Genomic DNA, 57,671 nt, shown 5'->3' on the forward strand with positions numbered 1-57,671 from the left:
TTATCGTTGCCGCCGTTGAGATAGTCACTGCCGGCACCGCCGTGGAGCTCGTCGTTTCCGCTTCCGCCGTAGAGCTTGTCATCGCCTGCACCGCCGAAGATAACGTCTCTTCTTCCGTTGCCCTTGATAACGTCGTCCTTATCGGATGCATTGATAACTGTTACGCCTGTTGCATAGTCGTCAGGATCTGAGTACTCTCCGCTTACGTTCATGGTAATGGTTTCAGCATAATAGTCTGCCATGTTCTTTACTGTACCGTCTGCAAACTCGAAGTTTTCAATACGGTTGTAGTAATCTGTAAACTGAGACTTGATCCTGATAGAATCTCCATCCTTACCTACGAGAAGAACCATATCGTTTCCGTCTCTTGTAACAACTACGTCGTCTGCAGTAATGCCCTCACCGAAAATAACGCTGTCAGCAGCGGTTCCTGAACGCTCTTCATCGATAGTATCATGTCCGTCGCCTAAATTAAATACGTAGCTGTCATTGCCGTTGCCGCCGCGTAAGAGGTCATCGCCCTTGCCGCCAATGATAACATCATTTCCGTTTTTACCCGAAATAATATCTGCTTCCTCAGAACCAAAGATATAATCATTTCTGTTGGATCCGACAGCTTCATTGTTTTCACCGACATATACAACGTCTGCCATGTCAGAAAATACATCTCCGTGACCTTTGAGGACATTCTTCATAACGAACTTTTCATAACCCTTGACGCCCATATTATCCATGAACTTCAGGTAGCTTGTAAGTGAATAGAGCTCACTGTCAGCATTTTCGTATCCATTATTGTACATATAGTCGATAACATTCTGAACAGCGTCCATATTTATTAAACGGGTGCCGTTTGCATCGGTATACTCCTGAAGGAGTGCGATCAGAGGTTTGGTGTTTGTATCGCTGTTCATGAGATTGAAATACATATTTTCTATGTTGTTATAGATCTCATTTAACTTTTCAGCAGCTGTGGGATTGGGGTTGCTTCCGTTGACGCCCACATACTTTTCTCCCATGATCGTTTCGATAACAGCAAGCTTCTTTGCGCTGAAATTGTTTCCTCGGCTCTTATCATCGATCTCATCAGCACCGCAAAGAGTGAAAAGAATGTCCTTGATGTACTTCTTTCTCTCCTTAGCGTCTGTTTCTGCGGCAAACTCTTCAACGATAGCCTTGAGCTTTCCGCTTTCATCCTTTGCCATAGCATTGTGAAGTGATGAGATATTGCCGAATCCGCGTACATCGGGAAGAACAGCTATATCCTCGGATATTTCAACGACTTCGTTGTCTACTGTATCGAACAGGTCAGCAGATACCCAGAGCTCACCGATCTGTCTGAAGGAACCGTCTGCATAAACAACATTTGCAGTATCAGCTATATGAGCTTCTCCGCTCTTTTCATCAGGTGTGGTCTCGTAATTGAGGTTGATAGCTGTTATTCCAAGCTCCTCAAGCGATCTGAGTTCGCCTTCCGAGGTTCCGCTTCCGTCAGCATCTATCCATACCCTGAGCAGCGGGAATATCTCATCAGAGCTATCGATTATTCCGTCACCGTTGAGGTCATACTGTGCCAGCGCTTCAAATCCGTTCTTTGCAACAGTACCATCTGTGCCGATAAATGTGCTGTCTCCGAAGAGCTCACGGCCGTTGTCTATCACACCGTTTTTATTGAGGTCAAGGCAGAGATAACCGTCCTTTCTTGTCCAGTTGATCTTCTCTGCATGATTATTACCGTCGAGGTCAAAGTTTGTTCCGTTTGTCTTATTCTCGATATTGAATCCGTCTCCGTCAACGTCAATAATAAGAGGATCATATCTCATCTTTGAAGCATCAGAAACATCGTTGCGGTTTTTGTGAAGGAATCCGAGTATATCCTTCATACCGGCCTTCCAGTCACTGTATCTGTCGGAGAAGAAGTCACCTATATCCTCCATGCCTACATACCAGTCTTCGCCGAATTCTTCAAGACCGTTTCCGATCTTGCCCATGAAACTGTGGAAGCCGTCCGAGATTGCATCACGGCCTATCTTCCAGCTGTCATAGATGTCCTCTACGCCATAGTACCAATTCTCTAAAGCATTGTACTCCCAGTCAACGATATCCTGTGCACCTATAGTCCAGTTATCAATGAATCTGTCAAAGCCGGGCTTCATCATTTCTACACCAAGGCGCCAGTTGTCACGGTATTCCTTTACCGCATCCACTATTTTATCGCCGCCGCCTGCAAGCCAGCTTGTAACGAAGCTCTCTGTTGCTGCTTCAACATAACCGCCGATAGCCTCATTTCCGACACGACTGCAATCCTTATATTCTGCAATAGCGGCTTTTACAGCATCCATGACGCTATTTCTCTCATGATAAGCATCTACTACCTTCTGTTTGGGTGATCTGTCATCGAAGAAGCTCTGTCCTGTCTTTCTTTCGATGTCTCTGAGAGTCTTATCATACTCATACTGAGTTCTCCAGCGGAGATAGCGATTGAAGATCACCTTATGATTGGATGTATCCCTGTCATAAAATGCCTTGAGTTCTTCAAGATTGGGACCGTCTGCCCACTTGTCAGAAGGATCACCGAATCCATCGATAGCTTCCATTTTTGAGAGGAAAGCATCAATATCCTCATTTCCTTCATTGTAACGATCCATATTATAGTAGTTCAGATCTCTTTCAAGAGCTGCGCCTTCTACTTTTTTAAAGCCATCCTGTACGTAGCCCATGGTATTATCGATTATCGAACCATAGGACGAACCTGCTATAGTGCTGTTCATAGCACTCTTTGACATATTGATGATACTGAAGAGCGCATCCTCCATTGCCTTGGTGCCGTCAGCATCATATCTTCCGTATGTCTCAAGCTGGTTGCTCATAGTATCCATGCTCTTTTTCAGAGTTACCAGATCACTGCCATATGTCTCCCATGAGCTCTTTAAATTACCGATCCTCTCAAATGACTTTGTATCCTTGAAGCTTCCGAAAGCATCGGTATCCTTAATAAGATCATATATAAGATTGAGTTCGGAGCTTATTTCACCGTCGGTCATACCGCCGCCGGAAGCATATCCGTACATTGTCTTGATGCTGTCCGCATTGATGCCGAGATGCTCGAACTCATCGCTGTATTTATCTTCTATCTTTCCGAGTGTATCATCGATCACTTTATCCTTGATCTTATCTTTTCCCCAGTTTTTGATATCTTCTTCTGTAACGTTAGTGTAATCAGCCAATTTAAATTCTCCTTTGCAAATTAAATTTATCATAACGTAGAATCATAATCATTTTGTCAATAATCAACCCATAATCACTAAAATCTATCAGCTCCTCAGCAACGGAAAATGCTAAAAAACAAAAACATTATTATCATATCATAAAATCCTATTCTTTTTTCAGATCCCCCCTTTACAGCTTTTTACCGCTAAAGAATATACGGTAATCTTCTGCATAAAAACGATCCCCCGCCATCAGGGCAGGGGAATACAATGCAACAATCATGGCACAATAAAATATCGGCCACATCATTGGCAAAATCATTCATTTTCCGCCCATATCATTTTTGACCGGGCAATTGCCCCAACCCGATCAATATATATTATATAACATTTAATTGAAAATGTCAAATCAAATGTTACCCTCCCTCAACTGATATACCCAAAACGCCTGTATATTGTGACATATATAGTAAATAGCCGGCCTTCACTCGAAGAAGACCGGCTATTTTTTGCGTTTTTCTCTGTTATTAAAACAGAGTTTTTATAGTTTACTGCATCGATGAATTCACAAGGAGCTGATCCAGTGCAGAAGAATCTGCTGTAATATCACCGATATTGATACCGTTGGATATCTGACTTTCACTGCTGAATGCCGACATATTCTCTGCAAGTATCATTGCCTGGATATTGCTCATATCCAAGATCTCACCGTTCTCATCGCCTATTGAAGCAATGTCTGCAACATCAGCTGCGACTGTGTTTTCAACAGTAAGCTCAGTACCTGCCATCTCATCCGTATAGATATTGGTGAGATATTCTGTAAGAGTCTGCTCAACTACCTCTTCCTTGCCCTCAACATCAATAACTATCTCTGCTGTTGCCAAGTCGATATGAGCCTCTGTACCGTCATCAAATTCAAGAGTGAAATCTCTGTAAATGCCCGAATATCTGAAGTCCTGGATAGTAAGAGTCTCTTCAGTAGCCTTTATTGTGATAACAGCGTTATATCCGCTGCCCGGATAGGATACCTTGATATCATCAGGTGTAAGGCCAACGAATCTGATCTTATTTGCTCCGCTGTTGTCGGCGATAATATCATTGCCGTAATTCTCGCCGAAGACATAGGTATCATTGCCTGTACCGCCGTAGAGCTTGTCATTTCCTTCGCCGCCGTCGAGAATATCAGCACCGCCGTTGCCGTTAAGGATATCATTGCCTGTGCCGCCGTACATGGTATCAGCGCCGCCTGTACCGTTGATGGTATCATTGCCCTCGAAGCCGTTGGCGATTCCGCTGCCGAAGAACATTGGAACAGTATCTGCTGCCTTTGTTCCCCTGACATCAAGGAACGGACTTCCTTCCTCGGAAACCGTAACCGTCTTATCCTCGAAGATAAGCTTGAAATCTCTGTAAATACCGGAATATCTGAAGTCCTTGATAGTCAGTGTCTCGCCTGTCTCTGCAACTGTGAGTATTGCATCATAGCCTGATGAGGGGTATACAGCATAAACGTCTGTGGACTTGAGTCCCACGAATCTGATAGCATTGCTTCCGCTGTTATCGCTGATAACGTCGTTGCCGTAGTCCTTTCCGTAGATATATGTATCATTGCCTGTGCCGCCGTTGAGCTTGTCGTTGCCCACGCCGCCGTCCAGAATATCAGCACCGCCGTTGCCGTTGAGGGTGTCATCGCCTATATCTCCGTACATCGCATCAGCGCCGTCTGTACCGTTGATAATATCATCGCCTTCAAAGCCGTAAGCGCTTCCGCCGCCGAAGAACATAGGAATGCTATCTCCGCCCTTTGTGCCCTTGATGTCAAGGAAGGGACTGCCTTCTTCTGCAACTCCGATAGTTTTATCCTCGAAGATAAGCTTGAAGTCTCTGTAAATACCAGAATATCTGAAGTCCTTGATAGTCAGAGTCTCACCTGTTGCAGCAACTGTGAGTATTGCATCGTAACCCTTTGAAGGATATACAACATATACATCTGTGGAGTTGAGTCCCACGAATCTGATAGCATTGCTTCCGCTGTTATCGCTGATAACGTCGTTGCCGTAATCCTTGCCGTAGATATATGTATCGTTGCCTGTGCCGCCGTAGAGCTTGTCGTTCCCGATACCGCCGTCCAGTATATCAGTACCACCGTTGCCGTTGAGGGTGTCATCGCCTATATCTCCGTACATTGCATCAGCGCCGCCTGTACCGTTGATAATATCATCGCCTTCAAAGCCGTAAGCGCTTCCGCCACCGAAGAACATAGGAATGTTATCTCCGCCCTTTGTGCCCTTGATGTCAAGGAAAGGACTTCCTGGATCTGATACTCCCATCACCTTATCAGCAAAAATGAGTTTGAAGTCTCTGTAGATATCGGAATATCTGAAGTCCTTGATGGTCAGTGTCTCACCTGTTGCAGCAACTGTGAGTATTGCATCATAACCCGTTGAAGGATATACAACATATACATCAGTGGACTTGAGCTTGCCGAAGTTGATGGTGTTCTTTCCGCTGTTGTCGCTGATAATATCATTGCCGTAGCCCTTATCGTAGATATAGGTATCATTGCCTGTGCCGCCGTAGAGCTTGTCGTTTCCGATACCGCCGTCCAGTATATCAGCACCGCCGTTACCGTTGAGGGTGTCATTTCCTGCACCTGTATAAATGGCGTCTGCACCGCCTGTTCCGTTGATAATATCGTCGCCGTCATAGCTCTGAACACTTCCGCCGCCGAAGAACATAGGAATGGTATCGTCCGTCTTTGTGCCCTTAACATCAAGGAACGGGCTACCGGGATCTGCTACGCCGAGAGTCTTGTCCTTGAATATGAGCTTAAAGTCTCTGTAAATATCTGAATATCTGAAGTCCTTTATAGTCAGTGTCTCGCCTGTTGCAGCAACTGTGAGTATTGCATCATAACCCGTTGAAGGATATACAACATATACATCAGTAGAGTTCAGCTCGCCGAAGTTGATGGTGTTCTTTCCGCTGTTATCGCTGATAATGTCGTTGCCATAGCCCTTGCCGTAGATATATGTATCATTGCCTGTGCCGCCGTTGAGCTTATCGTTTCCGATACCACCGTCCAGTATATCAGCACCGCCGTTACCGTTGAGGGTGTCATTTCCTGCACCTGTATAAATTACGTCTGCACCGCCTGTGCCGTTGATAATATCGTCGCCGTCATAGCTCTGAACGCTTCCGCCGCCAAAGAACATAGAAATGGTATCGTCATTCTTTGTGCCCTTAACGTCAAGGAACGGACTGCCTTCTTCCGATATTCCCACAGTCTTATCAGCAAATATAAGCTTGAAGTCTCTGTAAATATCGGAATATCTGAAGTCCTTTATAGTCAGAGTCTCGCCTGTTGCAGCAACTGTGAGTATTGCATCGTAACCCTTTGAAGGATATACAACATATACATCAGTAGAGTTCAGCTCACCGAAGTTGATGACATTCTTTCCGCTGTTGTCGCTGATAATATCATTGCCGTAGCCCTTGCCGTAGATATATGTATCATTGCCTGTGCCGCCGTAGAGCTTGTCGTTTCCGATACCGCCGTCCAGTATATCAGCACCGCCGTCGCCGTTAAGGGTATCATCACCTTCACCGCCGTAGACAGTATCATTTCCGTTGTTGGCATTAATGATATCGCTGCCCTTGCCGCCTTCAATAATATCAGAACCGTTGCCGCCGTTAATGGTATCGTCACCGTTAAATCCTCTGATATAGCTATTACTAAAGAATCCGCTGAACGCATCGGCACCTTCTGTTCCTCTTACGTTGAGGAAAGGACTTCCTTCTTCATAGATGGCTATTTCCCTGCCATCGTCGAATTCAAGTGTGAAATCCCTGTAGATATCGGAATATCTGAAATCAGTTATAGTAAGCGTCTCGCCTGTCTCGGCTATTGTCAGGATAACTCCGTAGCCTGAAGCAGGGTATGTTACGTACATCTCATCAGCCTTTACACCCTTGAACCTGATCTTATTAGAGCCTGAGTTGTCACTGATAACGTCATTGCCGTAGCCCTTGCCGAATACATATGTATCGTTTCCTGCGCCGCCGTTAAGCTTGTCATTTCCTGCACCGCCTTCAAGGTAGTCTGCACCGCCGTTGCCGTTGAGGATATCGTTTCCAGCGTCGCCGTAGATAACATCATTGCCGTTTGTGCCGTTGATGGTGTCATTGCCGTCATTGCCGTGAGTGATTCCGCTGCCGAAGAATGCAGGGATAGTCTCATCAGCCTCTGTTCCCTGAACTTCAAGGAAGGGACTGCCAGCCTCGGCAACACCTACTGTCTTATCGTCGAATTCCAGAGTGAAATTCCTGTAGATATCGGAATATCTGAAGTCCTTGATAGTCAGTGTCTCACCTGTTGCAGCAACTGTGAGTACTGCATCATAGCCTGACGTAGGATATACAACGTATACATCAGTTGAATTGAGACCTGTGAATCTGATTCTGTTCTTTCCGCTGTTGTCGCTGATAATGTCGTTGCCGTAGCCCTTGCCGTAAACATAAATGTCATCGCCAGTGCCGCCGTAGAGCTTATCATTTCCGACACCGCCGTCAAGGTAGTCTGCACCGCCGTTGCCGTTAAGGGTATCATCGCCCTCGTTGCCGTAAATCGTATCAGCGCCGCCTGTGCCGTTGATGGTATCATTGCCCTCGAAGCCGTAAGCGCTGCCGCCGCCAAAGAACATGGGTATGGTCTCCCCGCTCTCTGTGCCCTTGATGTCAAGGAACGGGCTGCCTTCTTCTGCAACTCCGAGAGTCTTATCCTCGAATATGAGCTTGTAATTTCTGTAAATATCGGAATATCTGAAGTCCTTGATTGTCAGTGTCTCACCTGTCTCGGTAACTGTAAGTATAGCATCATAGCCCGATGAAGGATATACCACATAGACATCTGTGGACTTGAGACCTACGAATTTAATAGTATTCTTTCCGCTGTTATCGCTGATAATGTCGTTGCCATAGTCCTTGCCGTAAACATAGATGTCATCGCCGGTACCGCCGTAGAGCTTATCATTTCCGACACCGCCATCAAGGTAGTCTGCACCGCCGTTGCCGTTGAGGGTATCATCGCCCTCATTGCCGTATATCGCATCAGCACCGCCTGTACCGTTGATCGTATCGTTGCCCTCGAAGCCGTAAGCGCTGCCGCCGCCAAAGAACATGGGTATGGTCTCCCCACTCTCTGTGCCCTTGATGTCAAGGAACGGGCTGCCTTCTTCTGCAACTCCGAGAGTCTTATCCTCGAATACCAGAGTGAAATTCCTGTAGATATCGGAATACCTGAAATCCTTGATAGTCAGTGTCTCACCTGTCTCGGTAACTGTAAGTATAGCATCATAGCCCGATGAAGGATATACCACATAGACATCTGTGGACTTGAGACCTACGAATTTAATAGTATTCTTTCCGCTGTTGTCGCTGATAATGTCGTTGCCATAGTCCTTGCCGTAAACATAGATGTCATCGCCAGTACCGCCGTAGAGCTTATCATTTCCGACACCGCCGTCAAGATAGTCTGCACCACCGTTGCCATTGAGGGTATCATTGCCCTCATTGCCGTATATCGTATCAGAACCGCCTGTGCCGTTGAGGGTATCATCACCTTCAAGGCCATAAGCTGTTCCGCCGCCGAAGAACATAGGAATATTATCGTTCTTGTCTGTTCCGATAATATTGAAGAAGGGGCTTCCCTCTTCCGTTATGCCAATGGTCTTATCCTCGAATTCCAGTGTATAGTTCCTGTAAATATCGGAATATCTGAAATCGTTGATAGTCAGTGTCTCGCCTGTTTCCTTGATGGTAACAACCGCATTGTAGCCTGTCGAAGGATATGTAACAAAAACATCGGTCGAATTGAGGCCTCTGAACTTTATCCTGTTCCGTCCGCTGCTGTCACCCATAATATCATTTCCGAAGCCCTTGGCATAGATATATGTATCATTTCCGGTGCCGCCGGAAAGCTTATCGTTTCCGGGACCGCCGATAAGAACATCTGCACCGGTGGAGCCGTTTATAGTATCGGCAGAATTGGTTCCAAGATGGATATTCTGTGAAACGAACTCCTTATTTACAGCATTGCTGAGCTTTCTGTCATATGAGAAGAATGAATTTATATCCATAAGAACATCATAATCCACATCTCCATTAATACCGAACAAAGCCAGGTGCTTGCATACATCTGTGAGTATGGTAGATTCAGGATGTGCATTGAGTTCATTCAGAATGGATATGCACATAAAGCTGGAATAAAACTTTGTCTTTCCGTTTTCATTCTCATAAGGAACGAGCTGCTCTATATAAGGCTTTACGGTATCAATATTAAATATTGTATAATACTTGCTGGAAATATTGTTATAAATTCCCTTGAGTATATTAGCTGCTGTGGAGTTGGGGTTAGCACCGTTGACACCTTTGAAGTCCTCGCCCATTACAGTCTCAACAACATGGAGCCTTCTTGCATCAATATTTGAACCTCTTGACTTTGCGTCTATATCAAGAGCTCCCGACATGGTGAAGAGGATATTGTCAAGGCTTTCCATCTTATCAGTATAGCTTACAGCGCTGTGGAATGCGTCGATATATCCCTGGAGAGTTCCGTCATCCTTGGCAAGAGCTGCTGCCAGCGAAGGCATATTACCGAGATTTCCGATATTGATGCCTTCCATTTCAGCATCGTAATCTTCCTTGGTATCATAGTAGTTTGCAGTTGCCCAGAGCGCACCGAATTTGCCTTTAGTTCCGTCTGCGTATTCAAATGAAGCGGTTCCGTCGATAACAGCATCTGTGCCTGTGTCGATCTTCTCCTCATCAGCAACAGCCGTTATGGCTGTGATATTATGATCTGCAAGAGTGCTGAGCTCTGAGGACTGTGAAATACCGTCGCCGTTCTCGTCCAGCCAGAGTCTGAGATCGCCGAATACCGAATCATTGCTGTCAATGACACCATCGTCGTTCTCATCGTACTGCTTGAGAGCAGCAAAACCGTTCTCGGCGTACTTATCTTCGCCGTTGATATATGTGGTATCACCGAAGAGCTCGGTACCGTTGTCGATCTTTCCGTTATTGTTGCGGTCAAGAGCAAGGAATGCGTCTGTCTTTGTCCAGTCGATACGCTCTCTGAAGCCGTTGTTGTCCTTGTCGAAGTATGCGCCTTCGGACTTGTCGATTATGCTGAAGCCGTCGTTGTCAAGATCGAAGATAAGAGGCTCAACTCTGACAACTGCGGATTTGGAATCAAGGAACATGTCGATAAGGTCTGTGATATGAAGGAATTTGAGTACTTCTTCACCTTTTTCTACCCATTTATCTCCCATTATCTTGAACGGATGGAATTCGCCGTCTCCATCTGCAAAATCTTTGATAATATCCCATACACTTTCAACAGCCCAGTCAGCAATAAAAGCAACTTCAAATACTGCGGCAACAGCCAAAACGACTGAACCGACCGTAGCGATTGCACCTCCAACTGCACCTGTACCAAATATACCTGCTGTAACTTCAGTAATTGCCGGAAAAACTGTTGCAACCAAGACTTTCTCTGTCACCACACCTACAAGTTTATCAGCAAAAATACCTGTAAGCGCCTTTCCGCATTCTACCAAAGCATCGCGACGAGTATCAGGTGTTCTTTCTCCGGTCGCATAATTATAAATACTTGATGCAACGCCAATTCCTGCGCCTATATATGAAAGAGCATTTCCTAAATCATCAAACTTTCCACCAAGCTTCTGGTATTTGTTACCGTTTGCTTGAGCCGCTCTATAGACAGCTCTGTATCCTTCCTGCTCTTGTTCATACAGATGAAAATCCTTATACATCTCATACATCTCTTTTTCGGATGTACCTTTAAGCAATTCCTTCACCAAAGTCTGATTAAATTCTTTTTCTGAATTTACATGACTAAACGATTCGATCAAATCCTCATAGGTTGCAAGAATTCCGCTCGAATATCCTGACCAATCGCCAAAATCTCCAACCAGTTCATCTGACAAGTCTATTAATGATTTTACCTTAGAATCTGAGTCTTCACTACCTGTTAAGTTCAAATCATTAGCTGAACTACCAGTCTCCGCAGATAAACTATTCGACGATTTCCTTTCTTTTATAAGCTCTTGTACATAATTTGAACTATACTCATAATTATTTCCATAAATCACAGTATTGCATTTTGCAAACTTGTCAAGCTTATCTAATGATATACCCGCAATAAAAGCCAACTCTTCCTTTTCATCATTTGAAAGTTCGTTACCATATTCATTCAGATAGCAGGCCATATCACTTTTAAAAGTATTCTCATCATTTATGAATGCTATCAAGGGCATATATTTTTCAGCACTTCCGTCTCCAAGCATTCTGTTTATATACTCACTGACAGTTTCATCATCATTCATAGTTAAAATGTTATTGCCATTATAAGATTCTGCATAAGCATTAATATAACTATTTAGTACTTTGTTCATGCTGGCAGCGGAATAGCCAATATACCCCATTCCATAAAAGAGCTTCTGAATTAATTCATCTTTGAGAATACCATTTATTGTTGTCAGCGTATCACAACTAAAAACTTCATTACGAAGCGTCCTGTTCCACACGCTGTCAACAGCGTCCTCTGCAACAAGTGCGATCATATCAGATGCAGAGCTGTTCTTTATAATCTCGCTGTAAACGAAATCCCTTATGGCAAGCTGATCCTCAAAGGCTCTGCCTGTTGTGAACTTCTCAGCAGTTTCGCCGTTGTAGAGTCTCTCAAACCACTCTTCACCGACTGCAGCTGCGACTGCATTTCTGAGGTCATCGCTGTTAAGAAGCTTTATCTCATCAAGATCATCAATTACAGTGACTGTTCCTTCTTCATAATTTTTCGTCAGTTCAGCTATTTTATCAGCATCTGCATTCTCACTGAAAATGAGCACCTTAGCAGAATTATCCGACGAAAACTCAAAATTCTCGCAGAATTCGGCAACAAATCTTTTTGCCTGTTCTTCCGTAAGTTTTTCATCCGCGGATAAACCCTTGGCTTCGCGCCAGCCGTTTATCCACGTTAATATAGATACTTCGTTCTCCATTTTTACCTCCATAGTTGTTATAAAATAATAACTCTTGCTTCAGATAAAAAAACAGGAATGTGTTGCATTCGGTTAACAAATTATGCAGCAGCTGCCATGTATTATCTCCGGACTCTGCCTTCCTGAACATCTTTCCTCCTGCAAGACATTCTCAACGATATATTATCCGGATACCGTCAACAGCTCTGACCCCCCTTAAACATAATCGAAAACCATTCTTTATCCCATATCTCTGTCCGATCAAGTCAAAAAGACTTAATCATCTTTATTTTATACTATTTTGACAAAAAAGTCAACCTTAATCATGCACCTTCTACAAATTCAAGGCTTAAAATCGGCTGATCCCAAAAATCCAATTTTAAATTATAACAATATCATGCACTTCGCGCCAATACTATTTCACGGTTCTGCGAAACAGCATAGTAAATAATATAATAAAAAACGTCCGCATTAATTGCGAACGTTTTTTATCAGTTTTTTCTTTTCCTGCTCAGAAGCATTATCGCAGCAGCTGAGACAAATATAACAGCAAAGCCGCTGCTGTCGCCTGTTTTCGGGCTGTTATGAGATGCAGTCGCAGTTCCTGTGTTTGCAGCTGAAGCCGTCGTCGCAGCTGATGTCGTTACCGCGGGAGGCTCCCTGAACCTGCTTTTGGCTTTAATATCAGTATGACGCACTCTGTCGTCACTGATACGGATAAGGTCAAAGGAGTAATTGTCACCGTCACGGTAAATAAAGCTGAAATTAGCATCTGCACAGCCGATAGTGGTGGACAGATAGCCTGAATGTGCATAGGTAAAGCTCAGCTTCTGACTTCCGTAGGATCTTTCTGCGTAGCTTTCTGTGCTTATGAGAACAGCTCCGTCAGTCATTATGAGTTCTCTTTCCTGGCGTGAATGATCGTGACCGAAGAGATACATTATATCCATATTATACTTTTCGGCATAACTGTTTATAAGCTTTGCCATTTCATAGGACTTATCCACATTATACTGGTTTTCTCCTACCCACTGGCCTATAGGACCACCTCCGCTGCTGACAGACTGCGGCAGGACTCCAAGGACATGAAGCCCGGAATGAGCAGATATTATGACCAGTTCGCCGTTATAGTTCGCGGCTGTTTTTCTGAGAAAGCTGTCAAGCTCCTTTATTGCCTTATCATAGGAATAAGTATAAGTACTGTCTTGTTTATTCTGCGAAACCTCGAAATTCAGCCCATATACCGTTATTCCCCTGGCAAAACGGCTGTTTCGTCCGTTTGATGCGGCTTCGGAAGAGGTACCTCTGAAGATCTGACCTCCCGAGGGGGAGATATTGCCTTCGGCTCCCAGCTTTGCCGCAGCTGACATTATGGAAGCCGCCTCACCTGAATCATGGTTTCCCGAGACGAATACCGCGTCAAGTCCTCCGAGAGCCGAAACGATCTGCGGATAGTAGCGTGAAAGCATCGTATCCTTATCCACAGTGGGACCGTTTACAAGATCGCCTGTGCAGACCACAAGTGAAGGTATATAGCCGCCTGTGCGCTGTATTACATTTTCAATGGCATCGGGGATAAAACCGTACTGTTCGTGTATATCCGAAAAAGACACCACCGAATCTGGCAGAACACCCTTTGCAATAACAAATGCGGCATCGGCTGATTTCTCACGGTAATGCACGCCATTATTGTCATGGGCCGTGACAATGCAGTTAACACGGTGAACTCCCGCAGGCTGACCTGCCAGCATATCGGCTGTAAATTCAAGCTTTGCGCAGGACTGCTCCGTTCCGTCCACATACCACTTTATATCATCAGTGATAATATCTGGAGATGAAAGTCCTACCGAAAATGAAGGCGCCTTATATCCGCTGCCCTCAATGACATATGACTGGGCAGCAGGCTGCCTGCTTATGCAGCGTCCCAGCTTGTCACCGTTGGTATATATGCTTACCTCCGATGCCTCCGCAGAATCAAAGGTACATGAAAAGGGCTCTTTGCTGCCCTCATTGTATTTAAGATAGCAATCGGTACCGTCCTCGTTATATCTGAGTTTTCCGTCGTAGTAATCCCAGACTGTGTCACCGTCTGTCCATGATCTTGAATATGTATAGAGCTTATCCTCATGGCATCCAAGATAAAAAGAATTAGAATATAGCGTAGCACATCTTGGCGCCGTACTCGTTACCATTGTTCTTAAGTAATACCGCCAAACGTATTCCTTGTCACTTCTGTCCGCAGCCGTAAGCATAACAGACTTTCCGTCCGAACCTTTTACACATATTATATACCTGCTGTCATTTTCAAAGCAGTTGACTTTATACCAGGGACTTCCCGTATCAATGGTCAGTACACCGTTCTCCTCGCTAAGAGGCTCAGTGACCGTATAGTACTCATCATCCTCCGCAAAAACCTGTATCTGCGGCATAAACACCGACAATAATACAGCAGCCATAAAAACTGCGGCTGCTTTCACTGATCTCATGTATCATACCCTCCTGTCCCGCTGTGTTGCTCCTTATCATTCCGAACAAACACATTATATCACAACGCAGACAAAAAAACAATACATATCTTTCGTAAATCATACAGTCCTTCTATTACAATAAACCTATCACTTATTTCACGCTATAATTGTAAAATCCTCTTGAAAAATAAACTCAAATATGTTATAATTAATATGGATTTTTCAATAATATATAATAAACATTAAGGGGTTTTTTATGAATGAAACATTCAAAGCATCAAACTATGTAATTTATGAAAAAAATCGTATTTTTATTGATATATGCGAAGAAGGATGCGGAAGCGGATGCAAATACTGTTACGTACAAAGCAAAGACAAGGATCAAAAGCTATTGTCAATCAAACAAATCAAATCTATTTGCGAATATATTTATGATAATTACATGGGAAGAATAAAAATATTATCTTTATGCCCAAACACAGAACCTTTAAAAAGCAAGGAAAGCATTGAATCCGTTCAATATATAATTAGTTTTTTTCAAAAAACTGACTGTTATATACAAATATCTACAAAAGAAATCGTACCCTATGATTTTTTAAAAAAGATCAATTCTTATGGGAATCAGATTTATATAAATATCTCTATCCCTGTTATTAATAATCCAATGATAGAACCTAAAGCAAGAACCGTTGATGAAAGGATTAGAAATTTTCAATATATGCATCTATTTAAAAACATTAACTTTTCCCTCTATATCAAACCTTTTTTCAAACAAGAAACAGACAAATACCTTGAAATAATCAATAAATATAAAATCGAAACAGTTTATATCGGACCTGTTTTCAATCAAAAATCAGAAATTCCTTGCACATCTTTATATGATAAAAAACAATGTATAAATATCATATGTAATCAGGAAAAAGAAATTAATGACTTTATGTTGAAACTAAGAAGTTTTACAAAAGCAAATGTTTTTATATCCTCTGTATGTAAAATCTATAACGATTATGGCACTCAATGCCCCTATATTTTTTTAGGAAACAACCATTCATTATGCCAAGATTGTAAATTAAAAGGAGAGAAAAATGAACAGATTGCGTAAAGTATTTAAAAACCCTGTTACTTCTTTAAACGTTATTACTGTTTTACTTGGATTAATTATGACATTAATATGCCTCAAAAAGGGGCTTCCAGCCATTATTTATAATATATTATTAAGTGTAGGATGTTCATTAATTGCTACAGGTATCATCAGCTTTATTACTTCCATATTTATTTTTAACAGTAACGAAATAAAAGAAATAATCAACGAATGGCGTCTAAAAGCTATTTATAGAACAAAATCAGAAATGAATAAAGAATCAAACAAATATCTTGATGAAGCCAAACACAGTATAGATATTATTGCAATAGGAATGTCTAATTTTTTGAGTGCAAAGGGACAAATACTAAAAACCAAATCAATGGAAGGCATTAAAATCAGGATCATATCTTGCAATAATATTGAAATGCTTTCTCAAAGAGAAAAGGATGAGTCTATTGATGGTAATACACCACCAATTGGTGCTATGAAAAAGGAAGTTCAAGAATTAAACAAATGGGTCAAAAATGCTAATAGATCTGGATGCCACATTTCATTAAAATTTCAGAATTCATATCCCGGTTTCTCATACTTAAAAATTGATGATCACGTTTTCTTCGGCGCTAATCTTCCTCTATTTAAAAGTCAGCAAAATTTTGCTTTTGAATTTCAAGGTAACGGCAATGGTGGTATTTATTTAAATGAATACTTTAACACTCTATGGAATAATGAAAATATATGCTCAGATGATATAGGGTTTTAATGTTCAAAAAAACTAAAAAAAGGCTGTGCGATTATTATTCGCACAGCCTTTTTTCATATGTAATACGTGCTTATCTTGTAGCAGGGCTGAATGTAGAGAACAGAGTAAGAACGTCCTTACCTGTGTTTCTGATACCATGAGTCATACCCATGGGAGCTACGAAAGCAACGCCTTTTTCGATCTTCTTCCACTCTTCGCCGTCAAGGAACTCGCCCTCGCCGCTTACAACGTAGAAGAACTCGGAAGAATTCTCGTGGATGTGAGGAGCGATGCAGTAACCGGGAATGATCTTTACCTCAAGGTTGTTGAGGCGGTCGTTATCCTTGCTTGAGAAGAAGTGCTTCATGAAAACGCCTTCCTGTGTGGGATGTTTTGTGAACTGTGCGTCATTAATAATATGCTCTGACATATCATTACCTCCTAAAAATATTTATATTAAATGCAGAAGCATTTAATCAGCAACTTTTGGTGCATTTTTTGCAGACACCATGTTGAGAAGAGAATTTGCTATATAGCCGTAAGCAGGAATCTCTCCCGCATTCTCTCCCTGGAAGAGTGTAACATCGCCAACCTTGATATTCTTGTAGATATCAGGCAGGGCACGGAGAGTCTCGTAATTGAGGCCTTCCTGTGAATAAGCGGAGATGACCTGGATACGCTTTTCGAGACCTTCTGCCTCTGCGATCATGAGATCCTTGGTCTTTTCAGCCTCATTCTCGATCTTGACTCTTGCCTTGATCTTCTCGATCTCGGCAGAGATCTCCTCAATAGACTTCTGTAATACAGACATATCGTAGATACGCTTCTTCTCGGCTTCTTCGAGGACCTTGTTAACATTTTCCTTTTCCTCACCGATGATCTTGTCGGATTTAAGGCTTGCGAGCTTTTCTTCAGTTTCTCTTTCGATATTCTTCAGTTCGACTGCAAGATCCTTTTCGATCTGAGCAAGCTTAGCCTGTCTTTCGATCTCGATCTCCTTGGGGAGAGCCATGTTGCGCATGAAGCTGTCATTGCTTACAACAACGTTGGTGATATTTACAGATGAGATCTTCAAGCCCCATGTATCCGCTGTTTCCTTGAGGATAGCATTGAGGTTCTTTGACAGAACTGTTCTGTTTACAAGTATCTCATCAACGGACATCTTTGAACACTCATTCTTGATTACAGATTCGATGATCTTGAAGAATGTGGGCTGAATGTCCTCGGGCTTGATGTTTTCGATGGTCATTGAAGCGTTTTCCGACTTCCATACGATAGTAGCGGAGATCTTCATTACCTGCTTTTCATTTGTGAGAACGTTTATATTGTCAAGAGTATTTCTCTGGACTCTCTGATCGATCATTACCAACTGATCGAAATACGGGATAACGGTAACTCTCCTTCCCGAAATGGGCTTATCACTTACGGATTTACCGAAACGGTAATGCTTTGCAGCCATATAATCGGGAACATTGACACTCCATCTGACCAAAAATAAATAAAGGATAACAACGATCAGGATCACTAAAGCACTAACACAACAAATAATTATCACTATATATTCCTCCTATCTCTTTCCAATCTGCTGGTTATACTGGTATGTAATATTCTGTAAGCCGCTGCTCTTGATCACCTTAGCGACCTCTGCAACTCTCTTTCCTACGCCCACAGCTGTCTGCATACCGTAATCATCGGTCTCGCTCTGGATCGAAGGATCGTCAAAGGTATGAGACCATCCTGTTGCACCGAGCTGACATACAGCGGTACCATCATTTACGATGATAGTATTATGTCTCATCATGGATTGGATAAGATCAATATTAGTAATCTCCTGTCCGCCGTGTCTGCGTCCTGCTACGGCAAGAGTGCCGACTACCTTATTTCCCAGCTCGAAATTGCTGTGTCTCATAACACGCAGTCTGTCAAGGAAGAGCTTGAGCTGACCTGAGAACGTACCGAAATAAGAAGGTGAAGCAAGGATAAGACCGTCGCATTCCCTGAGCTTCGGATACAGCTCCTGCATAAAGTCATCGATCCTGCAGGTGCCGCCGCACTTGTCGCTCTTACAGCCCATACAAGGATGTATCTCCTTGCCTGCAAGCTCGATAAGCTCAACCTCAACATTGCCGATCTCCTGAGCAGCCTCAAGGGCTTTCTTCAGGTAATTGATAGTAGAGCCTTTTTTATGCGGACTTCCGCAGATTCCGAGTATCTTTACCCTTTCGTCTGCATAGCTGCGTCCCGAGCCGCCGACAGGAGCTGCCGCTCTTGTGCTCAGTACATTGCGCAGATCATTGATAGTGCTTTTGAGCTCCTGTATATTGTTTTCGTACTCGCTGTTCTGAACTTCCACTGTCTCATCGGAAGCATACGAAGCGATATATGATTCTGTCTTGAGGTCTGCCTTGCTCTTTGCGGGCTTCGGAGCCTTCTCGGCAGCCTTTGCCTTGGGAGCTGCCTTCTTGTCTGCGGCAGCAGCCGTTTTCTTCTCGGGAACAGCCTCTGCTGCTTCCTCTGCCTCTCCCGTGACCTTCAGAAGCTTCATAAGGAGAAGGTGAAGCTGAGATATACCTGTACCGATAACGACTACACCGATAACAAGCGCAAGACCTACATCAATGGAAATGTCCTTCCACTCCGAGAGCTCTGTACCGCCAAAGGCAGCAAATGCCACTGCCCATCCTGCGAACAGCGACGGAGTATGTGATATGATCTTTATGTTCAGACTTGTTACGATAACGGAGAAGAAGCCGAATACAGCCAGAACTATCAGGCTGTACACAACAGCATTAACGTCAATGAGGTGCTGCTGCATAACATAGAGCACTCCCATGCCCCAGAACATACCAAGAATATGCGACAGGGCAACATTGACTATATCCTTAAGCTTATGGCCTGCTGCAAAGAATACCGCTGCGGATATAAAAGCCACCCAGGCTCTTTCCACCGTAGCATATGAATGGAATGTACCCCACAGAGGCACAATAACAGCAACACTGACAGCTAAAAGAATAACCTTGATTATATTCGTCTTTTTCATTAATATCTCCTATATCAGCAGTCAGTGAAATAATTATCCATGTTTATGTCATCAAAGGTTTCGGGCAGCTTGAGATCCATCTTGCCGATGAATGAAAGAAGGCCCTCATAGGTAGTGTTGTTGATAGGCTCAGCAACGTTGAGTACCTTGAAGTATTCTCTCTTATGCTTGTTTACTGAAGCCTTGCAGCCGCGTGAGATATAAGGGATCTCAAGATCGATGACGTCCTGCATGATAAAGTTTTCCTTCATGTTGATAAGGGGACGGATGATAGTAAAGCCGTTGGGAAGCTTTTCCTTTATCTTCATCTTGTGGAAGCAGTTCTTCATTCTGTTGAGCGCCTTTTCATTGTCGATATTATCGAATTCGAAATTGCTCACAAGGATTATCTCATCCATGTAAGCCATAGCGTCATAAAGGGTATAGCCTGTTACGATAGCAGTGCGCTCCTTGTCCTCACAGCTGTTGAGGAAGCCGTCTACGAGCTTCTTTCTTGCAGCCTTGCATATCTTACAGGCATTCTTCTCGGTCTCGTCGAAGTCTGCTTCTTCGGAATCGAAGATGTGGAACTTCACGCCGCTGTTTTCCCAGAATTTCTTGGTCTCAACAAAGCATGAAGCCTCTCTCGAATCCTTGTGGTAGTAAACGTGGGTAGGATAAGCTATCATAAGAGCTTCCACAGAGATAGGGAGCTTGTTCTCGATAACATACTCATTAAGGTAATATAAGCCTAATGTAGCATCCTTTCCGCCTGAAAATAAGAATACGATCCTGTCAATATCTTCAAGAAGACCGTATTTTTCAATAGTTTCGCAGAATTGTGAATACAGATTTCCGGTTTTGGTTATACAGCAATTGTTAATCATATTTCCTGTTCCTTTTCGTATAGATTTTGTTTTCAGTGTTGTAGATAAAATAAGACTATAAACTTGTTCTATCGCGTTTTCCGTGCTGTATAAGATCCTTATGTAAATCCTGACATGAAAAAAATCCCCCTGTTCCCACAATATACGCCATAACACAGTGCGGCACATATCATGATTTTTTCTATCTAATTGCATGCTCCGTAAAACAGATCATATGCCCTGATCCGTTAACGAATAGAACCCCCATCCAATTTTAATCCGAAATTAATACAACTTCTTGATGATTTCCTTGGCAGATGTAACAGATACAAATAAAAAAAGCCCGATCACTACCATAAGAGTAGTTATCAGACTCATATCAGTATAATTATTTACGTTTGCCGCGTTTGTAAATAATCGGATTATTGTCTGTTTTTTGGTGAAGATTGGTAGAAGATACTTATTAGGTTTTTGATGTAATGATAGAATAAAATTACGGAGATCAAACGGACATGTCAATTAAATCATGTATTGATGACATAATTGTAGTTGTAATTATATCTTGAAAAAAAAACAAAGTCAATACGATTTTCACGGCGCAAATATATGTATTTTAAATATATTATTGCCGCCAATATTTGTTAGTTTTTGCTAAAGATAATATCGTTTAGCTAAAATTCCCCATGTATCGTATTATATTGATTTTTTATATCGTTTCCGCCCATTATATATATCTTTTATTAGCAATATAAAACAAAGTCCGCAGCTCTTCAGCTGCGGACAATTGCACGATATAAGGCCGTTTCCTGCGAAATACAGCCTTTTTTTATATTCCCGGAAGTATAAAACACTGCCGGATACATGGAAACGACGCAGCAGCGTGGATTTCCACCGCCACGTCCGGAATAGCCACACCGATCAAGATAATATCATACTTTCTCTCCCGCAGCCCTGTCAAGAGCCGCCGCGATCACCGCATCCATGTCGTAGTATCTGTACTCGCCAAGACGTCCTCCGAAGATAACGTTTTCTTCCTCCTCGGCAAGCCTTCTGTACTTTTCATAGAGAGTGCTGTTCTTTTCATCATTTATGGGATAATACGGCTCATCGCCCTTTTTCCACTCAGAGCTGTACTCACGGCTTATGACGGTAACGGGAATGTCATTTCCGTTATCATCTTTGCCGAATTCAAACCATTTGTGCTCGATTATCCTTGTCCATGGTGTTTCGCGGTCGGTATAGTTCACCGCTGCATTCCCCTGGAAGTTCGGCATATCAAGCAATTCAGTCTCAAACCGCACGGAACGGTATTCCAGAGCTCCGAGAGTATAACCGAAATAGGCGTCAACAGGACCTGTATAAACAACTTTTTTTGCCATACCGTCCCATTTTTCCTTATTCTCAAGATAATTCTCATTAAGTATGACATCAGCGCCGTCAAGCATATTAGCGACCATCCTTGTGTAGCCGCCCACAGGTATCCCCTGATAAAGCGCATTGAAGTAGTTATTATCGAACGTAAAGCGGACAGGCAGTCTTTTTATTATAAAAGCAGGGAGCTCCTTACAGCTGCGTCCCCATTGCTTTTCGGTATATCCCCTGACCAGCTTCTCGTATATATCCGTACCCACAAGGGATATAGCCTGTTCCTCCAGATTGCGGGGCTCGGTTATGCCCGCCTCTTTTTTCTGCTCCTCAATCTTCGCTTTAGCTTCTTCGGGAGTGACTACTCCCCACATCTTATTGAAGGTATACATATTGAATGGCAGCGAATACAGCTCTCCGCAGTAGTTTGCCACAGGACTGTTAGTAAAGCGGTTGAACTCCGCAAACCTGTTCACATAGTCCCATACCCGCCTGTTGTTGGTATGGAAGATATGGGCGCCGTATTTATGAACGTGGATCCCCTCTGTATTCTCGGTATAAACATTGCCTGCGATGCAGGGCCTTTTGTCAATTACGAGCACTCTTTTTCCCGAGTCTGTCATTTCCCTTGCGAAAACAGCTCCGTAAAGACCTGCTCCGACTATAAGATAATCGTACATATGCTCCCTCCTCATTCATGATATTTTTATTATATCTTATATTGCAGAAATCGTCAATAGTTCAGGATATTCCATACGCACCGCAAAAGAAAAGGCACTCACGCGGAGTGCCTTTGTTTTTATCATCAGTTATTACGCTTTAACAACGATCTTATACTTTCCATCTACAAGACGAAGATCATTTCCAGAGAGAAGCTTAGCCGGAGTATTAAGCTCTGAACTCGGGCGGGCAGGATCAATTATATAGAAATCGTTTGCAGTAAGATTGCTGCGGTTAGCGTTCTTTCTGTATCCTACAGCTGTAACATAATGATCGCAGTTATATGAACCATTTAAGCGGAATATAACAGGCTGACCTGCTTTCAGAAGGTCATATGCTTTCTGATATGCTGCAAGCTTTGATGTATAATTCTGAAGGGGTGTATAATTTCCCCAGTTCCACCAGCACTGATTTCCATCATAATACTCGGTATAGGAATGTGTGCGTCCGTCAAGCATTGTACGGCAATATGCAAGTGCATATGCTGCGCAGGGACCTGATACTGTCTGTCTGCCTACTGCAATTATCTTAGAAAGATTATTAGTGTATGCAGGTATGAGGTAGTCCTGCACAGGAGGAATAGGCTGTCCTTCGACAATTACCCAGCCTGCGCCGCTCTTGAGCCTGCCGTATTTAACTGTACCTACAGTACGCTCTTCAACGATAGTATAATAAGTTGCAACTGTTATTTTTGAATTTGAAACTCCTGATGTAGGTGATGTATAGATCGGTGTATTCAACTCAAGGTATTTTGTGTAAGGCACGTTGGATACCTGTCTTACTATTACCCAGCCTGCACCGCTCTTGAGCTTACCGAAAACATTGTTTCCGACAGTCTGCTCATCAACGATGGTATATAATGTACCTACAGTAATAGTTGAATTCGAAACTCCTGAAGTAGGTGAAGTGTAGATCTTTGTACCTACTTCAAGTCTGATAGTGTAGCTCTGGAATGCTGCACTTGCAGTGATAGATGTGAAGCCGAAGCCGTTGCTGCTTGCTAAATTTGCGATTGCAGCTCCTGACATACAGATGGTTGCAGCCATTGCTGCCGAAACAAATTTCTTAAACATAGTTTTTTCCTCCTGAATTTTAACATTTCAATTTTAGTTTTAATTTTTTATTATGCTTTTTAGGGAATGCTTATATTTGCTCTGATCGGGAGCAATGTCGTACAACATATTTTAAAGTGCAATTATTAATTGTATATAATATGCACAAATCCAACTTTTTTAATAACCGCTTTTTTGAAATATATGATATTTATTATGATTATCACTATCAAGTTATATGTTTATAATATATAACTTACAGCAGTGTCACTATTGACTTTTTTTATGCAATGTGATACAATTTACTTATTACCAAACAGAAAATCAAGAATTGTTGACCAAGTCATGTCTTTGTTCCTCCTTAATGTTTTTCGTGGATCCGTTTCTGTAATTATATTATATCTTCACATTTTAGAATTGAATATCGTTTTGGAGTAAACGGTGCTTTTTTGAGAGTGAACAGACATGATAAACAAACAACAACATACACTACTTATTCAGAAGGGAGAATGATACACCGTTTTTTCGCGGTATATCTGCTTAATATGAGAATCGCCATTTGTGATGACAAAATTATACTTCATGACGAACTGAAGAAAAATCTTGAAAAATACGCCATAAACAGAAACATAGTCATAAACTACGACGACTACACCAACGGATTGGATCTGATCGCAAGCAATATTGAATATGACATAATATTCATGGACTATCAGATGGACGGTCTTGACGGCCTCGAAACAGTCAGAAGAATGCGAAAAAAGAAGATAGAGACTACTATTATCTTCCTGACCAGTTACCCTAGCATAGTTTTTGACACCTTTGAGGTCAATACCTATCGTTTTCTCGTAAAACCCATTGACTACGAAAAGCTATCCTCTGCTCTTGATGATTACCTTTCTTCACAGGAGGACAGCAACTTTATATTCATCAAATCAGATGAAGACAACAGAAAGGTGAATATAGACGATATCATCTATATAGAAGCTGACAACAAGTACTGCTATATACGTACAACAGATGATAATATCACCTATAAAAAAACGCTTTCCGACATCGAAAAGCAGGTGCCCGAGGACAAATTCTTCAGAAGCCACAGGACATACCTTGTAGGCTTCAAGCATATCGTATCGCATACTTCCACAGATATACTGTTCGACAACAAGGAAAGAGCGCTTATAAGCAAGCTTAAGCTTACGCCTTTCAAGAAGGCCTTTACAGACTACATAAAGCGCTACAATTTTGAAAAGTGGTGATGTGATATGCTGATCTCATTATCAACTTTCATTATCTGCTTCATTCTAAGATCCCTGATCGTACAGCTGACCTGTATACTTTTAGGATACAAGGAGAAAAATTCCAGAATAATAGATATATTTCTCATATCTATGATCGCTCTGCCGAATGTGCTGATGCTCCACAGTCAGAGCATAACGTCTTTCGCGGCAAAGCTGGCAATAGTATTCACCTATTATATAGGAAATTTCTTCCTGTACTGTATAATCTTCCGAAAAATAAACTTCAAGATACTGTATATGTATCTTCTGACCATCAACACTCCGCAGATATATGCCAATATAACCAAACAGATATTTTCGGAAAACCGCTTTTCCGACCTGCTGGCGTTCACTCTCGAGATGCTGGTGCTGGGCGGCATACTTTTATATATAAAAACAAAGAAATACGATGTATTCGTGCAGAATCTCATATCAGTGCTGCCGAAAAGGCTGTATATACTGATACTTGCGCTGTCATATATCGCTTCCATATTCGTTATGGGCTCAAGCAGACCTAATCACGAGCTTTACATAAAGGTGCTCCTTGTCCCCTCGATGGTCGGACTTATATTCGCTCTGTTCTCCATAATAAGGATAAGTGTTTCGGAGGCGGAAAAAAGCGTTAACATCAATGTTCTTTCCAAGCAGATAGAAAACCAGATAGATTATTACAACAAGATAAACAGTATATACGACGAGTTCAGATGCTTCAGACATGATTTCAAGAATCATATCCTGTGCCTGAGGAGCCTTATCTCCGCAGGCGAAACAGAAAGAGCCATTGAGTATATGAACGAGATAGAGGTTTTATCCTCTGTGGAAAAGAAAAAATACGATACGGGCAACATCATTATCGACGCTCTGCTCAACGACAAGAGCGAAAAGGCTATGGCCTCAAACACAAAGCTGGAATTCAGCGGTCTTGTACCCACCACGGGCATAAGCAATGCTGACCTGTGCATAATCATCGCCAATGCAGTTGACAACGCCATAGAGGCGTGTTCCAAGGACAGCAGCGGCAATGAAAAGATAATACACGCAACAGCGGATTTCAAAAGAGGTTATTTCTTCTTCAAGACGGAAAACCCTATCTTTGAAATGGTAAAGATAGACGACAAGAACAGGATAATCACCTCAAAGGCTGACAAGAGCCGCCACGGCTTCGGCGTATCAAATATCATCAGAGTCGCCAAGAAGTACGACGGTTCCGCAGAAATATCCACGGATAACAATATTTTCCGACTTGACGTAAATCTGCTTCTTAAAAATGAGACTATACCTCAGACATAAATAAAAAAGGCTTCTTACGAAGCCTTTTTTGTTAAAGTACATTGTAATTAACACCTATATAGATGTCGATTATACTGTCATCACGGTTTTCCGTGTCATTCCGTACCACAACATAGTAAGGCCCGGTTATGGGTTCGAAATGATTGTCCTCAATGTATTCTGTCAGTTTCTTTTCTGTTGAGCCGATAACCTCAAAACTTCCCTCATGCCTTATAGTAACAGCATTGATGAGCCGGAACATGGGCTGGTATTCAAAATCGCCGTTGGGCTTTACCTTTCCGTTCACGGGGATTATCACCTCTGTCAGATCACCGTCCTCTGATTTTAAAGTGGTAAACATAACGTTATCACTTATTTCCAGATCCAGAGCACGGATATTATCCGAAGCATATCGGATGAATTTAAAAATATCTGTCTGAGAGATCTTCTTTTTACATATGACCAGATTATTTCTTGAGATCATCTGATTTTTAAGTATCTGCAAAATACTCCCTCCCTTCGGGTAATTATTTCTTAAGTAAATTATATCCCATAATTCAAAAAAAACATCTCCGCGGGAGTGAACGGTCATTATTTCGGAGTGAACGGCCAAAGGCTTTTGAAAAATGACATTATAATGACCATTATCCGAAGCAATGACGCCGCGGCATATCGCGTCAATACAGCAAAAAGCACTGTTTATATAAACAGTGCTTTTTGCTTTTATGTTAAAATTCAGTTGAGGATTGCCCAGCCGGCACCGCTTTTGAACTTACCGAACTTAACTCCGCTGACGGTTTGTTCTTCAACGATGGTAAATGTTCCCGCAGCTGTGAGGATCATTGCGACCTCACCTGAACCGGGAGCCTTATACAGCTTTGTACCCCTGGGGAAGCTCTTCTGATATTCCTGAAAAGTATACTCTGCAGGTATGATCACCCATCCGGCACCGCTCTTGAGCTTGCCATAGGTCCTGCCGTTATATGTACGTTCTTCAATTATGGTATAAACAGTTGATACTGTTATCTGTGAATTGGAAACACCGGATTCAGGCGTGGTATATATCCTCGTACCCGCTTCAAGCCTGATGGTATAGGACTCAAAGCTTCCGCTGCCGATACCTGCTGCCACATCAAATCTTGTAAGGTCGTTTTCTTCGATCACTGCAATAAGCCTGTCCGCATAATTGGGAGCAGTTGCCCAGCCGTCCTGCTGGATCTTACGGCAGGACGCCTTATAATCAGTCTCATTCTTCAGATTTTCATATCTCTGGACATTAATGAAGTCATAATAGCCCTTGATGCCCGCCTGTCGGGAACTGAATATCATGAAATAAGCCTGTGCAGACACTACCTGCCCGTTTACTACCTCCCATGTATCGAAAAGCTTTTTGGGGCCTGTGTATCCGCTGCGTGCCTTCATACCGAAGTAATTATGGTACTGTGCCTTGTCACTTGTACCCCAGCCCGATTCGAGTATAGCCTGTGCGATAGTCATACTCGGCATTATCTTATACTGCTGATAATAGCTGACAGCGCAGCCGCCTATGCTTTCAATAAATGCCTCATGGCTCTCCGAAGCCGCAGATGCGTTGATCGGTCTTACAGTCGATACAGAGCTGCTGCCCGCCGCAGCCGCACCTGCCGCACATATAGCAGCAGACATAGCTGCTGCGATTATTCTTTTTAACATCCTCATCCTCCTGAAAATTCTTTTTTTTATATATGCCCGAAAGCCTGAAAAAAGCTCCGGAACTGTTTTTATGACGTCTTCTTTTATTATCCGCCACACAAATACTGTACCCGAAATTCCTCTTTCACGCAACCGCATCGGAGTGAACGGGCACTTTTTCGGAGTGAACGGCAAAATGCACACATATACTCTAAACTGTATTTTAGCTTGCTGACATTGCTTTTCGCCTTTGAGAGCGTGGTGCTAACCGAACGCCACAAAGGAAGCATTAAAGCTGTGAAAGCAGCCGACGGTGTTATAGGATTCATAGTAAAATTTTAAATAGAATATTTACATTCAACTCTGATCCTGCATAACAAGATAAAATATATAGTATATATGAAAGCATCTCCCTTTTCGGAAGATGCTTTTATTATACAGCATTCAGCCCGTTATGATAAAAGCCTGTAAAACAATGAATAATCAAAACCAACGCGGAAATAATAACCTCACAAAGAAAAAATCTTCTTGGGAGGCAAAAATATGAAAGCAACAGGTATAGTAAGACGAATAGACGACCTCGGCAGAGTGGTCATACCAAAGGAGATACGCCGAACCATGCGTATCAGGGAAGGCGACCCCTTACTGACATCATTGACAGAGGAATACCGATTCAGCCATGCAATGCGTAATATAGCAGAAAGATTACATATCACTGACAAATAAAAAATCATGTACTGTACAACCTTTTTTGTACGAAAAAGAATGATTGTAAACCAGCTCCGTTGAAAAGTTAGTAAACGTGGTTGCTATATTCAGTATACTTAATGACTCTTAGAGATGCATTTAGAGGGTTCGAATCCCTCTCTGTCCGCTCTTTTAAAGAAGCCTGTATTTCGAGGAAAACACCGAAATACAGGCTTTTCTCATGCCTGTAGAAAACAGTTTTAAATGAAAATTTGCAGCCCCGTGTGCACAAAAAACAGGTGTAATGCACACGAAATGCACACGGAATGCACACGACTGAAAGGCAGTATAACGATAATAAAAGAAGCCAGCTCCCGTGAGGGAGCTGTTGTTCTTAAAGAAAATAAAATACATATTTTTTACATACCGTCTTCTTGAAGTTACGGTTTACGTTCGGCAAAATTATTAACAGCGATAAAAAGCTCTATTTGCTGTATAAATAATACGAGTATTCTTTAAGCAGTAACAATGCTGTCTGCCGTATGGAGCTTGAGCTTTTCAACTGCCTGCTCTCTCATCTTGTACTTGAGTATCTTTCCTGCGGCATTCATGGGGAACCCGTCTACGAAATCAATGTATCTCGGGCACTTGTGCTTTGCCATTCTTGCAAGGCAGAAGTCCTTTATCTCCTGCTCGGTAGCTGTCTCACCATCCTGCAGTACGATACAAGCCATTATCTCTTCGCCGTAATCCTCATCAGGAACTCCTATTACCTGTACGTCCTTTACCTTAGGATATGTGTAGAGGAAGTCCTCAATCTCCTTGGGGTAGATATTCTCGCCGCCGCGGATTATCATATCCTTGATACGACCTGTTATCTTGAAATATCCGTCAGAAGAGCGGCGTCTTGCAAGGTCTCCTGTGTGGAGCCAGCCCTCCGAGTCGATAGCGGCAGCAGTCGCCTCAGGCATTTTATAGTAACCCTTCATGATATTGTAGCCTCTTGCTACGAACTCACCGTCTACGTCATCAGGTACTTCCTGATTTGTCTCAGGGTCAACTATACGGCACTCTACGCCGAAAATAGGTCCGCCGACTGTATTGACACGCTGCTCCAATGAGTCAGTTGTCTTGCTCATGGTAGTTGCGGGAGAAGCTTCGGTCTGACCGTAGGTTATGCAGATCTCGCTCATGTGCATCTTCTCAACGACCTCTTCCATTGTCTTGATAGGACAAGGAGAGCCTGCCATGATACCTGTTCTCATGTAAGAGAAATCTGTCTTCGGGAAGTCCTCATGTCCAAGCATAGCGATGAACATTGTAGGAACTCCGTGGAAACAGGTTATCTTCTCCTTGTTGATGCAAGCAAGTCCCTTTCTCGGTGAGAAACGTGTTATAGGAGACATAGTTGTACCATGAGTCATGGAAGCTGTCATAGCCAGAACCATGCCGAAGCAGTGGAACATAGGCACCTGTATCATCATGCGGTCAGCTGTGGAGAGATCCATGCAGTCTCCGATAGCTTTACCGTTGTTTACAACGTTATAGTGTGTAAGCATTACGCCCTTGGGGAAGCCTGTTGTTCCTGAGGTGTACTGCATATTTGCAACATCGTGGATATCGATAGTCTTTCTTACGCGCTCGACTTCACTATAAGGAACGTTCTTTGAAAGCTCAAGAGCCTGCTCCCATGTAAAGCAGCCCTTGTTCTCTGAGTCAACAGTGATAACGTTTTTAAGGTAAGGAAGCTTTGCACTGTTGAGCTTTCCTGCCTCGCAGGTCTCAAGCTCAGGGCAGAGCTCCTTGATGATATCAACATAGTTGATATTCTTGATACCGTCTATCATAACAAGAGTCATTGTATCAGACTGTCTCAGCAGATACTCAGCCTCATGTATACGGTACTCTGTATTCATTGTAACAAGAACTGCACCAATTTTTGTAGTAGCCCAGAAAGTAATGTACCACTGTGGAACGTTTGTAGCCCATATAGCCACGTGATCGCCCTTCTTTACGCCCATTGCAAGAAGCGAACGCGCGAAGGTGTCAACATCGTCGCGGAACTCGGGATATGTTCTTGTATAATCCAGCTCAGTATAGCGGAATGCATACTGATTAGGGAACTGCTCGCAGATACGGTCCAGAATATCAGGAAATGTATAGTTAAGGATACGCTCCTTTGGCCATGGATACTGACCGTCGCCTCTCATGCTGGTCTGGAGAGGGTGCTTGTGCTTTTTCTTGTATGGAGCCATATACTCAGCAAACTGGGGGATAACGATACCTGCGTCGCTGAGGTCGCGTGCCCAGCGCTTTACCCATTCAAGGGAGATATAGCCGTTATAATTTATAGTGTCAAGAGCTTCTATCATAGCCTTGACAGGGATATCGCCTGTACCCATGATGCGATACTCAACAGTGCCGTCATCGCGCATGATGCTATCCTTGACCTGTATGTATTTGATGTACTCGCCGAGATTAGCAACCGTAGTCTCGGGAGCTTCGTTGTTATAGCGATAAGGATGATGCATATCCCAGAGTGCAGCGACCTTGCGGCTCTTAACACCTTCCAGCACCTTTGCAAGTCTTGCAGTATCTGAATAAACGCCGTTTGTCTCAACGAGAAGAGTAACATTGTACTCCTCAGCGATAGGTACAAGTTTCTTCAGAGCTTCCACTATATAGTTGTCATCGACTTCGCCTCCCGGAGCAGGCTCAAGGTCTCCGAGCACCCTTATATATGAAGCACCAAGCTTGTTTGCAAGCTGAGCATATGCTTTTATCTCGTCCTCAGCTTCCTGATATTTGTCCTTGAATTTAAGGCAGGCTCCTGACGAAAGGCATGGTATTTCAAGTCCCAGCGACTGCAGCTTGGCAATGGTATTAGGCAGCTGTCCTTCTGTAAACGGTTGTGCCTTGACAGAGAATATCTCATTGCCGAGACCTCTTATCTCGATGCCGTCGAATTTAAAATCCTTTGCCAGTGAATAAATGTCTGACCATGCCCAATCGGGGCAAGAAAGAGTAGAAAAACCAATCTTCATTTTTATCATTCCTTTACATATTTTTGAGTACTAAAATTCATTAACGCCGCAAATTCTGTTTATAACATAGATGTCAGGATATTAGTGATAGCATTTTTCACCTTCCTTTGCTTGGAACGATAAAAACAAAACCCGTCCCAAAGCGTAAGATTGCTTTGAGACGGGTATTATACAATACTCGCGGTACCACTCAAATTGCGGATATAAAAATCCGCCACCTCTTCGAAGTCTATCAACTTCTATGCACTAACGCAGCATTCACGGGAACCATCTACTGGGTGTTTAAACCTTTGGGAGTTCCAGCTCAGAAGGGAGAAGTACAGGTTCCGGGCATTACTGATTCGCACCAACCATCAGTTCTCTGAAATGCTTTCGCCCTGACTATTCTTCGTCACAGCTTTTCTATTACGATTTGCATTATATCACAAGTTGTATCTCTTGTCAAGTGAGAAACGCTCAAAAATGAAAAAAATAATTTCTAAAATGCGTTTGATTATATAAAAATAAATTCTGCCATCAAGCTATCTTCTTCAAGTATTTCTAAAAGTTTATTCGTCAAATCATCATCTTGGGTAACTATATCTCAGTTGGAGCGATGGTATATGACTTCATGCCGCCATGTCCGCCGAATATCTGCCATTTCCCTATACCGAGACGTTGAAACAGTGCTGTTCTCTCGGCAGTGCAAAGCTCCTTGTCGGTATCTACTGACGTCATAAGTATTGGTGCATATCGGTTGTACTGTGCCTGCTGAGCGGTCATTTCTTTCATATTTACGAAAATATCACCTGTAAAAGCGAGATGGTGATCGTAGTCAATAAGAATAGATTCTCCGGCAAGATGTCCGCCTTTACCTTCAAACAGCTCAAAATGCAGTTCTCCGAAATCAAAGAAGCCTGTTTGTTCTATAAGCTGACTTATTTCCTTTTCATCTCCTACAACGCTCAGTTTTTCAGCTGACACAGCAGTATATGAAGTAAGGACTTTGCAAATTCGTACATACGGCTTGTGCAGTGGATTCATCTCACGGAATCCGTCCTCGTTGTTACTTTCAAGCCGGAGACACTCCGCTGTTTTAGCGCTTGCATACACAGTATCGAAAATCGGCAGCAGTCCGCAATGGTCAACGTCCGCATGAGTTATAAAGCATTTCTTTTTAATGCTGTCAAACTCAGGAATCATGTTTCTGAAAACCGACAGCATTTCTTCTTTATAGCAGGCATAGCCCGTATCGATGAACAGGTATTCGTCACAGCTTTTTATAATTGCCGTATTGCTGCCGCACGGAGGCTCGATAAGGGTTATTACTGTATTATCAGTAATATTATGATGAGTTATCCTTGGCGAGAAATTCCTGCCCCTTGAAGTTGCAAGTAACTCTGCAAAACGGCTTATACTGTCAAAAGTCCGGTAAGGAGATACGCCAGTATCGTCCAGTATTTGCATAGCAAGGTTTGTATTGACTATAAGTTCATTTTTGGATTTGGAGGATATTTCCATCGCAGCCGAGAGTTCATTAACGAATGTGCTGTAAAAGAAGCTGTTGTCATATATCTTCTCAGCATGATTATATTCGATAACTCTGACACTGCAAAGCTTTTTCGCTTCTTCTATGAAATCATTAATTTTATCTGAATTATCAACTATAAGTCCCATTTTGAAAAGCTGGTATTCTGTACCGTTTTCCTGTGAGCTTATGTATGAAATATTGAAATTATGTGCGCTTATAAGCTCAAGTATCGAAGTAACACTTCCGGGTTCATCCTTAAGCCGGAATTCAAGAAGCATAACACTGCGATTATCCTCGTCACACTGGAGATAACCAATATCTGTCAACTCTTTGGAAGCTTTTGCAATCTGCTGTGGAGTTCCCTCTGCATCGATAAACAGCATATGGGAATCCACAGCTTTGTTATAGCTTACTCTCGTGATATTTATACCAAGTGAGGCAAAACATTTGCTTGCCTTTAGAAATGCCCCTATATGATTCGGCATTTTCGTTACGAAAGTCTTGTTCATTATTTCTTGTACTTTGCGTTATCCATTTCACGGATAGCAGCACGGCGGATTTTTCCGCTTCCGACAGTCTTGGGCAGCTCCGGAACGAACTCAACAACTCTCGGATATTTGTAAGGCGCTGTACGCTCCTTGACGTAATCCTTGATCTCTCTAACCAACTCTTCTGATCCTGTCTTATTCTTTGTGAGAACAATGGTCGCTTTTACTACCTGACCTCTTATCTCGTCCGGAACACCAGTAACAGCACATTCAAGAACATATGGCAGCTCCATGAGCACACTCTCGATCTCGAACGGTCCGATACGGTAGCCTGATGACTTGATAACATCATCAACACGGCCCACATACCAGAAATAGCCGTCTTCGTCTACCCATGCGGTATCGCCTGTGTGGTAGTAACCGTCACGCCATGTCTCGGCTGTGTTTTCATCATCGCCGTAGTAGCAGAGTGCAAGTCCGGGAACACCGTATCCTGTGGCATTTTCGTCCTTGAGTTTAACACAGATCTCACCTGTCTCACCTACGCCTGCTGATGTGCCGTCGGGAAGGAGTACCTGTACGTCATACTGCGGATTTGGCTTGCCCATACTGCCGGGCTTGGGCTCCATGCCGACAACATTTGCAATAGTAAGTGTTGTCTCGGTCTGACCGAAGCCCTCCATGAGCTTGATGCCTGTTGCCTTGTAGAACTGGTGGAATACCTCAGGGTTGAGTGCCTCACCGGCGATGCAGGCATATTTAAGTGAAGAGAGATCGTACTTGGAAAGGTCTTCCTTGATGAAGAAACGGTACATAGTCGGAGGTGCGCAAAATGATGTTACATTGTACTTCTTGAACATGGGAAGTATATCATCTGCGTGGAAACGCTCGAAGTCATATACGAATACAGCAGATTCGTTCATCCACTGACCGTAAAGCTTGCCCCAGAGAGCCTTGCCCCAGCCGGTATCAGAGATAGTGAAGTGGAGACCGTTCGGGTCAGCATTCTGCCAGTAGCGTGCAGTTACATAGTGACCGAGCGGGTACTGGTAGCTGTGGAGAACGAGTTTCGGATTTCCTGATGTACCGGAACTGAAGAAAATGAGCATAGGGTCAGTACCACAGGGCGTCTCGGCAGTGCGCTCAAAATGAGTGCTGTATGCCGAAAGCTCCTCGTTGAAATCGTGCCAGCCTTCTCGATGTCCGTTTACGATGATCTTTGTCTTGAGTGAAGGAGAAACAGCACAAGCCTTATCAACTTCATCTGCAACCTCGCCATCAGAAGTACATACGATAGCAGATACTTCAGCCGAATTGAATCTGTATTCAAGGTCGTGTTCCTTGAGCATATTTGATGCAGGGATTACAAGCGCACCAATACGGTGGAGAGCGATGATCGAGAACCAGAACTGATAGTGGCGTTTAAGGATAAGCATAACTCTGTCACCTTTTTTAATGCCCAGTGACTTGAAGTAGTTAGCAGTCTGGCAGGAATACTTCTTGATGTCTTTGAAAGTGAACTTTCTCTCATTATGATCTACATCAACATAGATCATAGCAGTTTTATCAGGACATTTTTCTGCCATTGCATCAACGATATCATATGCAAAATTGAATTTATCCTCATTTACAAACTGAACACCGCTGAGAATTCCGTTCTCATCAGTCTCGCATTTGACAAACTTTTCTGAAACCGGATTCAGAATACCTGCTTTATCAACATTTGTAAGATGATGTTCAGCAATATGCTCGCGGAATTCGGTCATTCCTGTTGTACCGCGCGGAGCCATAACGAAAGCGTAGATCTCACAGTCCTCACCACCGAGAGCGACTTCATCATGCGGCATGGAGCTGTCGTAATAGATACAGTCTCCCTCGTGGAGTATCTCTGTATGTGAACCAACTGTCATGCGTACAGTACCCTTTAAAACTATATCCATTTCCTGTCCGGCGTGGCTTGCCATGTGCAGTGGCTGTGAAAGAGCTTCCTCTGAATATGGAATAACTACATGGAAGGGTTCAACGATCTTGTTCTTGAATTTTGATGCAAGGCGGTTGTAGGCAAAGCCCTTTCTGCGGACGATAGGCAGGCCTTCTCCCTTACGGGTAACTGTATAGCCGCTGAGTTCAGGGCTGCTTCCTTCCATGAGGTCGGTGATGTCAACGTTAAAGGTATTAGCACATTTGTAGATGAACGTGAAACTGAAATCCTGTTCACCTGATTCGTATTTTTTGTAGTCTTCAACGGAGTATCCTGTATTTACAGCCATTTCTTCGACTGAAATACCAAGATCTTCACGCAGATTTGAAATACGCTCTGCGACCTCTTTGATTCTTACTTCTGCATTCTGCAATTCCGTCATTTTACTCATAATAATCTCTCCTTTTAAAATTTGATACTGGAAAATGAAACGGTCGCAGAAAAATACTGCCGCTGTCTTTACCGCGAAAAACAAAAAACTCGTCTCAAAGATAAATACTTTGAGACGAGTATCATAATCAGATTACCCGCGGTACCACTCAAATTGTGCCGCTATTGCGTAACACCACTTCAGACTCCAGCAAGTCCTATTCATTAACGCAGAATCACGGGAACGCTTACTGAAATCCTTTCAGCATTCCGGCTCAGAAGGGATACATAGCATTGCTTGACACCGACTCACACCGACCGTCGGCTCTCTGCAGACATTGGCAATCCTCTGCTTGTCTTCCTCATAGCTTATGTTCAGGATTATATCATACAAAAATCCATTTGTCAATACCTTTTTCGAAAAATATTTTTTAATTATTGCGAGATTTTGTTTAATCAAAACACAAAAAGCCCACCACTACGGAGTTAAAATTGTGCTCTGAACCTTATTCCATGACTGAAATTAGATATTTTTAAGTTTTTGAGACTTTTCAAACAGATATGATTTTATTATTGATAAATAATCCTGTCTATGGTATAATACATATATTTCCAAAAGCAAAATTATAAAGGTCATTTTCTTATATACTCAGGGGGTATAATATGTATTTTGATGAAATGAAACTCGGAATGAGTGTTGAGGTAGCCCCTGCGGTTATATACAAAGATAAAATGCTTGCATTTGCTAAAGAGTACGATGATTTGCCGATGCATACAGATGAGGAATATGCAAAGACAACTCACTTCGGTAAACTTATTGCTCCCGGTGTTATGTCATTCATGGCTGTCTGGGCAAAGTACCTTGAAGTAGATTTTTTTGGTAATGAACTGCTTGCAGGTAAATCAACCAAAATTGAATGGCACAAGCCCGTTTTCGCAGAAGATGTGCTGACAGGAAAAGCAACTATAACAAACCTCGTTAAGCGTAATGATAAAAATGGAATCGTAGCCGTATCCTTCGATGTTTATAATCAAAAGGGTGAGCTTGTATTGACTAATGTTACAGAAGCAATTGTAAAATGCAGGTTACAATAAGCGGCATGGAAGGAACTATACCGGCCAGTTGGTTCTCGCATCTTGAAATAGCAATTGAGAGGTTCGAATCCCTCTCTGTCCGCTCTTTTAAAGAAGCCTGTATTTCGAGGAAAACACCGAAATACAGGCTTTTCTATTGCCTGTAGAAAACAGTTTTAAATGCATTTTTGCAGATTCGTGTGAAGAAAAAACAGGCGTTTTTCACACGAATTCACACGAAATTCACACGAAGAAAAGGCGATATAATGTTATGAAAGAAGTCAGCTCCCGTGAGGGAGCTGTTGTTCTTGTAAGTAATAAAAATATTGTTTCCATGATGACTACTTGGAGCTCCGGTTCAAGTCGGGCGTGACGATCAGTATTGAAATGTAAATAGATATGTATTTTCCAAAAGGAAAACCTCTCGATCATCATACAGTGATTGGGAGGTTTTTGTCTTAGGTATGACGACCTTGTGGAAGAAATACTTCTGCTGCGTGAACAGCAGGAGCAGAATACTATGGACGAAGCTGCCAAAGCTGAGCACCGGGACCGTATACAGGCGCTTTGCAGCTTCATTAATTCCCAGCCGCGCACCAGCACGAAGTTTGATGGGACGCTGGTGAGAAAGCTGCTGAAGGACGTAAAGGTATGCGATGTCTTTATCGAGTTTCGTTTTAAGTCAGGGACGTCGGTTATTATTGAGAAGTGAAAAGATATGATGAGCCCCGTATCACTGATTGATACGGGGCGTTTTTTAGTAGATGAAATCATCCTGGAAGATAGGTAACAGTTATGATCTCAAAATGATTCTTTCTGCACCGTATCAGTCCGTCTCTCTGCATTTTACTGAGTTCATTGGAAAGCACAGACCGTTCCACATTGAGGTAGTCTGCAAGCTGCTGACGGTCAAAGGGTATATCAAACTCACGGGAATGCTTTTGAACCGATACGGTGTTCAGATACGCCATGATACGTCCACGCACCTGTCTCGGAGCAGTATGAAAGCTCCGGCTCGATAGGTGCAGATTTTTTCTTGTGGTGATAGTGAGAAGATTTGCAAGAAGTCTCGCCCTTATCGTATCGTTGAGGTCAGCGAGCGACTTCATGCTCAGAAACACGATACTGCAATCCTCGGCAGCACATACATCAACAAGCATCGGCACATCGGGCAGGAGTGCATAGCTTTCTGTAAAGAACTGTCCCTTACCTACAAGGTTGAGTATCGTGCGGTTTCCCCACATATCATTGCTTTCAATAGTAACGCCGCCTGCCGTGACAAAGCATAGCTTATCGGTGATCTCTCCCGATGAAAATATCATCTCACCTTTATTGTATTTCTTTTCGGTTGCATTAAGGGCTTTCAGAAGCTCAGATATTTCGGTATCATCAAAGCCCTTGAACAGTATCGAATTATGCAAAACTGAAATATCCATATTTTTCTCCCCAAATGTTGTAATTACAACATACTTTCTCCTTTGATTATACTATAATGGATACAGAAAGTCAAGGAGGTATTGCTATGATACGGAAAATAATTGAAATAGACGAAGAAAAATGCAACGGCTGCGGTCTGTGTGCTAAGGCTTGCCATGAGGGAGCGATCGCTATTGTGAACGGCAAGGCTAAGCTCATGCGTGACGATTTCTGCGACGGCTTCGGTGACTGTCTCCCTGCTTGTCCCATGGACGCTATCCACTTCACCGAGCGTGAAGCGGCGGCTTATGACGAAAAGGCGGTACAGGCAAACAAGCAGAAAAAGTCCGCTTGCAGCGGTTTCACTTGTCCGGGTTCTGCATTGCAGAGCTTTACGCCAAAAGAAGATGACAGCGATGTTCGTGTTCCAGGCTGTCTGCGACAGTTCCCGATACAGATAAAGCTCCTGCCCACAAATGCACCTTATTTCAACGGTGCTGATCTGCTTATCGCTGCCGATTGCACAGCTTACGCCTACGGGAACTTCCACCATGATTTTATCCGTGGGAAGATTACGCTCATCGGCTGTCCGAAGCTCGATGCCGTTGATTACGCTGAAAAGCTGACAGAGATATTCAGAAATAACGATATAAAGAGCATCACTCTCACAAGAATGACCGTACCATGCTGTGGAGGTATGGAGTATGCGATAAAACGTGCGATAGAAGCAAGCGGTAAGGATATTCCGCTTGAAGTTGCAGTTATTTCGCCGGACGGCAGTATCGTTGAGATAAGAAAATAATGGAGGGATATATCATGGAACAGAAAATGTTTTGCTATCAGTGTCAGGAAACAGCAGGCTGTAAGGGTTGTACCGCTTGCGGTGTCTGCGGTAAACAGCCTGAAGTCGCAGTAATGCAGGACTTGCTTGTGTACGTTACAAAGGGATTGTCTGCGGTGACAACTCAGCTCCGTGCAGAGGGAAAGACTGTCGATAAGACTGTTAATCATCTTATCAGCGTGAACCTGTTTATCACGATCACCAATGCAAATTTCGATCTCGACAGCATTACCACTAAGGTTACTGAAACACTTGCAGTCAAAGAAGAATTGCTCGGACAGGTGCAGAATAAAGAATCTCTCCCCGAAGCAGCTCTTTGGAACGGTTCGGACTATACCGAGAAAGCAAAGACTGTCGGCGTACTTGCAACAGAGAATGAGGATATACGCTCTCTGCGTGAGCTGATAACCTACGGTCTGAAAGGACTTGCGGCATATACAAAACACGCAAACGCTCTGCTGAATGATGATGAGGAGCTTGATGCTTTCTTACAGTCGGCTCTTGCTAAAACACTTGATGACAGTCTGTCGGTCGATGACCTTGTGGCTCTCACGCTGGAAGTCGGCAAGTACGGCGTTCAGGGTATGGCTGACCTTGATGCTGCAAATACTACAGCATACGGCAATCCTGAGATCACGACAGTTGATATCGGTGTCCGCAAAAATCCTGCGATACTGATCTCAGGTCACGATCTGAAAGACCTTGAAATGCTCCTTGAGCAGACAAAGGATACGGGAGTTGATGTTTATACGCACTCGGAAATGCTACCTGCGCATTATTATCCGTTCTTCAAAAAGTATCCGCATTTCGCAGGAAACTACGGCAATGCGTGGTGGAAGCAGAAAGAGGAATTTGAGAGCTTTAACGGTCCGGTGCTGATGACCACAAACTGCATCGTTCCGCCGAAAGACAGCTACAAGGACAGACTTTGGACAACAGGTGCCGCAGGTTATCCGGGCTGTAAGCATATTGACGCACCTTACGGCGAAGCAAAGGACTTTTCAGCGATCATCGAACAGGCAAAGAAATGTCCTCCGCCTACCGAGATCGAAACCGGCTCTATTATCGGTGGCTTTGCCCATGAACAGGTATTCGCACTTGCCGATACAGTTGTAGAAGCTGTAAAATCGGGGGCTATCCGCAAATTCGTAGTCATGGCAGGCTGTGACGGCAGAGCGAAGTCCAGAAGCTACTATCAGGAATTTGCTGAAAAACTGCCTAAAGACACGGTGATCCTTACCGCAGGCTGTGCGAAGTACAAGTATAACAAGCTCGACTTAGGCGACATCGGCGGTATTCCGAGAGTTCTCGATGCAGGACAGTGCAATGATTCTTATTCTTTGGCGCTTATCGCTCTGAAGCTGAAAGAGGTATTCGGGCTTAACGATGTGAATGATCTGCCTATCGTTTACAATATCTCATGGTATGAGCAGAAAGCAGTCATCGTTCTTCTTGCTCTGCTGTATCTTGGAGTGAAGAATATTCACCTCGGACCGACTCTGCCAGCGTTCCTGTCTCCGAATATGGCAAAGGTTCTTGTAGACAGTTTCGGCATTGCGGGTATTACGAATGTTGACGATGATATGAGGATATTCGGCTTATGAGAAGAAAAGACCGTGAAGTGACCGATCTCAGCGAGATCATGAAAAACTGCGATGTATGCAGACTGGCTCTGAATCCGAGCTGGAAGCGGAAATCAACATCGCTGCCGAGCTCATCGAAGACTGCATCAATGAAAACGCACATGTCGCCCTCGACCAGACGGAATACCAGAAACGCTACGATGCGCTGGTCGCCCGGTTCGACAAGGCCAAGGGCAGACAGACCGAAGTCACCGATCTGATTGCCGAGCGGAAAGCCCGCAAACATCAGATCGAATCCTACCTGAAAGAGCTACGGAGCCGGGAGCCGCTGACGGAGTTCCGGGAAACAGACTGGCTGGCGATGGTGGACTACATCACCGTTCACAGCAAGGACGACATCCGGGTGACCTTCAAGGACGGCACCGAGATCAAAGCATAACCCAACAGACGCAGCAACGCCTCTGAACCACATCGGCTCGGAGGCGTTTCTACGTTATATTTCTTATTTATTTCGTTTTCCAGTATTATCCGACCCTCTGATCTCTTCGTGGTAGAAATAATCCACTATTACTGGATGCCCCTGCGGAACCCTGCCATATGGCATTTCATTATCCACGAACGGACAGTCATATGTCTTTGCCATTTCTTCCGCTTTTTTCTCCAAAGCTTCAAAGTAGCTGCGATTATGCTTGTTGTATATCTCATCATAAAGTGGCAAAAGATCAGGACGCTTTTCGGCAATATAATCCATAATTGTCTTCTTGAAGCCGCCTCGCAGATTCAGATTCTCAAGCCAGAACAAATCGCATTGATTATGCACACGCTCAAAAATGGCTTCCAAGTCTGTGATGCCGGGAAATACGGGAGATACGAAACAGACTGTGCGGATACCTGCATCGTATATCTTTTTCATGGCGGCAATTCTGCGTTCAATACTGACTGCGGCATCCATTTCGTTTTTGAAATTCTCATCAAGCGTATTTATCGACCACGAAACGGTAACCTGTCCCAGCTTTTTCAGCAGGTCAATGTCACGCACTACCAGATCGGACTTCGTGCAGATCAGGATATCCGCACCGCTGCCGATAAGCTGCTCCAACAGCTTTCTTGTATTGCCAAACCGCTCCTCTTGCGGATTGTATCCGTCAGTGACCGAGCCGATTACCACTCGCTGACCGGAATACTTCTTCGGATTTTTTATTTCAGGCCAACGCTTAACATCGAGAAAGGTTCCCCATTCTTCAGTATGTCCAGTAAAGCGTTTCATAAAGGAAGCATAGCAGTACTTACAGGCATGGGTACATCCCACGTAGGGATTCACAGAATATCCACCCACGGGCAGACTGGATTTTGTCATGATATTTTTTGTTTCGACCTCACCGATGAGAACGCCGTCCATATTTATCTGTGCCATGCTCTTTGTTCCTCCAATACCTTATTAAAAGACTCCGGCAGCTCCTGAATCATATTTTCATCCCCAATGATAGGTTCAAGATCTTCCTTCATAAAAACGGGAATTCCGGCTTCGTGTGCCTGATCCGTAAGTGACCATGCCCATTCCGGCTCGGTACGCACCTTCTTGCTTTGCGCTCCGGTCATGGTACCGACTACGAGCCAATCAATGCAGGAAAGGTCTACTTCACCGGGATCATCAAACAGCGGTTCAAATGTCACATGATAATGCTTTGCCCGGATATTCTTCCGAAGAGCATCGATTCTCCATAGTTCTGACTTTCTCGTTACCGTCACTCCGAACCACGCATTATCAAGGTCTGTATCAAAACTCAACAAATCAGGTCGCTTGCTCAGAAAGAGAAACTGGTGCTGTGGGTTTTCACGTATCTTCGCAAACACCTCGTTCCGCCAATCATCCTGCCAACCGGCAAGATCGCTCATACCGGTTAGCAGAAAATTCTGCGGACGCTTTTTTTCCATCATTTTGAGCTTCCCCGGAAAAAACTCCGGTTTGGCAAAATCATCGATCATATGCCAGCGTTTCACGTTGTTACGGGCGTAGCAGTATTGACAGCCAACAGTACAGCCGATGACCAGATTCATGTTCTGTATCTGATCCTTTATACAAATGCTCATTCTTCACGCCACCCTTCAAGATTTTTTTGAATGCGTTCGAGATATGACTCAAACTGCACAATCTCGTTTTCCGAAAAGCCTTTATAATAGATCCTGCCCATTCCGGCAGAGACATCGTCATAATCAACTTTTAATTTATGTGCTTTTTCAGTAAGATAGAGAAGTGTTTTTCGCTTATCCTGCTGATCCTGTTCACGGCGGATAAGGCCGCTTTTCTCCATTCTTTCAAGCATGGTAGTAAGCGATGTGATGGCAAGGCCGCATTTTTCCGACACGGTTTTGATTGGCACACCGTCCTCCTGCCATAGCGCATAAAGAATACGTCCCTGTGCGCCATTGAAGGCATCGATGCCTTTTTTTAATAAAACCCGCTCGAATATCCTGTCCCCAAGCTGTTTTATTTTCGTTACCAAAAATCCACCATTCATCACAGATACTCCTATATCGTAGTTTCTATAATTCTACCATATAGGAGCGTTTTTGTCAATGGATAAACTATGAACACTCTTCCAGATAAATGAATAATATGTATCACCGAAACAGAGAAACACCTCTGAACCACATCGTCTCGGAGGCGTTTTTTATTTTATAAGAATATCATTCATGAGTGACCGTGCAAGATTTATGAAGCAAGTTTTTAATATTGATAACTATAGCGATGTTGATCTGTTCTGTTGTGTTGTTGCAAAACATAACATACGCACTCAAAATAAGCATGAGATAGTCGAGCAGAGTATCTGCATTGATGGGGATATTCGTGATGTACTGAATAAGCTAGTGTAAGATAAAATCCACCACATCATTGGATAACTAATATCCTTTGATGTGGTGGATTATTTTGTAATGGTTTCTATGACAACATTTCTAAGCACTCAACCCTATCCCTCAATCGCAATTTTTGATTAGCACGATTTTTCTCTATTTTTCGGACTTTTTAACGAGTGACAGCATTTCTGCACACTTAAAAGTTACAAACAGCAGTTTTAAGCACAAAAAATCGAGTGCTTAAAAAGACTGTTTATATCGCGAGTGCGCCGAAATGCTGTCTGTATCTCTTTAGGTTATATTACGTGTTCCCACATACAGAAAATGAGTGCTTATTTTGGTTGTTTACTGAACTGCAAAATGCCAATTATCCGCGATAAATCGGCATTTTATGATTCCTGCCGTGACATCAAAACTACGCACTCAACGTGTGAACCTTAGCCTATTATTTTTGACATTTTAAACTTCTACTGCTTGAACTGCAGGAACAGACCGTCATGGACGATGCCGCCAAAGCTGCGCACCGGGAGCGTATTCAGGAACTGCTGCATTTCATCAATTCTCAGCCGCGCACCATCACGGAGTTTGATGAGGCGCTGGTGAAGAAGCTGCTGGAAAGCGTCAATGTCTGCGAGTCCTTTCTGGAATTCCGGTTCAAGTCGGGCGTGACAATCAGCATTGAAAAGTGAACAGAGATAAGAAATCCCCGCATGAATTTCAATCAGATTAATACTATTCCCCTCAATTATTCTACACTAATTTTATAAACGGCTATAAATAGGCAAAAACGTTGCATTGCAAAAAAACGAATCTCTCTGTCGCTTTTTAAAAAGAAGCCAGTAGGAAACAATTTTAAATGCATTTTTGCAAGCGTATATCCCATTATCAGGTTATAACCTATTGGAACTGAATATCTGAACAGCCTTCAGTAATTCTGAGGGCTGTTCTATTTAGGGTGAATTGTTTCACTTTTATTGTCAACCTTTATAAAAATAATGGTTGACATTAGAGCTGCGCAGTGCTATAATATTGAACGGAGGAAGTGATTGACATTAACAACATAAACAAAACAAAAAGTATGGTTCTGACAGCAATGTTTACTGCTCTGATAACAGCAGGCGCATATATTCGTATCCCTGTCCCTGTTTGCCCGTTCACATTGCAGTTTCTGTTCACAACTCTTGCAGGGATCATTCTTGGAAAAAACAAAGGTGCTGCGGCAACAGCTCTGTATGTTATTCTTGGGCTTGCAGGACTGCCTGTTTTTACAGGCGGAGGCGGTATAGGTTATGTGTTGCAGCCGACATTCGGCTATCTTATTGGTTTTATTGCAGGCTCATATATTACCGGATGTATTGCTCACAGCGGAAAACCTGATACAAAACACATCCTGATCGGCTGTTTTACAGGACTTGCAGTTGTTTATGCACTTGGAATGCTATATTATTATATGATAAGTGCAGTATACCTGCGTGACCCTATCGGTATCGGCGCTTTGTTCCTGTACTGCTTTGTGCTTGCAGTACCAGGAGATATTGCACTCTGCTTATTATCTACTACTTTAGCAAAACGGCTTATGCCTGTAATCTATGCGAAAGGAACAATATAATGGATATCAAGAATATGACCGAACAGATAATCAACGGCAGAAGGCTGACGAAAAATGATGATCTGAGTTTTCTGCTGAACACTGAATTAGACGTGCTTACAGAATGTGCAGATAAACTGCGTAAACATTTCAGCGGTGGCACAGCCAATCTTTGCAGTATCATCAATGGCAGAAGCGGTCGATGCTCCGAGGACTGCAAGTTCTGTGCACAATCCGCCCATCACTGTACGGGTATCGAAGAATATGCTTTTCTTGATAAGCATCAGATCGTAACTGAATGTAATCATAACGAAAAACAGGGCGTACACCGCTTTGCGATAGTTACCGCAGGGCGCAGACTGAACGGTGATGAGTTTGAAAAGGCCCTTGACACATACCGTACCCTTTCATGTGAAAACCATGTTGGTTTATGTGCTTCATTCGGTCTTCTGGAAGAAGAAAAGTTTTCTGATCTTCGCCGTGCAGGAGTTACAAGGTATCATGCGAATATAGAGACTTCGAAAGTAAATTTCAAAAACATCTGCACAACACATACTTTTGAGGATAAGCTCGAATGCATACGCAGAGCGAAGGCGGCAGGACTTGAAATATGTTCGGGTGGTATCATAGGTATGGGCGAAAGCTGGCAGGATCGTATCGACATGGCTCTGACACTCAGCGAGCTTGGCGTAAGTTCGATACCGATAAATGCTCTTATCCCCATTAAAGGCACACCTCTCGAAAACAATGAACGTATCACCGAGTCTGATATTCTGCGGACTGTTGCGATATTCCGCTTTATCGTTCCCGAAGCCGATATCCGCCTTGCCGCAGGACGAAACCTTATGACAAACTGTGGTGAACGTGCTTTCCTTTCGGGTGCAAATTCGGCTATCACAGGAGATATGCTGACGACATCGGGCAATCGTATCCGTGAAGATATTGCTATGCTGAACCGGATCGGCTATTCTACGGGGAGGGATATCAATGCATAAAGGAATATTTGTTACAGGCACGGGGACGGATATTGGAAAAACCTTTATCACAGCACTGCTTGTCAGGAAGCTCCATGATGCGGGCTGTGCCACTGCCTATTTCAAAGCGGCAGTCAGCGGAAACGAACGTGATGAAAACGGCAGACTGATACCGGGTGACGCTGTCTATGTAAAGAAAATTTCAGGAATATCGCAGCCTCTTGATACAATGTGTCCTTATATTTATGAAACAGCTGTCTCACCTCATCTCGCTTCAAGGATAGAGGGTGATCCTGTGGAAATCAGTACGGTCAGGGAACAGTTCCAAAAGATCTGCGATGAATATGAATACGTTATCTGCGAAGGAAGCGGCGGTATCGTGTGTCCCATACGCTGCGATGATAAAAAGATCATGCTTGAGGATATTATCAAAGCTCTCGGACTTCCCACGATCATAGTGGCAGATGCAGGACTTGGAACGATCAACAGCGTGGTTCTTACCTGTGAATACATGAAGGCTCACGGTCTGGAGATACGGGGATTGATACTGAACAACTTTCACAAGGGCGATGTAATGGAAGAGGATAACAAGCTGATGTGTGAAAAACTCACAGGGCTGCCTGTTATTGCCTGTGTCGGTGAGAATGATACTGATATTGACATTTCAGAAGACGCACTGAAAAGAATTTGTGACAAAGGAGAGAAAATATGATCTGGTATCCATACACTCAGATGAAAACACTTGATGCGCCCATAAAAATATCCCATGCAAAGGGCGTTCATCTTTATACAGAGGACGGTCAAGACATGATAGACTCGGTATCTTCGTGGTGGAGTGTTATTCATGGCTACAATCACCCTGAGATCAATGCCGCTATCAGCGGTCAGCTTGAAAAATTTGCACACATTATGCTTGGCGGAATGACACATGAACCTGTTCAGAAGCTCTCTGACAAACTGGCACAATGGCTGCCTGGGGATCTGGACTACTGCTTTTTCTCAGACTCAGGCAGCGTTGCTGTGGAAGTTGCGTTAAAAATGGCATTACAGTTCAACACAAACCGAGGTTCTGACCGGGATATGATACTTTCGCTTGAACACGCCTATCACGGAGATACCTTCAAGGCTATGGAAGTCGGTGATGATGAGGACTATCACTTTGCGTTCGGCGTTAACAGCGAGAAAAAGCGTGGTGTTGTCCATATACCTACAGAGATACCCGCACTTGAAAAGGCATTTGAAGAATACGGAGAACGCCTGACCTGTTTTATCGTTGAACCGCTGCTTCAGGGTGCAGGCGGAATGCGTATGTATGATGTCTACTTTCTTGAAAGAGCAAGGCAGTTATGCGATCAATATGATGTATTGCTGATCTTTGATGAAGTCGCAACAGGCTTCGGACGTACAGGAAATCGCTTTGTGGCTGATCTTGTTCTGCCTGATATACTTGTTCTTGGAAAGGCTCTGACGGGCGGATATATAGGTCATGCAGTTACAGTAGCAAACCGCAGAGTATGGGAGGGATTTATGAGCGAAGATCCTACTCATGCTTTCATGCATGGGCCGACATTTATGGGGAATGCTCTTGCCTGCTGTGCGGCTTTAAAATCCATAGAGCTGTTTGAACGAGAGGATTACATTTCAAAAATACGTCGTATAGAGGAGATCACCCGCCGTGAAATGTTGGGATTTACCGACCCTCGCATAAAAGAGATACGCATCATGGGCGGCTGTGTCTGCATAGAGGTATATGACGCAAAAGTGCTTGAAGGATTCAAGAAGTTCGCATACGAACACGGAGTATTCAGCAGAACTTTCCTGAAATATATGTATGCTATGGTTCCTTATGTAATAAGCGAATCCGAGCTTATTCAGATACTTGACACCATGAAAATGTGGTTCAGGTGAACATCGTATTGTCAGCTTTTTTGATATACTCCATAGTATTCCCCGCAATTATTCTACACGAAAAATTTTAAATGCATTTTTGCGGTCGCATGTGAAGAAAAACAGTTGTTTTTCAAACGCTTTCATGCGGAATGCACACGACTAAAAGGCAGTATAACGATAAGAAAAGAAGCCAGCTCCCTCACGGGAGCTGGTGTTCTTATAAGTAATAAATCTATAGTTTCCACTTTTACTATCTGGAGTTCCGATTCAAATCGGCGTGATGATCAGTATTGAAAAGTGAATAGATAGAGCGAACCCCGCATCACTGGTTTCAATGGAGCGGGGCTGTTTTTATTCTTCCTCGACCATAACGGTCATTCTGTGATCTTTTGTGCCTTATGGTAGTTTACTTCGTCAATGATTTTCTGCTGTTCCATAGCATACCTCCTGAAAAGCTAATGTGACATTTCTGTCAAAAATTTGAAACCTGTGTGAAAATTAGCACTCTCCCCTTGACAGTGCTAATTCAGAGTGCTATAATATAATCAGAACAAAGGAACAGAGAAGCACCAAAGGATCCGGGTGCTGAACCCTCCGTCCCCTTGCTCGAAGCAATGGAAACAATGTGACGAGTAAAAAGGAGGACTGACCTATGTTGTATCCTAGCATTTTCGGTGAAAACTTATTCGATGATTTCTTCAGATTCCCTGACTTCGGCAGAGACGTGGAGAAGAAGCTGTACGGCAAGCACGCTGCGCAGGTTATGAAGACGGATGTCCATGAGCATGACGACCACTATGAGATCGTTATCGATTTGCCGGGCTTCAAGAAAGACCAGATCAATCTTGAGCTTCAGAACGGTTATCTGACTGTCAGTGCCGCAAAGGGTCTTGACAAGGACGAAAAGACTAAGAAGGGCAAGCTGATCCGTCAGGAGCGTTACGCCGGTGCAATGCAGAGAAGCTTCTATATCGGTGATACTGTTACCGAAGCCGATGTGAAGGCAAAGTTTGAGGATGGTGTTCTGAACATCTGCGTTCCGAAGGCAGAGCCTAAGAAGCTGGAGAATCACAAGTATATTGCAATTGAGGGATAATACCTCGCTAAGATATGATCCCGAAATAATGCTCCCCGGAGCTGTTCGTTTTGAGCAGCTCCGGGGAGTTTTTGTGCCTGATGGCTATGTGGGCGTAACACATTGACTTTTTCAGGAATGGGATGTATAATATAAGCAGGAGACAATCAAAGTAATATATGAATGGAAAGGGATAAGATAGATGTTGAAAAACTTGTTTAAGGATCGTGATAACACCGAAAATATCATTGTAAAAGCTCCAAATAAGGCGCTTTTAGAGTCCATATATCAGTACAACGACAAGATCGACAGTTTCGAGAAAAACATCAAAAGAGCAGCGCTTCTCTTTGTCATCATCATGGCAGTGATATGGATCGGCGGGGATATTGCCGGAATGAACTCAAATCTTGTGCTGATGTTTGGACTGCTGACTATTTTCGGGTATCCGCTGATATTGGTGTTTGGTGCTATATGGGTGAGCAGACCATCACTGAAAAGGAAATCTGAGGAAATGGCGATGCTGGCAGGCAGTGATATGGATGTGCCTAATGATGCAGTTGAAATTGAAATGCTATTTCCACAGAAAGTTTCGGTTGACTTTTCGCAAAAGAAGAATCTGCTTTTTGATAACAGCCTGCACCTTGTCTACGCAGACGCTGAAGCATTCTATTTTGTGGATGTGACCGGAACTGCAAAAATTCCTTATTCGTTGATTGAACCGTGGGTAGATTCCGAGAACAATGCTAGGATCCGGCATTGGATCCAGAACAGCAAGCCGTCTGCTTATGCGAAAGAGGGTGTAAAAAAGAAAGGAAGACTGATCTCGCTGATACCTTTTGTGGGGAGTTTTATCCCGGATCATTATTTGATTCCATATAAATATACGGTTCTTCACACAAGCAGCGATGATTACCTGGTTTGTATCCCAAGATATGAAATGGAGAAAATTCAAAGTCTATCATCTTTATAAATAGCATTACAATATGTACAGGGGCAGGAAAACCTGCCCTGTTTTTTATAACTTTTTCAACGTTCCCTTATAGCTGCCTTTGCCGATCTGTACAGTCACGGTAACATTGGATTCCTGCACATCGGGGGCAAGTGTGGGAGTCGGTTCAGTCTTACTGAATCCATTCAGCCCCTTACCCTTGATAATGTTCGGGAAATCCTTGTAGCAGATATCCATATCCACATTGCCGTTAACAGCATACGCCTGATTCTCGGAAATGAGAAGTATATGGGCGATGCGCTCCTGCAAAAGACCTACACCGTGGACTGCCTCAGTAAAAAGCGGGTAAAGAACTCCGGCATCGTACCGCAATACGATCTTAAATGGTATATCCGTCTATACTTTGAAAACGAAGAGTCTATTACTATGAACTTCAGCGAACGGAAGATGCACTAAGGACCGACGTCCACACAATATGAGGTCCTCTGAATACAAGCAAGGTACGGAGAGCGTTCTACGTGCCTGTTTCTTGTGTGCAAAAGCTATGGTCAATAGAATAGTTATTCATCACCACCGTACTGATACGTCAGATTGCCATCCTTAAAAGCTAAATCAAATGACCACTCATCAATTCTGTCAGGAGAGAATACGGAAAACTCTTCTCTGGTAAGATACATAATGATACCATTTGCCTCAGTGACAACTTCTGTAGGCAGTTCTCCGTGGATAGATGCTGCAACCTGATTCAAGTAAGCTCCGTATGCTGTATTATAAGCCACAGTTGCTTCATTACTATTCAAAGCCGTAGAAATATCTTGCTCAACTTTTTCACGAAGGAATTCTCCGTTGACAATGTATTTCTCTAAAATGGCTTCGCCATAGAATGCAATACGCTCCTCATATAAGGACTGATACCATTTTTCACCGGTTGGAGTTCCTGTTTTATAAAGCTCCTCTCCATACTTTAACGAATCGCCCTCTTTTAATAATTGCTCCAGTTGATCTGGAAGGATGTGTTCGTTATACATATCGGAGTCATATTCCTCAAGCGTTTTTCCATTGTATATGAAAGTATAATCAACTGCCGGTCTTGCCAGAATCGCAAAAACATCATCCTCCTCTCCGGATTCCAGTGCATTATACAGTCTGTAGCCGACAGAGTTGAATTGATGCCATTTCGTAAAACCTTCATCATCGATCAGGTTTACAGTAGCCATATCTTCTGCCCAGATTACTTTGTGAGTTCTGTTGTCCGCAGTTACACTCTCGCCATTCTCCGTTGCATGAGGAGTACTTGTCTCTGCGTTCGTTGCCTGCTGATTTGTTGCAGATACGGAAGTTGCAGGTTCATCGCTTCTATCTGATGTATTTGACACAGTTGGAATTGTGGAATCAATCTCGTTTTCTGCCGTCAGAACATCTTTTTTCAGAAGTCCACTGTTGAAAACTCCGAAGGTCCCAATTCCAACGAATACAAGGCAAAAAGCAGAAATAACTATTTTATTTTTCATAGTCTTTTCCCTCCTAAAATCAGCCGATATTGTCTTGAAATCATCGGATTCTGCTATGAAATCCTTTTTGATACCTGATAACGCATCCCTCAGATCATTCTTTTTCATGAAATCATCCCCTTAAGATATTTTTTGAATTTCTTCCGTGTTCTCATAAGAACAGTCCTGACGTTGCTTTCTGTAATATTGTAGTTTTCAGCAATCGTGCTAATATCCTCAAGGTAATAATATCGTCTGATAAAAACGCTCCTGTCACGGCTTTTCAGTGTTGACAGAAATTCATTCAGATCTTTCAGTAGATCGTTACTGTCGATGTCTGATAAAAAGCTGTAAAGTTCATTGAGGACTGCATCACTCCTGCTCATGATTTCATCAGGCGAAACCGAAAGAATACCAGCTATCTTTTCGACCATACCATAATCAGGCTGACAGATATCTCTTTCCCACTTGGATACCATTGCTCTGGTTACATAGAGCTTATCAGCAAGCTGTTCCTGCGTTAATCCCGCTTTCGTTCTCAAATCTCCAATCTTCTGACCGGTCAGCATTTTATCACCACCTCTCCCTATACTTATTATAGCCCGATTCTTTGAAAAAGTAAAGAAACCATTTGTGACACTTTGAAGGCAAATATAAACTGCCCCTCATCTCAGGATGCAATCCAGTGACGAGGGGCTTATTTGTACATTTTGACGAATGACAACCAATCTGCACAGTGAGATTAGTGCGCAGATTGGATAACAGAGGGTTCGATACTTCGTAGATTGACTGTATAGGCGAAAACCGCCGTAAAATCGGCGTTTTTAAGCCTTATCCCTTGACATCAATACTACGCACTCAACGTGCAGAGTATTTGGAAACATGTCTATATTCTTATCATATCAGATGTCTAAACTTTTGTCAATAAAAAAGTGCCTTCATACAAAGGGGCATTATTATATTTCAATTGCCCGTAGTCTATTGACATACAAAAAAAGTATGTCATATAAGTTGTTTATTGGCTTTTGGAATATGTCAGAAAAAAACGCCAACCTATTGAAAGAGTTTGAGCCGGCATTTGCCGGCTCACTCCTGTTTATTTAATCTTTCTTTTGTATTCTTTAAGCCTTCGATAGAAGGTATTAGCTTGCAGGCCCATTTCTTTCTGAAACCATACTGCCGTAATAGCGCCAGACTTCCACTGCTCGTACAGTTGACCGAACTTTATCCAGTCGATAGGTAAAGGTTTCCTTCCTTTGTATTTTCCCTGAGCCTTAGCAATAGCAATACCTTCACGCTGACGCTGCAAGGTCTGCTCACGTTCAAGCTCTGATAGTGCTGCAAATATAGACAGGACGAATCTTCCTTGCGGAGTATTGGTGTCTATGTTTTCTTTACTGCTCACGAGTGTTACTTTTTTCTGCTGAAGCACATCAATAATGTTAAGCAAATCTCGTGTGGATCTTCCAAGTCGGCTTATGCTCTCAATGTACAGAGTATCACCCTCACGAACGTATTCCAACATTGCCTTTAGTTCAGGACGGTCAGCGTTCTTGCCGGAAATTTTCTCAGCGAAGACACGCTCTACCTGATACTGCTCCATCAACGCTTCCTGTCTGGCAGTCTCTTGATGTTCCGTAGACACACGGATATATCCTATTCTGCCCATCAGAACACACCACCATAGCAGCTCTCATACAACTCTTCTCCGCACATGTATTTGACGTCTCTGAGAGCTTCTTGGAGCAAGCTATGGTCTGTGAGCATATCCTCAATCTCATCACAAGTATAGCCATAGTCCAGCAAAAGCTCTACATCAGAACTGTCAACACCATAGCAGCCACAATAGGCTAGCAGGATTTCCTCATGCATATTATAATAAGAAGAGTCCTCATAGTCATACCAGCTCATGTACTTAGAGCGATATATCTTAGGTTCATACCGTGAACGTGTGATTTTACCGCTTTTGTCAACGCGGAGTATATCGCCTTCTTCGGTATCAATACGCTTGCTCTCAAACTTGTGCAGTCCAAGCTGCTTAAGAGCTTTCTGCATGATAGTCTCAGTACTTGCGTATATATATAAGCCTATTGTATCGAAGTGGAGCAAGTACATTGGATTACTTCCCTTGACTATATATATTGTATTGTACTGATCGAGCACGGTAAATGTGAAGTTGCCTTCAACTGTCTCCGCCATATACTGAAGGCTGTCAAAGTCGAGCTTTCCCTGTTTTTCTATGAGCTGAACGCCGATGTAACTGTCGGTATCTATATATGTATTTGGTATCACTCCGTCTTTGCGAAGATCTTTATCGTTCCAAAGAACACCATTGTGGGCGAAGGCGAACTCCTTATCGACGTGACCTGCGAAAGGATGATTGTTGAAATTCCTCTTCCTATCGCCCTGAGTAGCTAATCGAGTATGTCCCATAACAGCCTTTGTTTCAGCAGGCGCGTTGAAATGGATCTTATGAGCAGGCTTGGGTCTTTTGAATATAGTGATTTTCCCATCATGAACATAGCTGATGCCAGCTGCATCTGTGCCTCTCTCTTCCGCTGCATTAGCTAGTGCCTGAGTTAATTTTCTCAATACCCTATACGGGACAATATCCTTGTAATCGAGCCAGCCAAATAAAGCGCACATAGTTACTCTACCTCCTGATTAATATCTATTATCTTCGGAATTTCGTTCTTTGTGGTAGTATCTTTTAGAATCTCATCTATCTTGTCAGCCAATACGGTCGCCGCCAATATTGTTGCAAGCTTCAGCAGATCTACCACAGGGCTTCCAGTTGGCAATTTTTTTATGATATCGGTTACTTTCATTTTTACATATCCTCCTGTGTTTCAATTACATCATTGATATAGAGCCTACGCTCCTTCAAGTACTGGATAAGCTCTGGCTCCGTAATTTTGCTAACAAATTCGCTCCAGCTCATATTGGCTATTTCGTCTTCGGTATTATTCATAGCCACATCACAGATAGCGTTAACCAGCTCAAGCGCGGCTATCAGGCTACTATACTTGAGCGTACCTCTAAATAGGCGAAATTCGATGGTTGCCCAGTTCATCAAGTTTAGTGCTGCATAGCGCCCATTGCCGCCTTTCTTCGCTTTGTCCAATATTGCTTTTGCTGAATTTTCATATCCATATCGACTTGCCCAGCGTGCCATGCTATACTCACTGCGCCGTGAGAACTTTAGTAATTCATTCCAATGCTGCTCGATAAACAGCAGTATATGCCCGATGGCCAAGTCTTGCTCTTCCTGATCATCGCCGAGACAGCTGCGATTCACGTGAACATGAAGGCCGCAGGTCGAAGTTTGGTGACTTCGGTAGCCGAGTGATATAGCCTTTGTCATAATCTCTTGCCAGCAAAATTGCTTGTGGTAATTTAACGACATAGGATGTGTTACAATTTCAAGCCCGTCGTCAAGTGAGCCGTCGCCCTTCACATAGATGTGCTCAGCATCCTTGTTTGCAATAGCAAGCAACTCGTCCGCGTTGTCACTATCCTTGCCTCCAATATCAATTTCAAGCTCGATACCGAAATATCGGCCTGAATCGTCACCATAGAAGATAGGTTCGGGTTTGTACCCATAGTCGTGGATACTTCTGTTCCTGTCAACTTCATCCCTGTAACACTCACTGCAGTAGCTGTCTCCATCGATATTGTAGGCATCGTCCTCGTGGAGCAAGGTATCACAGCAACAGCACCTGACGTAGTGATTATGGTAACATGATGCACAGAGCGTTGTATCATCATCGCCATAGCTGTCATCGATCCAAATTACAGCTCCACATCTGTCGCAGGTAGTAGTGTCACGTTCCACACAGTCAGAGCAGACAATTTGCCCGTTTATAGTCTCAAAATCGTCATCTTCCGCAATGATAGCCCCACAGTGTGAACAGATCATTCTGTTTTCATTGTTATTATTTTCCATTTTTACCTCCGTAAATAACGTAAAATAGCCGTCCCTAAGGACGGCTTCATTGTTGATATTTTCATTTGTCGTTGCCAATAATGATGACAGCTATCCTCACCTCCCGAAAAACAGATATAACATAAAGGCCGCTCCCGAAGGAGCGGTCTAATACTCTGTGGCAAGCAGCATGGTGGAGTGGTCATCATCATCGATGACGTAAATTTTTTGCGTGATAGGCTTCTCAGACGGGAGCAGGTACACTTTCTGGTATTCCGGTTCCTCACTCCTATGGGTTATTGACTGCATACTGCCGACCTGTTCCAAGTTGAAAATTTGTAGGTAATCGCGGGGCTCAGAGAGCTGGTCAATGCGCTCCCACATGAACAATTGTAGTTCAATAGGGATTGTTTCGTTTACACCGCGACTGAGATATCGTTTGTTGTTGAACATAATTTTCCTCCTTTATATTTTATTACCGAAATATAGGTAACACAGTAATTATATATATTTCAAAAATAGGAATAATATAAAATATACAAAAAAATGTACTACATTGTAATGGAACGCCGGAGGCGGCTTGCTATATATGAAATAATTACAATAATTACTATTGTTTATATCGGTATAGTGTCTATACAATGGGTTCTATAAATTAATAAAGGAGAGATATATAATGGCACAAAACAAACCTGAACACTACAGAGATGAGTCGGAAAGAAAAGAGGTATCAACCTCATTACGCATGACTCAGAAGCAACATGATAAAATCAAGGAGAAAGCAGATGCTAAAGGTCAAAGCATCAGCACTTACCTGATAGATGCTGCTTCAAAAGATCAAACAGGATTCACTCCAGCTTTATTAGTGCAGATGCAAAACTTACTTAATGATGCCTGCAAAATGGCTGAGAGAAATGAACCTGATGAAGTTGATAGAATGCAGAAGGAGATGAACAAAATATGGCAAAAGTTGACGTAATAAGAAATACATATGGTGGACTTAGGTATTTAAGAAATGCCTTGAATTACGTAACAGATGAAAGGGCTTTAAATGTATGGGGATACGGTGTAAATCCTTATGATGTTAACATGGCATACAACCAGATGTTGGCTACAAGGCAATATTTTGGCAAGGTAAGCGGTAATCCGCTGCTCCATATTGTTATTGCATATGATATCACTGTACAGGATCTCGCAACAGCCGCTCGTTATGGTGATTTTGGAGCTCGTTTCTTTGCAGAACGTTTCCAATTGCTTTACTGTACACATGAAAAAGACTTTGAGTATGGACATTTTCACACTCATATCATCATAAATGCTGTAAGCTTTGTTGATGGATACATGATCCAGAGTGGACCTGAAGAAATGAGAGCTTATTGTGATTATCTTGAAACTATGATTGGTCAGAAGTGTGACTTTGAATTTGATAATAAAGCCACTTACAACAGATAATTTATTTTTCTAACGAAAAATGCTTTAAACATTTCTTATTATAAAACACCGTCTTTATAAAAAGTCCTCCCGAAAAGGGAGGACGACGGTGTTGCTTTTATTCTTTTGGTTCAAACATATATTATTATGATGATGAATATCTATTATCAAATAGCTATAGAGATATAAAAAAAGTGCCTCTCCATTACGGAGAGGCAATCCATTTGAAGTATTACTTCTTTTTAGAAGTTTTTGTCTGTGACAACGCACTTCCGGCTACAGATTTTGAATCCTTGCTGAAACGATTATCTTTAAGGATTTTTGAAGCTTTCGAAGCCACAGTCTTGCTTGTCTGTTTCTTATTCATAATATCACCTGCCTTTCTACATTACGCTTTATAAATCTATTGTAATATAGATAGCAGTTCTTTTCAATGTAGAGAATAACTGATCTTTTTCAAGTTTTAAACACATAAATTTACCATCTATTGAAAATTATGTTGAAAACCATATATATGCCTATTTTTAAAGTAAAAAGGCATCCCCTCAAACGAGAGTATGCCTTATCATTATAATATACTAAATGGACGAACTAAAATCGGGGCATAAAGCCACGATCAGAGTTGTATTCTATTTGCTTACTTCTGCATTGTCCGCCCAAAGCTCACATTGGAGCATTACGGTCTGCACAGCATCTTCCATT

The 57,671-nt window shown here is 42.9% G+C and carries 45 protein-coding genes, 1 pseudogene and 2 other annotated features (1 of these 48 running past the window's edge); of the genes and pseudogenes, 19 read left to right on the forward strand and 27 right to left on the reverse strand.

The features are described 5' to 3' along the window. The 3 genes from RF007C_RS00685 to RF007C_RS00695 all read right to left on the reverse strand — a co-directional run. Nucleotides 1-3,224 (reverse strand): calcium-binding protein (locus tag RF007C_RS00685; protein WP_037296452.1); only part of this gene is annotated, 3,224 nt, incomplete at its 3' end. A 530-nt stretch (nt 3,225-3,754) separates the two neighbouring features. Continuing rightward, nucleotides 3,755-12,289, reverse strand: a complete 8,535-nt coding sequence (locus RF007C_RS18160) for a calcium-binding protein (RefSeq protein WP_037296453.1) — start codon at nt 12,287-12,289, stop codon at nt 3,755-3,757. A gap of 470 nt (nt 12,290-12,759) precedes the next feature. Next, a complete protein-coding gene (locus tag RF007C_RS00695) occupies nt 12,760-14,754 on the reverse strand; it encodes a metallophosphoesterase (protein ID WP_037296454.1) in 1,995 nt (664 codons plus the stop codon). Between the two features lie 238 nt (nt 14,755-14,992). On the opposite strand from RF007C_RS00695, the gene RF007C_RS00700 reads away from it, so the two are divergent. Both RF007C_RS00700 and RF007C_RS00705 read left to right on the forward strand, forming a co-directional pair. Next, nucleotides 14,993-15,838, forward strand: a complete 846-nt coding sequence (locus RF007C_RS00700; protein WP_037296455.1) for a radical SAM protein — start codon at nt 14,993-14,995, stop codon at nt 15,836-15,838. Continuing rightward, complete coding sequence (locus tag RF007C_RS00705; protein WP_019679529.1) at nt 15,822-16,580, forward strand: hypothetical protein; 759 nt, start codon at nt 15,822-15,824, stop codon at nt 16,578-16,580. Before RF007C_RS00700 ends, RF007C_RS00705 begins: the two co-directional genes overlap by 17 nt. A gap of 70 nt (nt 16,581-16,650) precedes the next feature. Here the strand turns inward: RF007C_RS00705 and RF007C_RS00710 are convergent, their stop codons facing one another. From RF007C_RS00710 to RF007C_RS00735, 6 genes are all read right to left on the reverse strand, one after another. Then, complete coding sequence (locus RF007C_RS00710) at nt 16,651-16,989, reverse strand: cupin domain-containing protein (protein WP_019679528.1); 339 nt, start codon at nt 16,987-16,989, stop codon at nt 16,651-16,653. A 42-nt stretch (nt 16,990-17,031) separates the two neighbouring features. Continuing rightward, entirely contained in the window at nt 17,032-18,114 is a 1,083-nt protein-coding gene (locus RF007C_RS00715; protein WP_242823083.1) for an SPFH domain-containing protein, read from the reverse strand. Nucleotides 18,115-18,126: 12 nt separating this feature from the next. Then, a complete protein-coding gene (locus RF007C_RS16150) occupies nt 18,127-19,599 on the reverse strand; it encodes an NAD(P)H-dependent oxidoreductase (RefSeq protein ID WP_051456451.1) in 1,473 nt (490 codons plus the stop codon). A 14-nt stretch (nt 19,600-19,613) separates the two neighbouring features. Next, entirely contained in the window at nt 19,614-20,465 is an 852-nt protein-coding gene (locus RF007C_RS00725) for an ATP-binding protein (protein ID WP_019679525.1), read from the reverse strand. 908 nt (nt 20,466-21,373) lie between these two features. Then, entirely contained in the window at nt 21,374-22,489 is a 1,116-nt protein-coding gene (gene glf, locus RF007C_RS00730) for a UDP-galactopyranose mutase (RefSeq protein ID WP_037296456.1), read from the reverse strand. A gap of 132 nt (nt 22,490-22,621) precedes the next feature. Next, nucleotides 22,622-23,602, reverse strand: coding sequence for a C39 family peptidase (locus tag RF007C_RS00735; RefSeq protein WP_019679523.1), 981 nt, complete (start codon nt 23,600-23,602; stop codon nt 22,622-22,624). Nucleotides 23,603-24,090: 488 nt separating this feature from the next. Between RF007C_RS00735 and RF007C_RS00740 the strand changes: the two genes are divergently transcribed. Continuing rightward, nucleotides 24,091-24,837, forward strand: coding sequence for a LytR/AlgR family response regulator transcription factor (locus RF007C_RS00740; protein WP_019679522.1), 747 nt, complete (start codon nt 24,091-24,093; stop codon nt 24,835-24,837). A 6-nt stretch (nt 24,838-24,843) separates the two neighbouring features. Beyond that, nucleotides 24,844-26,148, forward strand: a complete 1,305-nt coding sequence (locus RF007C_RS00745; protein WP_037296457.1) for a sensor histidine kinase — start codon at nt 24,844-24,846, stop codon at nt 26,146-26,148. 31 nt (nt 26,149-26,179) lie between these two features. Here RF007C_RS00745 and RF007C_RS00750 read toward each other — a convergent pair whose 3' ends face one another. Both RF007C_RS00750 and RF007C_RS00755 read right to left on the reverse strand, forming a co-directional pair. After that, nucleotides 26,180-26,632, reverse strand: coding sequence for a hypothetical protein (locus RF007C_RS00750; protein ID WP_051456453.1), 453 nt, complete (start codon nt 26,630-26,632; stop codon nt 26,180-26,182). Nucleotides 26,633-26,862: 230 nt separating this feature from the next. Next, on the reverse strand, nt 26,863-27,819 hold the full coding sequence (locus RF007C_RS00755) for a glycoside hydrolase family 73 protein (protein WP_037296458.1): 957 nt from the start codon (nt 27,817-27,819) through the stop codon (nt 26,863-26,865). Between the two features lie 522 nt (nt 27,820-28,341). Between RF007C_RS00755 and RF007C_RS18220 the strand changes: the two are divergent. Next, nucleotides 28,342-28,443: pseudogene (locus RF007C_RS18220) on the forward strand (AbrB/MazE/SpoVT family DNA-binding domain-containing protein); the annotation flags it as partial. Nucleotides 28,444-29,000: 557 nt separating this feature from the next. Here the strand turns inward: RF007C_RS18220 and RF007C_RS00765 are convergent. From RF007C_RS00765 to RF007C_RS00775, 3 genes are all read right to left on the reverse strand, one after another. Then, nucleotides 29,001-31,529 carry an AMP-binding protein gene (locus tag RF007C_RS00765; protein ID WP_037296460.1) on the reverse strand — a complete coding sequence of 843 codons (2,529 nt, stop codon included), beginning with the start codon at nt 31,527-31,529 and terminating at the stop codon, nt 29,001-29,003. A 153-nt stretch (nt 31,530-31,682) separates the two neighbouring features. Further along, nucleotides 31,683-31,933 (reverse strand) — a binding site (T-box leader). A 172-nt stretch (nt 31,934-32,105) separates the two neighbouring features. Then, nucleotides 32,106-33,422, reverse strand: a complete 1,317-nt coding sequence (locus tag RF007C_RS00770; protein ID WP_242836251.1) for a Zn-dependent hydrolase — start codon at nt 33,420-33,422, stop codon at nt 32,106-32,108. A 125-nt stretch (nt 33,423-33,547) separates the two neighbouring features. Next, nucleotides 33,548-35,890 carry an AMP-binding protein gene (locus tag RF007C_RS00775; protein WP_037296559.1) on the reverse strand — a complete coding sequence of 781 codons (2,343 nt, stop codon included), beginning with the start codon at nt 35,888-35,890 and terminating at the stop codon, nt 33,548-33,550. 116 nt (nt 35,891-36,006) lie between these two features. After that, nucleotides 36,007-36,252 (reverse strand) — a binding site (T-box leader). Between the two features lie 288 nt (nt 36,253-36,540). Between RF007C_RS00775 and RF007C_RS00780 the strand changes: the two genes are divergently transcribed. Both RF007C_RS00780 and RF007C_RS00785 read left to right on the forward strand, forming a co-directional pair. Continuing rightward, the gene (locus tag RF007C_RS00780; protein ID WP_051456454.1) at nt 36,541-36,972 is read left to right on the forward strand and encodes a MaoC/PaaZ C-terminal domain-containing protein; all 432 of its coding nucleotides are present in this window, start codon (nt 36,541-36,543) and stop codon (nt 36,970-36,972) included. A gap of 454 nt (nt 36,973-37,426) precedes the next feature. Then, entirely contained in the window at nt 37,427-37,663 is a 237-nt protein-coding gene (locus RF007C_RS00785; RefSeq protein ID WP_037296462.1) for a hypothetical protein, read from the forward strand. A 58-nt stretch (nt 37,664-37,721) separates the two neighbouring features. On the opposite strand, the gene RF007C_RS00790 is transcribed toward RF007C_RS00785, so the two are convergent. Continuing rightward, the gene (locus RF007C_RS00790) at nt 37,722-38,387 is read right to left on the reverse strand and encodes a Crp/Fnr family transcriptional regulator (RefSeq protein ID WP_037296463.1); all 666 of its coding nucleotides are present in this window, start codon (nt 38,385-38,387) and stop codon (nt 37,722-37,724) included. An 86-nt stretch (nt 38,388-38,473) separates the two neighbouring features. Here RF007C_RS00790 and RF007C_RS00795 point away from each other — a divergent pair, with 86 nt between their 5' ends. From RF007C_RS00795 to RF007C_RS00805, 3 genes are read left to right on the forward strand one after another with little or no spacing between them, the layout of a single operon-like run. Next, nucleotides 38,474-39,169, forward strand: coding sequence for an ATP-binding protein (locus tag RF007C_RS00795; protein ID WP_037296464.1), 696 nt, complete (start codon nt 38,474-38,476; stop codon nt 39,167-39,169). Between the two features lie 14 nt (nt 39,170-39,183). Continuing rightward, entirely contained in the window at nt 39,184-40,812 is a 1,629-nt protein-coding gene (gene hcp, locus RF007C_RS00800) for a hydroxylamine reductase (RefSeq protein WP_037296465.1), read from the forward strand. Between the two features lie 55 nt (nt 40,813-40,867). Then, a complete protein-coding gene (locus RF007C_RS00805) occupies nt 40,868-41,230 on the forward strand; it encodes a hypothetical protein (protein ID WP_051456455.1) in 363 nt (120 codons plus the stop codon). A gap of 63 nt (nt 41,231-41,293) precedes the next feature. Here RF007C_RS00805 and RF007C_RS00810 read toward each other — a convergent pair whose 3' ends face one another. The 3 genes from RF007C_RS00810 to RF007C_RS00820 are packed head-to-tail and all read right to left on the reverse strand — an operon-like array spanning nt 41,294 to nt 43,310. After that, complete coding sequence (locus tag RF007C_RS00810) at nt 41,294-42,205, reverse strand: radical SAM mobile pair protein B (RefSeq protein WP_037296466.1); 912 nt, start codon at nt 42,203-42,205, stop codon at nt 41,294-41,296. Further along, nucleotides 42,193-42,882 carry a radical SAM mobile pair protein A gene (locus RF007C_RS00815; RefSeq protein WP_037296467.1) on the reverse strand — a complete coding sequence of 230 codons (690 nt, stop codon included), beginning with the start codon at nt 42,880-42,882 and terminating at the stop codon, nt 42,193-42,195. Before RF007C_RS00815 ends, RF007C_RS00810 begins: the two co-directional genes overlap by 13 nt. Next, nucleotides 42,879-43,310, reverse strand: a complete 432-nt coding sequence (locus RF007C_RS00820; RefSeq protein ID WP_037296468.1) for a radical SAM mobile pair system MarR family transcriptional regulator — start codon at nt 43,308-43,310, stop codon at nt 42,879-42,881. Before RF007C_RS00820 ends, RF007C_RS00815 begins: the two co-directional genes overlap by 4 nt. A gap of 834 nt (nt 43,311-44,144) precedes the next feature. Here RF007C_RS00820 and RF007C_RS00830 point away from each other — a divergent pair. The 7 genes from RF007C_RS00830 (at nt 44,145) to RF007C_RS00860 (ending at nt 50,144) form a co-directional block, all read left to right on the forward strand. Next, on the forward strand, nt 44,145-44,336 hold the full coding sequence (locus RF007C_RS00830; protein WP_037296470.1) for a hypothetical protein: 192 nt from the start codon (nt 44,145-44,147) through the stop codon (nt 44,334-44,336). Nucleotides 44,337-44,725: 389 nt separating this feature from the next. After that, nucleotides 44,726-45,256, forward strand: a complete 531-nt coding sequence (locus RF007C_RS00835; RefSeq protein WP_037296562.1) for a biotin transporter BioY — start codon at nt 44,726-44,728, stop codon at nt 45,254-45,256. 5 nt (nt 45,257-45,261) lie between these two features. Further along, on the forward strand, nt 45,262-46,230 hold the full coding sequence (gene bioB / locus RF007C_RS00840) for a biotin synthase BioB (protein WP_193385743.1): 969 nt from the start codon (nt 45,262-45,264) through the stop codon (nt 46,228-46,230). Beyond that, a complete protein-coding gene (bioD, locus tag RF007C_RS00845) occupies nt 46,223-46,921 on the forward strand; it encodes a dethiobiotin synthase (protein WP_037296472.1) in 699 nt (232 codons plus the stop codon). The genes bioB and bioD overlap by 8 nt, the downstream gene beginning before the upstream one ends. Continuing rightward, the gene (bioA, locus tag RF007C_RS00850; RefSeq protein WP_037296473.1) at nt 46,918-48,117 is read left to right on the forward strand and encodes an adenosylmethionine--8-amino-7-oxononanoate transaminase; all 1,200 of its coding nucleotides are present in this window, start codon (nt 46,918-46,920) and stop codon (nt 48,115-48,117) included. The genes bioD and bioA overlap by 4 nt, the downstream gene beginning before the upstream one ends. A gap of 634 nt (nt 48,118-48,751) precedes the next feature. Then, nucleotides 48,752-49,195, forward strand: a complete 444-nt coding sequence (locus tag RF007C_RS00855) for an Hsp20/alpha crystallin family protein (protein ID WP_019679684.1) — start codon at nt 48,752-48,754, stop codon at nt 49,193-49,195. A 181-nt stretch (nt 49,196-49,376) separates the two neighbouring features. Continuing rightward, nucleotides 49,377-50,144, forward strand: a complete 768-nt coding sequence (locus RF007C_RS00860; RefSeq protein WP_037296474.1) for a hypothetical protein — start codon at nt 49,377-49,379, stop codon at nt 50,142-50,144. 45 nt (nt 50,145-50,189) lie between these two features. Here RF007C_RS00860 and RF007C_RS00865 read toward each other — a convergent pair whose 3' ends face one another. The 8 genes from RF007C_RS00865 to RF007C_RS00905 form a co-directional block, all read right to left on the reverse strand. After that, a complete protein-coding gene (locus tag RF007C_RS00865) occupies nt 50,190-50,432 on the reverse strand; it encodes a hypothetical protein (RefSeq protein WP_037296475.1) in 243 nt (80 codons plus the stop codon). Between the two features lie 251 nt (nt 50,433-50,683). Next, the gene (locus RF007C_RS00870; RefSeq protein ID WP_037296476.1) at nt 50,684-51,742 is read right to left on the reverse strand and encodes a hypothetical protein; all 1,059 of its coding nucleotides are present in this window, start codon (nt 51,740-51,742) and stop codon (nt 50,684-50,686) included. Continuing rightward, nucleotides 51,739-52,182 (reverse strand): helix-turn-helix domain-containing protein, encoded by a 444-nt coding sequence (locus RF007C_RS16155; RefSeq protein ID WP_051456456.1) that lies wholly within the window; start codon nt 52,180-52,182, stop codon nt 51,739-51,741. The genes RF007C_RS00870 and RF007C_RS16155 overlap by 4 nt, the downstream gene beginning before the upstream one ends. A 527-nt stretch (nt 52,183-52,709) precedes the next feature. Continuing rightward, nucleotides 52,710-53,282, reverse strand: a complete 573-nt coding sequence (locus tag RF007C_RS00885) for a recombinase family protein (RefSeq protein ID WP_037296478.1) — start codon at nt 53,280-53,282, stop codon at nt 52,710-52,712. Beyond that, nucleotides 53,282-54,259 carry a class II glutamine amidotransferase gene (locus RF007C_RS00890; protein WP_037296479.1) on the reverse strand — a complete coding sequence of 326 codons (978 nt, stop codon included), beginning with the start codon at nt 54,257-54,259 and terminating at the stop codon, nt 53,282-53,284. Before RF007C_RS00890 ends, RF007C_RS00885 begins: the two co-directional genes overlap by 1 nt. 2 nt (nt 54,260-54,261) lie before the next feature. Continuing rightward, nucleotides 54,262-54,441, reverse strand: a complete 180-nt coding sequence (locus RF007C_RS00895; protein WP_037296480.1) for a hypothetical protein — start codon at nt 54,439-54,441, stop codon at nt 54,262-54,264. A 2-nt stretch (nt 54,442-54,443) separates the two neighbouring features. Further along, entirely contained in the window at nt 54,444-55,559 is a 1,116-nt protein-coding gene (locus RF007C_RS00900; RefSeq protein ID WP_037296481.1) for an amidoligase family protein, read from the reverse strand. Between the two features lie 147 nt (nt 55,560-55,706). Then, nucleotides 55,707-55,991 carry a DUF960 domain-containing protein gene (locus RF007C_RS00905; protein WP_037296482.1) on the reverse strand — a complete coding sequence of 95 codons (285 nt, stop codon included), beginning with the start codon at nt 55,989-55,991 and terminating at the stop codon, nt 55,707-55,709. Nucleotides 55,992-56,214: 223 nt separating this feature from the next. On the opposite strand from RF007C_RS00905, the gene RF007C_RS00910 reads away from it, so the two are divergent. Further along, on the forward strand, nt 56,215-56,517 hold the full coding sequence (locus tag RF007C_RS00910; RefSeq protein WP_037296483.1) for a plasmid mobilization protein: 303 nt from the start codon (nt 56,215-56,217) through the stop codon (nt 56,515-56,517). Next, nucleotides 56,499-56,990, forward strand: coding sequence for a relaxase/mobilization nuclease domain-containing protein (locus RF007C_RS00915; protein WP_037296484.1), 492 nt, complete (start codon nt 56,499-56,501; stop codon nt 56,988-56,990). The genes RF007C_RS00910 and RF007C_RS00915 overlap by 19 nt, the downstream gene beginning before the upstream one ends. 608 nt (nt 56,991-57,598) lie before the next feature. Here the strand turns inward: RF007C_RS00915 and RF007C_RS00920 are convergent. Next, nucleotides 57,599-57,671, reverse strand: the 3' end of a protein-coding gene (locus RF007C_RS00920) for a type I restriction endonuclease subunit R (protein WP_037296485.1). The gene runs 2,996 nt beyond the window's last position; only the last 73 of its 3,069 coding nucleotides appear in the window; its start codon lies off the right edge, out of view; the stop codon is at nt 57,599-57,601.

The organism is Ruminococcus flavefaciens 007c, assembly GCF_000571935.1.
GTDB classification, from domain to species: Bacteria; Bacillota; Clostridia; order Oscillospirales; family Ruminococcaceae; genus Ruminococcus; species Ruminococcus flavefaciens_F.

Excerpts from the sequence above, each read along its gene's own strand:
- RF007C_RS18160 (WP_037296453.1), bottom strand. The coding sequence starts at position 12,289 with ATGGAGAACGAAGTATCTATATTAACGTGGATAAACGGCTGGCGCGAA.
- RF007C_RS00695 (WP_037296454.1), bottom strand. The coding sequence starts at position 14,754 with ATGAGATCAGTGAAAGCAGCCGCAGTTTTTATGGCTGCTGTATTATTG.
- RF007C_RS00700 (WP_037296455.1), top strand. The coding sequence starts at position 14,993 with ATGAATGAAACATTCAAAGCATCAAACTATGTAATTTATGAAAAAAAT.
- RF007C_RS00705 (WP_019679529.1), top strand. The coding sequence starts at position 15,822 with ATGAACAGATTGCGTAAAGTATTTAAAAACCCTGTTACTTCTTTAAAC.
- RF007C_RS00710 (WP_019679528.1), bottom strand. The coding sequence starts at position 16,989 with ATGTCAGAGCATATTATTAATGACGCACAGTTCACAAAACATCCCACA.
- RF007C_RS16150 (WP_051456451.1), bottom strand. The coding sequence starts at position 19,599 with ATGAAAAAGACGAATATAATCAAGGTTATTCTTTTAGCTGTCAGTGTT.
- RF007C_RS00725 (WP_019679525.1), bottom strand. The coding sequence starts at position 20,465 with ATGATTAACAATTGCTGTATAACCAAAACCGGAAATCTGTATTCACAA.
- glf (WP_037296456.1), bottom strand. The coding sequence starts at position 22,489 with ATGTACGATTATCTTATAGTCGGAGCAGGTCTTTACGGAGCTGTTTTC.
- RF007C_RS00735 (WP_019679523.1), bottom strand. The coding sequence starts at position 23,602 with ATGTTTAAGAAATTTGTTTCGGCAGCAATGGCTGCAACCATCTGTATG.
- RF007C_RS00740 (WP_019679522.1), top strand. The coding sequence starts at position 24,091 with ATGATACACCGTTTTTTCGCGGTATATCTGCTTAATATGAGAATCGCC.
- RF007C_RS00745 (WP_037296457.1), top strand. The coding sequence starts at position 24,844 with ATGCTGATCTCATTATCAACTTTCATTATCTGCTTCATTCTAAGATCC.
- RF007C_RS00755 (WP_037296458.1), bottom strand. The coding sequence starts at position 27,819 with ATGTTAAAAAGAATAATCGCAGCAGCTATGTCTGCTGCTATATGTGCG.
- RF007C_RS00765 (WP_037296460.1), bottom strand. The coding sequence starts at position 31,529 with ATGAAGATTGGTTTTTCTACTCTTTCTTGCCCCGATTGGGCATGGTCA.
- RF007C_RS00770 (WP_242836251.1), bottom strand. The coding sequence starts at position 33,422 with ATGCTGTTTATCGATGCAGAGGGAACTCCACAGCAGATTGCAAAAGCT.
- RF007C_RS00775 (WP_037296559.1), bottom strand. The coding sequence starts at position 35,890 with ATGACGGAATTGCAGAATGCAGAAGTAAGAATCAAAGAGGTCGCAGAG.
- RF007C_RS00780 (WP_051456454.1), top strand. The coding sequence starts at position 36,541 with ATGTATTTTGATGAAATGAAACTCGGAATGAGTGTTGAGGTAGCCCCT.
- RF007C_RS00790 (WP_037296463.1), bottom strand. The coding sequence starts at position 38,387 with ATGGATATTTCAGTTTTGCATAATTCGATACTGTTCAAGGGCTTTGAT.
- RF007C_RS00795 (WP_037296464.1), top strand. The coding sequence starts at position 38,474 with ATGATACGGAAAATAATTGAAATAGACGAAGAAAAATGCAACGGCTGC.
- hcp (WP_037296465.1), top strand. The coding sequence starts at position 39,184 with ATGGAACAGAAAATGTTTTGCTATCAGTGTCAGGAAACAGCAGGCTGT.
- RF007C_RS00805 (WP_051456455.1), top strand. The coding sequence starts at position 40,868 with ATGCAGACTGGCTCTGAATCCGAGCTGGAAGCGGAAATCAACATCGCT.
- RF007C_RS00810 (WP_037296466.1), bottom strand. The coding sequence starts at position 42,205 with ATGGCACAGATAAATATGGACGGCGTTCTCATCGGTGAGGTCGAAACA.
- RF007C_RS00815 (WP_037296467.1), bottom strand. The coding sequence starts at position 42,882 with ATGAGCATTTGTATAAAGGATCAGATACAGAACATGAATCTGGTCATC.
- RF007C_RS00820 (WP_037296468.1), bottom strand. The coding sequence starts at position 43,310 with ATGAATGGTGGATTTTTGGTAACGAAAATAAAACAGCTTGGGGACAGG.
- RF007C_RS00830 (WP_037296470.1), top strand. The coding sequence starts at position 44,145 with ATGGACGATGCCGCCAAAGCTGCGCACCGGGAGCGTATTCAGGAACTG.
- RF007C_RS00835 (WP_037296562.1), top strand. The coding sequence starts at position 44,726 with ATGGTTCTGACAGCAATGTTTACTGCTCTGATAACAGCAGGCGCATAT.
- bioD (WP_037296472.1), top strand. The coding sequence starts at position 46,223 with ATGCATAAAGGAATATTTGTTACAGGCACGGGGACGGATATTGGAAAA.
- bioA (WP_037296473.1), top strand. The coding sequence starts at position 46,918 with ATGATCTGGTATCCATACACTCAGATGAAAACACTTGATGCGCCCATA.
- RF007C_RS00855 (WP_019679684.1), top strand. The coding sequence starts at position 48,752 with ATGTTGTATCCTAGCATTTTCGGTGAAAACTTATTCGATGATTTCTTC.
- RF007C_RS00860 (WP_037296474.1), top strand. The coding sequence starts at position 49,377 with ATGTTGAAAAACTTGTTTAAGGATCGTGATAACACCGAAAATATCATT.
- RF007C_RS00870 (WP_037296476.1), bottom strand. The coding sequence starts at position 51,742 with ATGAAAAAGAATGATCTGAGGGATGCGTTATCAGGTATCAAAAAGGAT.
- RF007C_RS16155 (WP_051456456.1), bottom strand. The coding sequence starts at position 52,182 with ATGCTGACCGGTCAGAAGATTGGAGATTTGAGAACGAAAGCGGGATTA.
- RF007C_RS00885 (WP_037296478.1), bottom strand. The coding sequence starts at position 53,282 with ATGGGCAGAATAGGATATATCCGTGTGTCTACGGAACATCAAGAGACT.
- RF007C_RS00890 (WP_037296479.1), bottom strand. The coding sequence starts at position 54,259 with ATGTGCGCTTTATTTGGCTGGCTCGATTACAAGGATATTGTCCCGTAT.
- RF007C_RS00895 (WP_037296480.1), bottom strand. The coding sequence starts at position 54,441 with ATGAAAGTAACCGATATCATAAAAAAATTGCCAACTGGAAGCCCTGTG.
- RF007C_RS00900 (WP_037296481.1), bottom strand. The coding sequence starts at position 55,559 with ATGGAAAATAATAACAATGAAAACAGAATGATCTGTTCACACTGTGGG.
- RF007C_RS00905 (WP_037296482.1), bottom strand. The coding sequence starts at position 55,991 with ATGTTCAACAACAAACGATATCTCAGTCGCGGTGTAAACGAAACAATC.
- RF007C_RS00910 (WP_037296483.1), top strand. The coding sequence starts at position 56,215 with ATGGCACAAAACAAACCTGAACACTACAGAGATGAGTCGGAAAGAAAA.
- RF007C_RS00915 (WP_037296484.1), top strand. The coding sequence starts at position 56,499 with ATGGCAAAAGTTGACGTAATAAGAAATACATATGGTGGACTTAGGTAT.